This is a genomic window from Nocardioides sp. (assembly GCF_964229035.1).
In the GTDB taxonomy this organism is placed as follows: domain Bacteria; phylum Actinomycetota; class Actinomycetes; order Propionibacteriales; family Nocardioidaceae; genus Nocardioides.
This window is the reverse complement of sequence record NZ_CAXRAZ010000039.1, coordinates 1-57036: the sequence shown is the minus strand read 5'-3', so window position 1 is coordinate 57036 and position 57036 is coordinate 1. Positions and strand designations below refer to the sequence as shown.

Annotated in this window: 54 protein-coding genes, 1 tRNA gene and 1 pseudogene (1 of these 56 only partly in view); 45 read left to right on the top strand and 11 right to left on the bottom strand. The window is 73.7% G+C overall.

The features are described 5' to 3' along the window. A protein-coding gene (locus ACERUN_RS13015; protein WP_370290425.1) for an N-acetylmuramoyl-L-alanine amidase crosses the window boundary here: on the top strand, nt 1-202 show its 3' end. 2069 nt of this gene lie to the left of the window's left edge; only the last 202 of its 2271 coding nucleotides appear in the window; its start codon lies off the left edge, out of view; the stop codon is at nt 200-202. Between the two features lie 34 nt (nt 203-236). Here the strand turns inward: ACERUN_RS13015 and ACERUN_RS13010 are convergent, their stop codons facing one another. Then, complete coding sequence (locus ACERUN_RS13010; RefSeq protein WP_370290424.1) at nt 237-989, bottom strand: TIGR03089 family protein; 753 nt, start codon at nt 987-989, stop codon at nt 237-239. Between the two features lie 24 nt (nt 990-1013). On the opposite strand from ACERUN_RS13010, the gene ACERUN_RS13005 reads away from it, so the two are divergent. Continuing rightward, nucleotides 1014-2093: a mannose-1-phosphate guanylyltransferase gene (locus ACERUN_RS13005; protein WP_370290423.1), complete on the top strand. Its 1080-nt coding sequence runs from the start codon at nt 1014-1016 to the stop codon at nt 2091-2093. Nucleotides 2094-2198: 105 nt separating this feature from the next. Here ACERUN_RS13005 and ACERUN_RS13000 read toward each other — a convergent pair whose 3' ends face one another. The 3 genes from ACERUN_RS13000 to cofD all read right to left on the bottom strand — a co-directional run bounded on the left by ACERUN_RS13000 (nt 2199) and on the right by cofD (nt 5023). Then, on the bottom strand, nt 2199-2948 hold the full coding sequence (locus ACERUN_RS13000) for a DUF3105 domain-containing protein (RefSeq protein WP_370290422.1): 750 nt from the start codon (nt 2946-2948) through the stop codon (nt 2199-2201). A 63-nt stretch (nt 2949-3011) separates the two neighbouring features. Then, the gene (locus ACERUN_RS12995) at nt 3012-4007 is read right to left on the bottom strand and encodes a coenzyme F420-0:L-glutamate ligase (protein ID WP_370290421.1); all 996 of its coding nucleotides are present in this window, start codon (nt 4005-4007) and stop codon (nt 3012-3014) included. Continuing rightward, nucleotides 4007-5023 carry a 2-phospho-L-lactate transferase gene (gene cofD / locus ACERUN_RS12990; RefSeq protein ID WP_370290443.1) on the bottom strand — a complete coding sequence of 339 codons (1017 nt, stop codon included), beginning with the start codon at nt 5021-5023 and terminating at the stop codon, nt 4007-4009. The genes ACERUN_RS12995 and cofD overlap by 1 nt, the downstream gene beginning before the upstream one ends. A gap of 246 nt (nt 5024-5269) precedes the next feature. On the opposite strand from cofD, the gene ACERUN_RS12985 reads away from it, so the two are divergent. The 3 genes from ACERUN_RS12985 to ACERUN_RS12975 all read left to right on the top strand — a co-directional run bounded on the left by ACERUN_RS12985 (nt 5270) and on the right by ACERUN_RS12975 (nt 10326). Then, entirely contained in the window at nt 5270-5524 is a 255-nt protein-coding gene (locus ACERUN_RS12985) for a WhiB family transcriptional regulator (RefSeq protein WP_370290420.1), read from the top strand. A 145-nt stretch (nt 5525-5669) separates the two neighbouring features. After that, the gene (locus tag ACERUN_RS12980; RefSeq protein ID WP_370290419.1) at nt 5670-8579 is read left to right on the top strand and encodes a glycosyltransferase; all 2910 of its coding nucleotides are present in this window, start codon (nt 5670-5672) and stop codon (nt 8577-8579) included. After that, a complete protein-coding gene (locus ACERUN_RS12975) occupies nt 8572-10326 on the top strand; it encodes a DUF5719 family protein (protein WP_370290418.1) in 1755 nt (584 codons plus the stop codon). Before ACERUN_RS12980 ends, ACERUN_RS12975 begins: the two co-directional genes overlap by 8 nt. Before the next feature lie 25 nt (nt 10327-10351). Here ACERUN_RS12975 and ACERUN_RS12970 read toward each other — a convergent pair whose 3' ends face one another. Further along, nucleotides 10352-10807, bottom strand: coding sequence for a metallopeptidase family protein (locus ACERUN_RS12970; protein WP_370290416.1), 456 nt, complete (start codon nt 10805-10807; stop codon nt 10352-10354). 51 nt (nt 10808-10858) lie between these two features. Between ACERUN_RS12970 and ACERUN_RS12965 the strand changes: the two genes are divergently transcribed. The 24 genes from ACERUN_RS12965 (at nt 10859) to ACERUN_RS12850 (ending at nt 38304) form a co-directional block, all read left to right on the top strand. Further along, a complete protein-coding gene (locus tag ACERUN_RS12965; protein ID WP_370290415.1) occupies nt 10859-11251 on the top strand; it encodes a DUF3499 domain-containing protein in 393 nt (130 codons plus the stop codon). A gap of 31 nt (nt 11252-11282) precedes the next feature. Beyond that, on the top strand, nt 11283-12665 hold the full coding sequence (locus tag ACERUN_RS12960) for a phosphomannomutase/phosphoglucomutase (protein ID WP_370290414.1): 1383 nt from the start codon (nt 11283-11285) through the stop codon (nt 12663-12665). Continuing rightward, on the top strand, nt 12662-12847 hold the full coding sequence (locus tag ACERUN_RS12955) for a Trm112 family protein (protein WP_370290413.1): 186 nt from the start codon (nt 12662-12664) through the stop codon (nt 12845-12847). The genes ACERUN_RS12960 and ACERUN_RS12955 overlap by 4 nt, the downstream gene beginning before the upstream one ends. 14 nt (nt 12848-12861) lie before the next feature. Then, nucleotides 12862-13887, top strand: a complete 1026-nt coding sequence (locus tag ACERUN_RS12950) for an SIS domain-containing protein (protein ID WP_370290412.1) — start codon at nt 12862-12864, stop codon at nt 13885-13887. A 114-nt stretch (nt 13888-14001) separates the two neighbouring features. Beyond that, entirely contained in the window at nt 14002-15156 is a 1155-nt protein-coding gene (locus tag ACERUN_RS12945; protein WP_370290411.1) for an acyltransferase family protein, read from the top strand. A 67-nt stretch (nt 15157-15223) separates the two neighbouring features. Then, entirely contained in the window at nt 15224-16186 is a 963-nt protein-coding gene (locus tag ACERUN_RS12940; protein WP_370290410.1) for a DUF808 domain-containing protein, read from the top strand. A gap of 182 nt (nt 16187-16368) precedes the next feature. Beyond that, a complete protein-coding gene (gene ahcY / locus ACERUN_RS12935; protein WP_370290409.1) occupies nt 16369-17811 on the top strand; it encodes an adenosylhomocysteinase in 1443 nt (480 codons plus the stop codon). A gap of 329 nt (nt 17812-18140) precedes the next feature. Next, the gene (gene mtrA / locus ACERUN_RS12930; protein WP_370290408.1) at nt 18141-18851 is read left to right on the top strand and encodes an MtrAB system response regulator MtrA; all 711 of its coding nucleotides are present in this window, start codon (nt 18141-18143) and stop codon (nt 18849-18851) included. A gap of 57 nt (nt 18852-18908) precedes the next feature. Further along, nucleotides 18909-20603: an MtrAB system histidine kinase MtrB gene (gene mtrB, locus ACERUN_RS12925; RefSeq protein WP_370290407.1), complete on the top strand. Its 1695-nt coding sequence runs from the start codon at nt 18909-18911 to the stop codon at nt 20601-20603. Beyond that, complete coding sequence (locus ACERUN_RS12920; RefSeq protein ID WP_370290406.1) at nt 20603-22354, top strand: LpqB family beta-propeller domain-containing protein; 1752 nt, start codon at nt 20603-20605, stop codon at nt 22352-22354. The genes mtrB and ACERUN_RS12920 overlap by 1 nt, the downstream gene beginning before the upstream one ends. A gap of 98 nt (nt 22355-22452) precedes the next feature. Continuing rightward, nucleotides 22453-23247 (top strand): ComF family protein, encoded by a 795-nt coding sequence (locus tag ACERUN_RS12915; RefSeq protein ID WP_370290405.1) that lies wholly within the window; start codon nt 22453-22455, stop codon nt 23245-23247. 653 nt (nt 23248-23900) lie between these two features. Next, complete coding sequence (gene hpf / locus ACERUN_RS12910; protein ID WP_370290404.1) at nt 23901-24551, top strand: ribosome hibernation-promoting factor, HPF/YfiA family; 651 nt, start codon at nt 23901-23903, stop codon at nt 24549-24551. Between the two features lie 152 nt (nt 24552-24703). Continuing rightward, nucleotides 24704-25363, top strand: a complete 660-nt coding sequence (locus ACERUN_RS12905; RefSeq protein WP_370290402.1) for a response regulator — start codon at nt 24704-24706, stop codon at nt 25361-25363. Between the two features lie 236 nt (nt 25364-25599). Next, nucleotides 25600-26808 carry a winged helix-turn-helix domain-containing protein gene (locus ACERUN_RS12900; RefSeq protein ID WP_370290401.1) on the top strand — a complete coding sequence of 403 codons (1209 nt, stop codon included), beginning with the start codon at nt 25600-25602 and terminating at the stop codon, nt 26806-26808. A gap of 84 nt (nt 26809-26892) precedes the next feature. Next, entirely contained in the window at nt 26893-27636 is a 744-nt protein-coding gene (locus ACERUN_RS12895) for a MerR family transcriptional regulator (RefSeq protein ID WP_370290400.1), read from the top strand. 70 nt (nt 27637-27706) lie between these two features. Then, the gene (ndk, locus tag ACERUN_RS12890; protein ID WP_370290399.1) at nt 27707-28117 is read left to right on the top strand and encodes a nucleoside-diphosphate kinase; all 411 of its coding nucleotides are present in this window, start codon (nt 27707-27709) and stop codon (nt 28115-28117) included. Nucleotides 28118-28475: 358 nt separating this feature from the next. Continuing rightward, nucleotides 28476-29507, top strand: coding sequence for a rod shape-determining protein (locus ACERUN_RS12885; RefSeq protein ID WP_370290398.1), 1032 nt, complete (start codon nt 28476-28478; stop codon nt 29505-29507). A gap of 10 nt (nt 29508-29517) precedes the next feature. Further along, nucleotides 29518-30507 carry a rod shape-determining protein MreC gene (gene mreC / locus ACERUN_RS12880; protein WP_370290397.1) on the top strand — a complete coding sequence of 330 codons (990 nt, stop codon included), beginning with the start codon at nt 29518-29520 and terminating at the stop codon, nt 30505-30507. Further along, entirely contained in the window at nt 30504-31157 is a 654-nt protein-coding gene (gene mreD / locus ACERUN_RS12875) for a rod shape-determining protein MreD (RefSeq protein ID WP_370290396.1), read from the top strand. The genes mreC and mreD overlap by 4 nt, the downstream gene beginning before the upstream one ends. Beyond that, entirely contained in the window at nt 31154-33301 is a 2148-nt protein-coding gene (gene mrdA, locus ACERUN_RS12870; RefSeq protein ID WP_370290395.1) for a penicillin-binding protein 2, read from the top strand. Before mreD ends, mrdA begins: the two co-directional genes overlap by 4 nt. A gap of 1 nt (nt 33302) precedes the next feature. Then, on the top strand, nt 33303-34562 hold the full coding sequence (gene rodA / locus ACERUN_RS12865; RefSeq protein WP_370290393.1) for a rod shape-determining protein RodA: 1260 nt from the start codon (nt 33303-33305) through the stop codon (nt 34560-34562). 163 nt (nt 34563-34725) lie between these two features. Next, complete coding sequence (locus ACERUN_RS12860) at nt 34726-36702, top strand: hypothetical protein (protein WP_370290392.1); 1977 nt, start codon at nt 34726-34728, stop codon at nt 36700-36702. Between the two features lie 112 nt (nt 36703-36814). Further along, nucleotides 36815-37693, top strand: a complete 879-nt coding sequence (locus ACERUN_RS12855) for a PHP domain-containing protein (RefSeq protein ID WP_370290391.1) — start codon at nt 36815-36817, stop codon at nt 37691-37693. Nucleotides 37694-37695: 2 nt separating this feature from the next. Continuing rightward, the gene (locus ACERUN_RS12850; RefSeq protein WP_370290442.1) at nt 37696-38304 is read left to right on the top strand and encodes a MarC family protein; all 609 of its coding nucleotides are present in this window, start codon (nt 37696-37698) and stop codon (nt 38302-38304) included. 18 nt (nt 38305-38322) lie between these two features. Here ACERUN_RS12850 and ACERUN_RS12845 read toward each other — a convergent pair whose 3' ends face one another. Further along, nucleotides 38323-39087: an SDR family NAD(P)-dependent oxidoreductase gene (locus ACERUN_RS12845; protein ID WP_370290389.1), complete on the bottom strand. Its 765-nt coding sequence runs from the start codon at nt 39085-39087 to the stop codon at nt 38323-38325. A gap of 117 nt (nt 39088-39204) precedes the next feature. Between ACERUN_RS12845 and ACERUN_RS12840 the strand changes: the two genes are divergently transcribed. Beyond that, nucleotides 39205-40005, top strand: a complete 801-nt coding sequence (locus ACERUN_RS12840; protein ID WP_370290388.1) for a ParA family protein — start codon at nt 39205-39207, stop codon at nt 40003-40005. 2 nt (nt 40006-40007) lie between these two features. Beyond that, complete coding sequence (locus ACERUN_RS12835) at nt 40008-40781, top strand: L,D-transpeptidase (RefSeq protein WP_370290387.1); 774 nt, start codon at nt 40008-40010, stop codon at nt 40779-40781. A gap of 151 nt (nt 40782-40932) precedes the next feature. Here the strand turns inward: ACERUN_RS12835 and ACERUN_RS12830 are convergent, their stop codons facing one another. Further along, complete coding sequence (locus ACERUN_RS12830) at nt 40933-42543, bottom strand: DEAD/DEAH box helicase (protein WP_370290441.1); 1611 nt, start codon at nt 42541-42543, stop codon at nt 40933-40935. Nucleotides 42544-42755: 212 nt separating this feature from the next. On the opposite strand from ACERUN_RS12830, the gene ACERUN_RS12825 reads away from it, so the two are divergent. After that, nucleotides 42756-43469, top strand: a complete 714-nt coding sequence (locus ACERUN_RS12825) for a ferritin-like fold-containing protein (RefSeq protein WP_370290386.1) — start codon at nt 42756-42758, stop codon at nt 43467-43469. Between the two features lie 12 nt (nt 43470-43481). Here ACERUN_RS12825 and ACERUN_RS12820 read toward each other — a convergent pair whose 3' ends face one another. Then, on the bottom strand, nt 43482-44387 hold the full coding sequence (locus ACERUN_RS12820; RefSeq protein WP_370290385.1) for a sterol desaturase family protein: 906 nt from the start codon (nt 44385-44387) through the stop codon (nt 43482-43484). A gap of 67 nt (nt 44388-44454) precedes the next feature. Between ACERUN_RS12820 and ACERUN_RS12815 the strand changes: the two genes are divergently transcribed. Next, the gene (locus ACERUN_RS12815) at nt 44455-45090 is read left to right on the top strand and encodes a TetR/AcrR family transcriptional regulator (RefSeq protein ID WP_370290384.1); all 636 of its coding nucleotides are present in this window, start codon (nt 44455-44457) and stop codon (nt 45088-45090) included. Between the two features lie 65 nt (nt 45091-45155). Here the strand turns inward: ACERUN_RS12815 and ACERUN_RS12810 are convergent, their stop codons facing one another. After that, nucleotides 45156-45557 (bottom strand): YidH family protein, encoded by a 402-nt coding sequence (locus ACERUN_RS12810; RefSeq protein ID WP_370290383.1) that lies wholly within the window; start codon nt 45555-45557, stop codon nt 45156-45158. A gap of 161 nt (nt 45558-45718) precedes the next feature. Here ACERUN_RS12810 and eno point away from each other — a divergent pair, with 161 nt between their 5' ends. The 10 genes from eno (at nt 45719) to ACERUN_RS12760 (ending at nt 52869) form a co-directional block, all read left to right on the top strand. After that, nucleotides 45719-46996: a phosphopyruvate hydratase gene (eno, locus tag ACERUN_RS12805; protein ID WP_370290382.1), complete on the top strand. Its 1278-nt coding sequence runs from the start codon at nt 45719-45721 to the stop codon at nt 46994-46996. 23 nt (nt 46997-47019) lie between these two features. Continuing rightward, complete coding sequence (locus tag ACERUN_RS12800) at nt 47020-47619, top strand: septum formation initiator family protein (RefSeq protein ID WP_370290381.1); 600 nt, start codon at nt 47020-47022, stop codon at nt 47617-47619. Further along, on the top strand, nt 47616-48203 hold the full coding sequence (locus ACERUN_RS12795) for a DUF501 domain-containing protein (protein ID WP_370290380.1): 588 nt from the start codon (nt 47616-47618) through the stop codon (nt 48201-48203). The genes ACERUN_RS12800 and ACERUN_RS12795 overlap by 4 nt, the downstream gene beginning before the upstream one ends. 2 nt (nt 48204-48205) lie before the next feature. Further along, complete coding sequence (locus ACERUN_RS12790) at nt 48206-49147, top strand: exopolyphosphatase (protein ID WP_370290379.1); 942 nt, start codon at nt 48206-48208, stop codon at nt 49145-49147. Nucleotides 49148-49234: 87 nt separating this feature from the next. After that, nucleotides 49235-49960 carry a uracil-DNA glycosylase gene (locus ACERUN_RS12785; RefSeq protein ID WP_370290378.1) on the top strand — a complete coding sequence of 242 codons (726 nt, stop codon included), beginning with the start codon at nt 49235-49237 and terminating at the stop codon, nt 49958-49960. Between the two features lie 7 nt (nt 49961-49967). Continuing rightward, nucleotides 49968-50489, top strand: coding sequence for a glycine cleavage system protein R (locus ACERUN_RS12780; RefSeq protein WP_370290377.1), 522 nt, complete (start codon nt 49968-49970; stop codon nt 50487-50489). Then, on the top strand, nt 50486-51064 hold the full coding sequence (locus ACERUN_RS12775) for a peptide deformylase (RefSeq protein WP_370290376.1): 579 nt from the start codon (nt 50486-50488) through the stop codon (nt 51062-51064). Before ACERUN_RS12780 ends, ACERUN_RS12775 begins: the two co-directional genes overlap by 4 nt. 35 nt (nt 51065-51099) lie before the next feature. Next, nucleotides 51100-51172, top strand: a tRNA-Leu gene (locus ACERUN_RS12770). Between the two features lies 1 nt (nt 51173). Further along, a complete protein-coding gene (locus ACERUN_RS12765) occupies nt 51174-51878 on the top strand; it encodes a class I SAM-dependent methyltransferase (RefSeq protein ID WP_370290375.1) in 705 nt (234 codons plus the stop codon). 148 nt (nt 51879-52026) lie between these two features. Beyond that, the gene (locus tag ACERUN_RS12760; RefSeq protein ID WP_370290374.1) at nt 52027-52869 is read left to right on the top strand and encodes a Bax inhibitor-1/YccA family protein; all 843 of its coding nucleotides are present in this window, start codon (nt 52027-52029) and stop codon (nt 52867-52869) included. Between the two features lie 207 nt (nt 52870-53076). Here ACERUN_RS12760 and ACERUN_RS12755 read toward each other — a convergent pair whose 3' ends face one another. Beyond that, on the bottom strand, nt 53077-54117 hold the full coding sequence (locus ACERUN_RS12755) for a hypothetical protein (protein WP_370290373.1): 1041 nt from the start codon (nt 54115-54117) through the stop codon (nt 53077-53079). 165 nt (nt 54118-54282) lie between these two features. Then, entirely contained in the window at nt 54283-55341 is a 1059-nt protein-coding gene (locus tag ACERUN_RS12750; RefSeq protein WP_370290372.1) for an SGNH/GDSL hydrolase family protein, read from the bottom strand. A gap of 93 nt (nt 55342-55434) precedes the next feature. On the opposite strand from ACERUN_RS12750, the gene ACERUN_RS12745 reads away from it, so the two are divergent. Continuing rightward, on the top strand, nt 55435-56820 hold the full coding sequence (locus ACERUN_RS12745; protein WP_370290370.1) for a cystathionine beta-synthase: 1386 nt from the start codon (nt 55435-55437) through the stop codon (nt 56818-56820). Beyond that, a pseudogene (locus tag ACERUN_RS12740) lies at nt 56813-57036 on the top strand (hypothetical protein); the annotation flags it as partial. The gene ACERUN_RS12745 and the pseudogene ACERUN_RS12740, both read left to right, overlap by 8 nt.

Here is a 57036-nt window from a genome sequence, read left to right as displayed (position 1 = left end):
GACCACGGCCCAGCCGCTGGACGTGCGCACCACCGGCTACGACTGGCTCCTGCCGATGGGGCGCGTGGGGTCCAACGCGATGTCGGACTTCGTGGCCCGCAAGCCCGTGACGTCCGAGCTGGTGCTGCTGCCCGGCACCGCTGCGGGCTGGGGCACGCCGATCTCGCTGGGGCGCTTCCCCGGCTACGACCTCGGGGCCTGACCCGAGCGGGGGAGGGACACGCCGTCCTGGTCGCTCAGGCGGGGAAGCGGGCCGTGACGTGCTCGGTGGCGGCGATCGCCGCCAGCGCGTCGGGCTCGGCCCGGGCGACCAGGACGAGCGAGCCGCCGCACGCGAGCGGCTCGCCCAGGATCGCCGGCTCCTGTGCCGGGTCGGCGGTCGACAGGAGGCGGCCGCTGCCGACCAGACGGCCGGCGGCCGCCTCCTGCCACAGCTGCGCCTGGGTCAGTGGGCCGCCGGCGAGCACGAGGGCGTCGTCCGCGGGGGAGGGGGCGTCCCACGGAATGAAGGCGTCGGGCTGCGACCACACCTCCACCCCGAGGTCGTGGACGCCGACGGGCACGGGCTCGCGGAAGCGCACGCCGAGCGGCAGCAGCGCGGAGGCGAGGACGACGAGGTCGTCGGCCCGCGGCGTCCAGGCGTCCAGCGTGTCGGGTCCGCACACCACGGCCTCGGCCTCGGCGCTCGCAGCGTCACCGGCCACCGCCGCAGGCACGACGACGAGTCCGCTCTCCCAGGCCGCGCCCAGCACCACGGTGCCGAGCCAGTGCGGCGGCAGGTCGAGGACGACGCGGTCCCCGCGCTCCAGGCCGAGCTCGTCGACGAGCAGCGAGGCGGTCTTGGCCACCCAGTTCGCGTACGTCGTCGCCGAGAGCTCCACGCGCTCACCGGTGGCGTGGTCGTAGAAGGTGACCAGCGGTCGGCCGGGGTCCTGCTTCAGGCGTCGGGCGAGCACCGTGGCGAACGTGACATCCGGCTGTGCATCCACGCTGGCGAGGATAGGGTGCCGCGCATGTCAGTCGACGACCTCCCCGGCTTCTGGGCAGTGGTTCCGGCGGGCGGGGCGGGCACGCGCCTGTGGCCGCTCTCGCGCTCCGGCTCCCCCAAGTTCCTGCACGACCTGACCGGCTCGGGTCGCACGCTGCTCGAGCAGACCCACGACCGGCTCGCCCCGATCGCGGGCGACCGCTTCCTCGTCGTCACCGGCGAGGCGCACCGCGACGCCGTCCGGTCCCAGCTCGTCGACCTGCCCGAGGACGCCGTGCTCGCCGAGCCCTCGGCACGCGACTCGATGGCGGCGATCGGCCTGGCCGCCGCCGTGCTCGAGGCCCGCGGCGCCGAGGTGATGGGGTCCTTCGCCGCCGACCACGTGATCCGCGAGCCGGAGGCCTTCCATCGCGCGGTGGCGGCGGCCGTCGACGCCGCGCGCGACGGGTGGCTGGTGACGATCGGCATCGACCCGACGTTCCCCTCCTCGGCCTTCGGCTACATCCACCAGGGCGAGCAGCTGCCGGGCCACCCGCTGGTGCGCCGCGTGGTGGAGTTCGTCGAGAAGCCGTCGGTGCCCGTGGCCGAGGAGTACCTCGCGACCGGCCGCTACCGGTGGAACGCCGGCATGTTCGTCGTCCGGCCCACGGTGCTGCTCGACCTCCTCGCCGAGCAGGACGCCGACTTCGCCGCCGCGCTGCGCCGCATCGCCGCCGATCCCGGGCTGCTGCCCGAGCTGTGGCCCGACCTGCCGCGCATCGCGATCGACCACGCCATCGCCGAGCCGGCGGCGGCCGCGGGCCGCGTGGCCACCGTGCCGGGCTCGTTCGGCTGGGACGACGTCGGCGACTTCGACTCCCTCGCCACGCTGCTCGGCCAGGAGGAGTCGCTGGTGGTGCTCGGCGGGGCCGAGCACGTGCACCACGACGGTGCCTCGGGTCTCGTCGTGCCGGGATCGGGGCGCACGGTGGCGGTCATCGGCCTCGACGACGTCGTGGTGGTCGACACCCCCGACGCTCTGCTGGTCACCACCCGCGCGCGGGCCCAGGACGTCAAGCGCATCGTCGCCGCCCTCAAGGACGCCGGGCGCGCCGACCTCACCTGAGCCGCCGGGCGCGAGCCGCCCCGCACCCGCACAGCACAGGAGCCGGCCACCCGCAGCGGGTGACCGGCTCCCTTGCTGTCCGGGACGCTCGCGCTCGCGTCCGGATCAGGGCACGTACGGCTCGGGGGCGTCGGTGAAGGGGTACTTGTCCATGAAGGACTTCAGCGCCGCGCCGCTGACCTCGGAGCAGTACTGGAAGACGCCGTACTGCTCCTGGTCCTTGGGGTCGACGCGCCAGTGGGTGAACGCGATGTGCTGGCCGCCGGGGAAGGCCTTGCCGTCCTTCTTCGTCCACGGCACCGCCTTGAACTTCAGGCGCTGGTTGGTGTCGTTGCTGTCGAGCGTGGCGGCGATCGCCTTGATCGCGGCGATCTCCGAGGAGTTGTCGGCCACGGTCTGGTCGTACCAGAGGATCGTGTAGCCGTGCTCGGAGTTGTGCACCAGCGACTCCAGCTCCGGGCGGCTGCTGGCGGTGTAGTAGCGGTCGGTGATCGGCGCGGGGGCCACGCCGGCCTCGTTCCAGTGCGCGCCGAAGGCGGGCGGGGAGTCGGTGTACTTCACGTCCTGCCCGGTCGGCACGTGCTCGCCGCTGCCCGTGGCCTTCTTCTCGGTGACCTTCTGGCACGTCGACGCCGCGGCGCCGATGTCGGCGAGGTCCTTGCCGGAGTAGCGGGCCTTCTGCACGGCCGTGGTGATCGGGTTCCAGGCCGCGGCGCCGATGATCACGACGGCCACCAGCACGCAGACGCCGACGATCACGGTGCCCTGGCGGCGCTCGGCGCTCTTCTGCTGGCGCCGGATGTCCTCGATGACTTTGCGGCGGTCCGACTTCTCGGACTTGCTGGACTTGGCCACGGTGGCGTCTACCTCGCGCTGGTGTCGGGTGGGTGGTGACTTAGGTGATACCGAGTCCTGAGTCTACGTAGTGGCGCGCCGGAGTCGGATTCCGGAGCCCCCCGCGGCGTCCTCGCAGGTCCAGCCGTGCGCGAAGGCGACCGCGCGCACGGCGTCGGCACGGGCGTCGTCGACGACCAGGACGTCGGCGTCGGCGTCGGCGTCGAGGCGCCGCGCCGCGCCCAGGCCGGCGCGGCCGAGGGCGTCGACGAGGTCCTCGGCCGGCACCGGCGCGCCGAACGGTGCGAGGTCCGAGGGCGAGGCGGCCACCGCGCGGACGACGGCCTCCCGGGCGCCCCAGCCGAACAGGTCGCCGCCCTCGGGTCGGATCAGCGCGCCGGCGCCGGGGCCGTCGTCCTCGAGGGGGAGGACGAGGTCGGCCCGGCCGCGCAGGATGCCGCACGGCCGGGCTCCGAGCTTGCCCTGGGCCAGCTCGACGGCCGAGGCGATCTCGTCGGCCACCGCCGGTGCGGTCACGGCCAGCTCGTTGCCGTGGGCGTCGAGGCGCCCGGCGAAGGAGGAGAGCACCTCGAGGCCGGCGGCGCCGATCGCGATGTCGGTCTGGCCCTCGCGCCACGCGCGGCCGGCGGTGTCGGTGACGACGACGCCGACGGTGACGCCGGCCAGCTCGTGCACCCGCGCGCGCAGGGCCCGCGCCGAGGCGTCGGGGTCGAGGGGCAGCAGCACCGCCGACCCGGCGGCCACGTTGGAGGCGTCGACCCCGGCGGCGGCCATGATCAGCCCCAGCCGGTTGCGCACGATGCGGGTGGGCCCGCGCCGCGCCACGGGGCGCACCGTCTCGGCGTCCACCCAGGCCTCGCGATCGCCCTCCACCACGCGTCCCTCGGCCTTGCTCACCACCTTGGAGGTGACGACGAGGACGTCGCCGTCGCGCAGGGCATCGTCGCCGTAGGCGCGCACCAGCGCCTCGACGAGCACCGCCGCGAGGTCGCAGCCCGCCTCGATCTCGCCGATGCCGTCGGGTGCGCGGACGACGATCTCGGGGTGCGGGCCCACCATCAGGGGCGCACCAGGCCGACCGCCGCGGCGGCCATCGCGGCGGTGGCGTCGTGGTCGGTCATCATCAGCGGCACGGCCGCGCAGGCGAGCCCGGCGTCGGTGATGCGGGGGAGCAGACCGGCGTCGCGCTCGTCGATCAGCCAGCCGTCGAGCACGCCCCCGCGCTCGCGGGCCCCGTAGTTGAGGCCGACGCCGGCGGCGCTGACCTCGACGCCGATCGAGGTCAACATCTGCTCGGCCATGCCCCGCACGTGGCGCTCGCCGACGATCGGGGAGAGGCCGACGACGCGCCCGGGAGCGGCGCGCACGGCGTCGCGCAGGCCGGGCACGGCGAGGATGGTGCCGACCGAGACGACGGGGTTGGACGGCGGCAGGACGACGACGTCGGCCCCCGCGATCGCGTCGAGCACGCCGGGCGCGGGGGTGGAGTTCTCGACCCCGACGACCACCACGACCTCCGCCGGCACCTGCGCCCGCAGGCGGATCCAGTACTCCTGGAAGTGGACGACGCGCCGCCCGCTCGGCTCGTCGGGATCGGCGATCGCCACGTGGGTCTCGACGCGATCGTCGGTCATCGGCAGCAGTCGCAGGCGCTCGCCGTAGCGAGGAGCGAGCCACCGCTGGCTCAGGGCGGTGGTGACGTCGGAGAGCGGGTAGCCGGCCTCGAGCAGCTGGGTGCGCACGAGATGGGTCGCGATGTCGCGATCGCCGAGGCCGAACCACGTCGGCTCCACGCCGTAGGCGGCGAGCTCCTCCTTGGCGCTCCACGTCTCCTCGCGACGTCCCCACCCGCGCTCGGGGTCGATGCCGTCGCCGAGGGTGTACATCACCGTGTCGAGGTCGGGGCACACCTTGAGGCCGTGCACCCAGATGTCGTCGGCGGTGTTGGCGATCACGGTGACCTCCGCGTCGGCCGCCACGCCGGGCAGGGTGCCGGCCGCGATGCCGTGCAGGAGGCCCTGCAGGAAGCGGGCGCCGCCCATGCCGCCCGAGAGCACTGTGAGTCGGCGGACCAGCCCGTCGCCGTCCGATGCCGGGTCGAGCGGCCGGGTGGCGGCGTCGGCGGCCGGGGGAGCCGGGGGAGCCGGGGGAGCAGTGGGCGAGGAGGCGACGGGATCCACGAGATCCAACTGTGCCCTGTCGGGGGGACGATCGTCCTACCGGGCCGCGTATAGCAGGATCAGCCTTGACTCACGGGGTACGACACGTATGTAATTCCAGGTGTGTCGTTCTGGCACGGGTCGAGGCGATAGGGGCAAGTCGTGAGGGAACTCTTCCTGGTCGAGGCGGAATCGGACGATCTCGGGTGGCAGGAGCGCGCGCTGTGCGCGCAGACCGACCCCGAGGCGTTCTTCCCCGAGAAGGGTGGATCCACCCGTGAGGCGAAGAAGGTCTGCCAGACGTGCGAGGTGCGGGTCGAGTGCCTCGAGGCCGCGCTGGGCAACGACGAGCGCTTCGGCATCTGGGGCGGCCTGTCCGAGCGGGAGCGCCGCAAGCTGACGAAGCGCGCGGTCTGACCCCTCGCCACCGCGCCCGCGGCCCTGTGCGGGCGATGCGTCCTGCGTGCCCCTCGCGCCTGACCGGATCGCTCCGCCGCCGCCCCCTCGGCCGCGTCCGCGCCGGCTGGGAGCGCCGCCGCCGCCGCGCGTAGGCTCACCGCCCATGTCCGCACCAGCAGGGCCAGCAGGGGTCGCCGTCGTCCTCGTGACCCACGACGGTGCCGCCTGGCTCCCCACCGTCGTCGCCGGCCTCGCCGCGCAGACCGTGCGCCCCGACCGCGTCGTCGTCGTCGACACCGGCAGCAAGGACGCCAGCCCCGAGATCGTCGTCGACGCCCTCGGCCCCCAGCTGCCGGTGACCGTGCGCCGCCTCGCCGCGAGCGCCGGCTTCCCGGACGCCGTGGCGGCCGGGCTCGACGAGCTCGACGTGCTCGACGCCGACCACGGCGCCGCCCGACCCGCCTCCTGGGTGTGGGTGCTGCACGACGACGCCCATCCCGCTCCCGACGCGCTCGAGCGCCTGCTCGCCACCGCTGCGGAGCGACCGGAGGCGGCCCTGCTGGGCCCCAAGCTGCGGGCGTGGCCCTCGTTACGGGCGCTGCTCGAACTGGGCGTGACGATCAGCGGCACCGGCCGGCGCGAGACCGGCCTGGAGCGCGGCGAGTACGACCAGGGGCAGCACGACCGGGTGCGCGAGGTGCTGGCGGTCAACTCAGCCGGCCTGCTCGCCCGGCGCGAGGTGCTGGTCGGCCTCGGCGGCTACGACGCGGACCTCCCGATCTTCGGCAACGATCTCGACCTCGGCTGGCGTGCCGCGGCGGCGGGCCACACGACGCTGATCGTGCCGAGCGCGGTCGTCTTCCACGCCGAGGCCGCGCACCGGGGCCTGCGGCGCACGCCGCTCACCGGGCGGCACCCCCACTTCCAGGAGCGTCGCGCGGCGCTGTTCACCCTGCTCGCGAACGCCCGCGGAGCCTGGCTGCCGCTGCTCGTGCTGCGCGCGCTGGGCGGGTCGCTGCTGCGGGCGCTGGGGCTGCTCGTCGTCCGCGCCGTCGGCGAGGCGCTCGACGAGGTCGCCGCCGTCGTCGACGTGCTGCGCCACCCGGGGCGCGTGCGGGCCGCTCGCCGTCGCCGCGCCGCTGCGCTCGCCCGGGCCGGGGCCGAGGTCGACCGCGCCCGGGTGCGCCGGCTGCTGGCGCCGTGGTGGCTGCCCTTGCGCCACGGACTCGACCTCCTCGGCGACGTCGCCGCGGCGGCCACCCAGCAGGCCGCCGACGTCGCCGAGCGGCGCCGCGAGGCCGCCGCGCTGCGCGACCCGGCCGCCGCCGCGCCAGCCCGCCACCGCGACGAGGACGACGACTTCGCCGACTCGGGCTGGGTGGTGCGCTTCTTCACCAGCCCCGTCGCGATCGTGTGCGCCCTGGTGGTGATCGCGCTGCTCGTCGGCGTGCGCGACGTCGTCGGCGGCATCCACGGCGGTGCGTTGTCGCCCGCCCCCGACGGCGTCGGCGCCTGGTGGCGACTCCACCTCGAGGGCCACCACGACCTCGGCTTCGGCTCGCAGGTGCCCGCACCGGCCTATGTGCTGCCGCTCGCGGTGATCGGGTCCGTGCTCTCGCCCGGGCTCACCGTCTCGGCGCTGCTGGCGCTCGCCGCGCCCTTCGCGCTGTGGGGCGCGTGGCGCTTCCTGCGCGTCGTCGGACGGTTGGCCACCCCGGAAGGTGCCCCGCGCTGGCTGCTGCTCTGGGGCTCGATCACGTGGGCGGTGCTGCCGCTCGCGTCCGGTGCCTGGGGCGGCGGGCGCTGGGGCGTCGTCCTCGGTGCCGCGCTGCTGCCGTGGCTGGCGCACGCGGCGCTCGGGTTCGTCGACCCCGACGCCGAGCGACGCTGGCGCGCGGCCTGGCGCACAGGGCTGCTGCTCGCGCTCACGGTGGCCGTGGTGCCCAGCGCCTGGCTGGTCGTGGCTGCCGTGGTGGCGACCCTGCTCGCCCTCGCACGGCGCCTCGCGCCCGCCGCCGTGGGGGAGCGGTCGGTGTGGGCGCCACCGCTCGTCGCCCTCGCGGTGCCGCTCGCGGCGCTGCTGCCCTGGTGGCTGCCGGCCCTGCTCGAGGGGGCGTGGCCGGCCACGGTGCTCGACGTCGGTCGATGGCCGACCCCGGCGCTCTCCGGGTGGGACCTCCTCGCCGCTCGGCTGCCCGACCTCGGCGCGCCGCTGGTCGCCGGGCTCGCCCTGCCCCTGCTCGCCGCGGCGGCGCTCGTGCCGGCCTCCACCCGCATCGCGGTGCTCGTGTGCTGGGTGGTCGCCGCGGTCACGGCCCTCGTCGCGGTGCCGCTCGCCCTGCCGACCATCGACCTCCCCGGGCGCCTTGAGCAGCAGCCCGGCCTCGGCGCCGTGCTGCTGGTGCTGCACGCGTCCTGGCTGGTCGCGGCCTTCCTGGGCGGGCTGTCGCTGCATCACCTCGGCGATCGCCCACGACCCGCCCAGGGCGCCATGGCGGTGGCGGCCCTCGCCGGCGTCGCAGCCACCGCGGTGGGCGTGGCCTGGTTCGCGGTGCGCGGCGGCGAGGAGCTCACCGACGACCCGGCCTCCGACGTGCCCGTCTACATGGCTCAGCGCGCCGAGCGGGCACCCGAGGACGGCGTCCTGGTGCTGCGCGGCGACATCGACAGCGGTCTGACCTACGACGTCCGTCGCGGTCAGGGCCGCACGCTCGGCGAGGACGAGGTGCTGGCCCTGACCCCGGAGGATCGCGAGGTCACGGCCCTCGTGCGCACGCTCGTCACCTCGCCCGATCCCGACAGCGCCGAGCGGCTCGCGCGCCTCGGCGTGCTCTACGTGGTGCAGCCGGCGCCCGCCGACGGCACCGTCGCGGCGCGCCTCGACGCCACCACGGGCCTCGAGCAGGCCAGCGCCGAGCGCGGCACCCGCGCCTGGCAGGTGACCCCGGCGCCCGGCCCGCTGCCCGAGCAGACCTCCTGGCTGCGATGGCTGCTGCTGCTCGCGCAGCTGGCGGCCGTGCCCACGCTGGTCGTGCTCGCTCTCCCGACGCTCCGGAGGAACCGCGATGAGTGACGTGCCGACGCCCGCCGAGCCCGACCGGCCGGGCGGCGCCGCCGGGCCGGTCGACCCGCGCGAGCGGCTGCGGGCCTCGCTCGCCTCCGACCCGCTCGTACCGCTCACCCCGTCCTCCGCGGCGTCCACGGACTCGCCGGACTCCCCGGGCTCCCCGATCCCGCCGGATGCGCCGGATGCGCCGTCCGTGCCGCCTGCGACGCCCTCGGGTCCGGCGGTCGGCGGTGGGCGCCGGCGAGCCGACGGCGGCGGTCGGCGGTCCCGCGGCGGCGACCCAGGGGCCGGGGGCGGGGCCGGCGGTGGGGCCGGCGGCGGTTCCGGCAGGGGTGGACGACGCTCCTCCGGCGGCGCGTCGCGGCGGGTGGACCTCCTCATCGCCCTGGCGCTCGTGCTGCCCTCCCTGGTGGCGGCCGCGGTCGTCGTCATCGGCGAGCAGGACCCCTCCCCGGAAGCGCTCGCGGGCCGCGGTCCGACCAGCGCCGCGCTCACGGCCTCCACCGTCGTGTGCCCGTCGGGGCTGGGCTCCTCGACGGCGCCGGTGCGCGTCGTCCGCGCCCCCGGCGTCGACGGCGGCGAGCTCGCCGTCCGCTCGGCCCCGGCCGGCGGGGCGGCCCGCGACTCCGAGCTCGGCGACGCCTCGCAGGTCGAGGTGACCGGCGGGGCCGGCGCCGTGGTCCCGTCGAGCACCGGTGCCACGGTCGTGGAGGGTCAGGGCGCCGCGGCGCCCGGCGTGGTCGCGGGTCGCCGCGACCGGCTCGCCGCGCCCGAGTGCGCCACCCCGGGCTACGACGAGTGGCTCGTCGGGCTGGGCGCGTCGGCGCGCTACCGCACCGTGATCGAGATCGTGAACCCCGACCCGGGCGGGGCGGTCGTCGACGTCGAGCTGCACGGCGCGGTGGGGGTGGTCGACGAACCCGAGCTGCGAGGTGTGCAGGTGCCCGGCGGCGGCGTGCGCCGCATCGACCTCGCGGCCGTGGCGCCCAGCACCGAGATCACCGCTGCGCGCGTCGCGGTGCTGCGCGGGCGGGCCAGCGTCACTGCCCGCACCACCCGCGACCTCCTGGGCCGCAGCCGTGCCGTCACCGACTACCAGCCCAGCGACGTGCCGGAGCGCGACCGCCTCATTCTCGGCGTGCCCGCGCGCCCCTCCGAGGCCACCCTCTACCTCGCCAACCCCGGGGACGACGAGCTGCGCGTCAGGCCGCGCCTGGTCACCGCCGACGCGGTCTTCACCGCCGCGGGCACCGAGGCCGTCAGCGTGCCGCCCGGTGGCGTGACGGCCGTCGAGCTCACCCGGGTGCTGCGCGGCGACACCGCCGCAGGCGTGGTGGGTCTGCGCCTGCAGGCCACGGCACCCGTCGCCGCCTCGCTGCGCGTCGTCACCGCCCAGGGCGACCTCGCCCTGCTCGCCCCGGCGATCGCGGTGAGCGACCCGTCCACGACGGTGCTGCCGGCGGGCGCCGCCTCCCTCGTGCTGGGCGGCCTCGCGCGCACCGGCAACGTGGAGGTCACCGCGATCGGCGCCACGGGATCGGCAGCAGGCACGCAGACCGTCGAGCTCGGGGCCGACCGCACGGCCGTCGTCCGCCTGCCGGCCCAGGCCGTCGCCGTGTCGGTGGTGAGCCGGGCGGGAGCCGTCTCGGGCGTCGTCACGGGCGTGGTCGGCGGTCGCACCGGTGGGCTGGCCGTCGTGCGGCTGCGCGCGCCGGAGCTGCGCACCGAGATCCCGGCGGTCGAGCCCGACTGACCTCCTCGGGTGCCGCCGCGCGCGGTCAGTCCTCGTCGCGGTACCGCGGGTCGACCTGCTCGGGCTCGAGGCCCAGCAGCTCGGCGACCTGCTCCACCACCACCGTGAACACGATCGCCTCGAGGTCAGTGCGGTCCGCCGCGCGGTGCTCGAGCGGACGCCGGAAGACCACCAGGCGCGTCGGTGTGGCGCCGGAGCCGCGCACGAGCGACGACAGCGGCACCCGCCCCGAGTCCCAGTCGGGCGGCAGCTGCGGGGTGTCCTCGACGGCGTACTCCACGAGTCCGAGGCGATCGGACCAGCGCTCGTCGATCGCGGTGACCACGTCGAGCAGGATCCGGTCGAAGACGTCGCGCCGATCGCGCGGGCGCGGAGGGCGGTGGCCGGGCGCCAGCGGCAGGACGTCGGGCCCTCGTCGTCCACGGCCCCGACGATCGCGCCGATCCCGTCGCCGCGGGGCGGGCGCAGGTTCTGTCGGCATGATCCGCGAGCCTAGCCGTCGCCGTGGCCCGCGGGCGGTACGGTCGGCGCCGTGAGCGCGATCGGAGCACCAGGGGCGGCACCGCACTCGTTGCGGACCTGTTCGCGCACGGCGTGCTCGCGCCGTGCGGTGGCCACGTTGACCTACGTCTACGCCGACTCCACCGCGGTGCTCGGCCCGCTGGCCACCTTCGCCGAGCCGCACGCCTACGACCTGTGCGACGTGCACAGCGAGCGGCTCTCGGCCCCGCGGGGCTGGGAGGTGCTGCGCCTGGCGCTCGGCACCCCGCAGACGGGCCCGAGCAGCGACGACCTCCTGGCGCTGGCCGACGCCGTGCGCGAGGCCGCCCGGCCGCTCCCGGCGCCGGTCGCCGCCGAGGCGCCGCGCGAGGGCGGGCGTGAGGTTGCTCGCAAGGGCCACCTCCGGATGCTGACTTCCGACTGAGGCCCACCCGGCGTGCACTAGTGTCCGGCCCATGGCCAGCGGCACGACGTCCCCTGACAACCTCGGCAAGGTCTTCAAGGCCTACGACGTGCGAGGGCTCGTCGACGAGCAGCTCGACGAGGAGCTCGCCCGCGCCACCGGCGCCGCCTACGTCGAGGTGCTCGGCGTGAGCTCGCTGGTGATCGGCTACGACATGCGGCCCAGCTCGCCGGCGCTCGCCGGCGCGTTTGCCGACGGCGCCACCACCGCCGGCGCCGACGTGACGATGATCGGCCTGGCCTCCACCGACCAGCTCTACTTCGCCTCCGGCCACCTCGAGCTGCCCGGCGCGATGTTCACCGCGAGCCACAACCCCGCGCAGTACAACGGGATCAAGATGTGCCGTGCCTTCGCGCAGCCCGTGGGCATGGAGAGCGGACTCGCCGAGATCCGCGACCGCGTGGCCGCCGGCGGTCCCCTGCCCGTGGCTGCGCGCACCGGCTCCATCACCTCCCACGACGTCCTCCAGGCCTACGCCGCGCACCTGCTGGCCCTGGCGCCGGTGACGGGTCGCCGCCTCAAGGTCGTCGTGGACGCCGGCAACGGCATGGCCGGCCACACGGCTCCGGCCGTGTTCGAGCGCCTGGCCGACCAGGTCGAGCTGGTGCCGATGTACTTCGAGCTCGACGGCACCTTCCCGAACCACGAGGCCAACCCGATCGAGCCCGAGAACCTGCGCGACCTGCAGGCGCGCGTGCTCGCCGAGGGCGCCGACATCGGCCTGGCCTTGGACGGCGACGCCGACCGCTGCTTCCTCGTCGACGAGCGCGGCGAGCTCGTGTCGCCGTCCACGCTGACGGCGCTGATCGCCGCGCGCGAGCTGGCCAAGGAGCCGGGCTCGACGGTGATCCACAACCTCATCACCTCCCGCGCGGTGCCCGAGATCGTCACCGAGCTGGGCGGCACCCCGGTGCGCACCCGGGTGGGCCACTCGTTCATCAAGGCCACGATGGCCGAGACCGGCGCGATCTTCGGCGGCGAGCACAGCGGCCACTTCTACTTCCGCGACTTCTGGCGCGCCGACTCCGGCATGCTGGCCGCGCTGCACGCGCTCGCGGCGCTGGCCGAGACCGACGCCCCGCTGTCGTCGCTGCTCGCCGAGTACGAGCGCTATCCCCTCAGCGGCGAGATCAACTCGACCGTCGAGGACCAGGGCGCCGTGCTGGCCGCGATCGAGGACACCTACGGTGGAGCCGAGGGCGTGAGCATCGACCGGCTCGACGGGCTCAGCGTCAGCCACGCCGACTGGGCGTTCAACGTGCGGGCCTCGAACACCGAGCCGCTGCTGCGCCTCAACGCCGAAGGGAAGGATGAGCAGACCATGACCCGCGTGCGCGACGAGGTCCTCGCGATCATCCGCGGCGGTGCCCGATGAGCAGCCGCCAGATCGCTCCCGAGCTGCTCGCGATCATCGTGTGCCCCGCCGATCACGGCGAGCTCGCGCTCACCCCGCGCGGCGCGGAGTCCGAGCTGGTCTGCGGCACCTGCCGCCTGGCCTACCCCGTGCGCGACGGCATCCCCGTGCTGCTCGTCGACGAGGCCCGCAGCAGCGACTGAGCAGGAGTCCCTCCATGGTGTGGTTCGACGAGTCCCGTCTCGACGACCAGGTGGCCCTCGGGTCGGCCGACCTGCGGCTGCGCACCCTGGCCGAGGGGGGCTCCCGCGTCCGCCGCGAGGTCGATGCCGCCGCCGAGGCCGTCGACGAGGCGGTGGCCCGCGCGGCCGACGCCCGCGCCCGCGCGGTGATCGCCGCCGGACCCGACTCCCGACTGCTGCGCGCGGTGCTCGAGCCCGTGTGCCCGGTGCCGTTCGTGGCCTGGCCCTCGCCGGCCTTGCCCGGATGGGCCGGGTCGCTGGACCTCGTCGTCGTCCTCGCACCCGACGGCGGCGACCCCGGCACCGCCTCCGCCGTGGCCGAGGCCGCCCGGCGCGGCTGCCAGCTCGTGGTGGCAGCGCCCCCGAACTCGCTCGTCGCCGAGCACGCCGGCGGCCGGTGGACGACGATCCTGCCCACCGGCACCGGCGACCAGCTCGCCGTCGCGGTGGCGATGCTGTCGTTCCTGCACCGCGTCCAGCTCGGCCCGGCCGCCGACCCTGAGGCGGTGGCGCAGGCGCTCGACGACGTCGCGATCGCCTGCTCGCCCCTGCGCGACATCTCCATCAACCCGGCCAAGATGCTCGCGATCTCGCTGGCCGACGCCAACCCGCTCGTGTGGGGCGGCTCGGTGCTCTCGGCCCGCGCGGCGCGCCGCATCGCCGAGTCGATCCGGCGCACCTCCGGACGCGCCGCGCTCGCCGGCGACGCCGAGCACCTGCTGCCCGTGCTCGAGGCCGCCCGCCCCCGCAACGTCTTCGCCGACCCCTTCGAGGAGGAGTCGGGCGATCGTCGTCCGGTGCTGGTGCTGCTCGACGACGGCGTGGACGACGACCTCGCCCACGCCGATCGTCGCCGCCTCGAGGACGCCGCAGCCGCCCGCGACGTGCGCGTCGAGCACGTGGCCACCGAGGCCCGCGGCGACGTCGCCCGCTACGCCTCGCTGCTCCTGCGCGGCACCTACGCCGCCGAGTACCTCCGCCTCGGCCTCGTCCCCGACTGATCCTCGAGCTGTCCCCGCCGAGGTGGCAGGGATGGTGCGCGCAGGTAAACGACGGGCGCCGCGGCAGGGGCGCCTTCACCGTGTGCCGCGGGATCGGCGGGGTACTGCCCGGCGATGCCGTCGCGAGATCCCTGGCTCGACAACGCCAAGATGGGCCTGGTCACCCTCGTGGTGGTGGGGCACCTGCTCGCCTACCTCCCGGCCGACGGCCCCGGCGGCAAGCTCTACGACGTCGTCTACCTGTGGCACATGCCGGCCTTCGTCCTCATCACCGGCTACCTCTCGCGCAACTTCGCCTTCACCCGCCGACGCATGTGGCAGCTGTTCTCGACGCTGCTGGTGCCCTACCTGTTCTTCGAGGGTGCACTGGCCTGGTTCCGCACCGTGGTGGGCGGCGAGAAGCTGCGTGACCTCTGGATCGACCCGCACTTCCCCGTCTGGTACCTGCTGGCCGTGGTGGCCTGGCGCCTGCTCACGCCGCTCTTCCGCTCGCTCCCGCCGCTGGTCGGCATCGGCCTGGCCGTCGCCATCGCGATGGCCGGCAGCTTCCTCACCGGCGACTGGACCCGCTACCTCGACCTGCCGCGCCTCTCCGGCTTCCTGCCCTTCTTCGTCATCGGACTGAACATCACGCCGCAGCGGCTGCAGCTGGTGCGCGGGCGCCTGCAGACCGGGCTGGCCCTCGGCGCGGTCGCCGTCATCGTGGTGCTCGGGCTCAACCTCGACCGCTGGGCCGCCCGCGGCTACCTCTACCAGCGCCCCATCGAGCTCCTGGACGACGCCACGGGCACGTTCCTGCTCACCCGGGTCGCCGTGCTGGTGGTCGGGTTGGTGGGCACCGCCGCCTGGCTCGCCCTCATCTCGCGTCGCGGCGGCTGGTTCTCGCGCATGGGTGCGGCCACGATGGTCGTCTACCTCGTGCACGGGTTCGCGGTGAAGGGCCTGGACTACGCCGGGTTCGGCGATTGGGTGGAGCCCCGGCCGCTGCTCGGCACGGCGGCGGCCGTCGTCCTCGGGGTGGCGATCGCGCTCGTGCTGGCGTGCACGCCCGTGCGGCGTCCGCTCGAGCCCGTGGTCGACCCCTTCGCCACCGCCGAGGAGGCCGTGGGCGACGCCGTCCAGGTGGCCGTCGTGGTGTCGGAGCACGAGGCGGGCGGCGGCGACGTCGCCGCTGGGATCGCCGCGGTGGAGGAGGCCACCACCGGCGGTGTCGGCGAGCCGGGCAAGGGGGAGGCCCCCGCGCCGAGCAGCGGAGCGGTATCGGGCTAGCTGCCGGTAGCCTTCGCGCCATGCGTGCGACCGCCGGCCGACCCGACCTCCACCGCGGAGCAGCCCGATGAGCGCGGGTCTCTTCGGCCTCCTGGACGACGTGGCCGCGATCGCGAAGCTGGCCGCCGCCTCGATCGACGACGTCGGCGCTGCCGCCGGTCGCGCGACCACCAAGGCCGCCGGTGTGGTCGTCGACGACACCGCGGTGACGCCGCAGTACGTGCACGGAGTCGCCGCCGAACGTGAGCTGCCGATCGTCAAGAAGATCGCCGTCGGCTCCCTGCGCAACAAGCTGCTGCTGATCCTGCCCGCGGCGTTGCTGCTCAGCCAGTTCCTCCCTGGCCTGCTGCCGATCATCCTGCTCGCCGGCGGTGGTTTCCTCGCCTACGAGGGCGCGCACAAGGTGTGGGGTCGCTGGCTCGACCACGGGGGCCACGACGGTCCCGCTGCCGACAACGGCCCCGAGGCCGAGAAGGCGCTCGTGGCCGGTGCGATCCGCACCGACCTCATCCTCTCGGCCGAGATCATGGTGATCGCCCTCGACGAGGTGGCCGAGGAGTCGTTCGTCGCGCGCCTGGCCATCCTGGTCGTGGTGGCCATCGCCATCACCATCGCGGTGTACGGCGTGGTCGCCCTCATCGTGAAGATGGACGACGCGGGGCTCGCCCTTGCCCAGCGCTCATCCGCGCTGGCCCAGCGGGTGGGCCGCGGGCTCGTGGCGGCGATGCCGCGCCTGCTGGCCGCCATCGCGCTCATCGGCACGGTCGCGATGCTCTGGGTCGGCGGCCACATCCTCGTGGTCAACCTCCACGAGGCCCACTGGTGGGACGGTCCCTACGACCTCGTCCACCACCTCGAGCACGAGGTCGAGCACGCGGTCGAGGCTGCCGGCGGCGCCGTCAGCGGCACCCTCGCCTGGCTCACCAACACCGCCCTCTCGGCGGTGGTCGGCCTTCTCGTCGGCACGGTGGTGCTCGCCGTCGTCCTCGGTGTGCAGCGGCTGCGCGGCGGCGCGTCGTCCACGCACTGAGGCGCATCGAGGCCCCGCGCGGACGACGACGACGCGTGCCGGGAATCGGTCCCGATGTGTTCGGGTGATGATTCCCCGGGCACGCAGGTCGCTAGTACCCTGGGGTGGTCATGCGCGGGAGATCCCGACGATGCGCAGATGCGCCGCAGGACGACGACACTCGAAACTCGAGGATCATTTTCATGGACTACAAGGTTGCTGACCTGAGCCTGGCCACGTTCGGCCGCAAGGAGATCGAGCTCGCCGAGCACGAGATGCCCGGCCTGATGGCGATGCGTGAGCGCTACGGCGCCGACAAGCCGCTCGCCGGCGCCCGCATCGCGGGCTCGCTGCACATGACGATCCAGACCGCCGTGCTGATCGAGACCCTGGTCGACCTCGGTGCCGACGTCCGCTGGGCCACCTGCAACATCTTCTCGACCCAGGACCACGCCGCCGCGGCGGTCGTCGTGGGCCGCGACGGCACCCCGGAGAACCCGCAGGGCACCCCCGTCTTCGCCTGGAAGGGCGAGACCCTCGCCGAGTACTGGGACGAGGCTGAGAAGGTCTTCACCTTCACCGACGAGAGCGGCCAGCCCATCGGCCCGAACATGCTGCTCGACGACGGCGGCGACATCACCTTGCTCGTGCACAAGGGTGTCGAGTTCGAGAAGGCCGGCGTCGTGCCGCCGCTCGACTCCACCGACAACGAGGAGTACAAGGAGGTGCTGCGCGTCCTGGCCCGTTCGCTCGCGAACGACCCCACCTACTGGACCCGCATCGCCGCCGACATCAAGGGCGTCACCGAGGAGACCACCACCGGCGTGCACCGCCTCGTGGAGCGCTTCAACGAGGGCACGCTGCTCTTCCCGGCGATCAACGTCAACGACTCGGTGACCAAGTCGAAGTTCGACAACAAGTACGGCTGCCGCCACTCGCTGATCGACGGCATCAACCGCGCCACCGACGTGATGATGAGCGGCAAGGTCGCCGTCGTCTGCGGCTACGGCGACGTGGGCAAGGGCTCCGCCGAGTCGCTGCGCGGCCAGGGTGCGCGCGTGATCGTCACCGAGATCGACCCCATCTGCGCCCTCCAGGCCGCGATGGACGGCTACGAGGTCAAGCGCCTCGAGTCGGTCGTCGACTTCGCCGACATCTTCATCACCACCACCGGCAACTTCGACATCATCAAGGTCGAGCACTTCGAGCGCATGAAGCACCAGGCGATCGTCGGCAACATCGGCCACTTCGACAACGAGATCGACATGGCCGGTCTCTCGCGCATCCCCGGCATCGTCAAGGACGAGATCAAGCCGCAGGTGCACCAGTGGATCTTCCCCGACGGCAAGAAGATCATCGTGCTGTCCGAGGGGCGCCTGCTCAACCTGGGCAACGCCACCGGTCACCCCTCGTTCGTCATGTCGAACTCGTTCACCAACCAGACCCTGGCCCAGATCGAGATCTTCACCAAGACCGACGAGTACCCGATCGGCGTCTACGTGCTGCCCAAGCACCTCGACGAGGAGGTCGCCCGCCTCCACCTCGACGCCCTCGGCGTCGAGCTGACCGAGCTCACCAAGGAGCAGGCCGAGTACATCGGCGTCGCCGTGGAGGGCCCGTTCAAGCCGGAGCACTACCGCTACTGAGTCGATGGGCGCGAGCGTGTCGCCCGACGCGGCTTCGCCGCAGGGCATCACGCTGCCGCGCTCGCAGTCGACCTAGGTGCGGTGCCGGGCCCGCTGGCTGCCAGACGTTGTCTGGTGGCTGGCGGGCCTGGCTCGTTCTCGGGGGTCCTCCGGGCGGGGAGAGGCAGCCGGGTCGGCGCCGATTGGTGGGAAACTGCAACCAACTGCCCGGAAATGTTGCGGGTTGGCGCCAAACCGCAACCCCCGACCCCCGCGCCGCAACCCGCCGTCCACCCCGCGACCTGCCGCAGCGAGCGGCGGGGCGGGGCGGGGCTCCTAGGATGGTGGACATGACATCCATCCCCGGCGCGCCGCCGGTCCCGACGCGGGGCCGGGTGCTGGTCGGGGACGACGACGCGCCGCTCGCCGAGATGCTCGGCATCGTGCTGGGGCAGGAGGGGTTCGAGAGCCGCGTATGCGGGCGCGGCGACGAGGCGCTCGCGGCGTTCCGCGACTACCGGCCCGACGTCGTCCTGCTCGACGTGATGCTCCCGGGCAAGGACGGCATGGACGTGTGCCGCGAGATCCGCAACGAGTCGGGCGTGCCGATCGTGATGCTCACCGCGAAGGGCGACACGGTCGACGTCGTCGTGGGGCTGGAGTCGGGGGCCGACGACTACGTCACCAAGCCCTTCAAGCCCAAGGAGCTCATCGCCCGCATCCGGGCGCGGGTGCGCCGAGCGGACGCCGCGCCGACCGAGTCGATCGTGGTGCGCGACGTCGAGATCGACGTCGCCGGCCACGCGGTCACCCGGGCGGGGGAGGAGATCGCCCTGACGCCGCTGGAGTTCGACCTGCTGCTGTGCCTGGCGCGTCGTCCGGGGCAGGTCTTCACCCGCCAGGCGCTGCTGGAGGAGGTCTGGGGCTACCACCACGCCGCCGACACCCGCCTGGTGAACGTGCACGTGCAGCGCCTGCGCTCGAAGATCGAGCACGATCCGGAGCACCCGGAGATCGTGCTCACCGTGCGCGGTGTCGGCTACAAGGCGGGCTCGGCCTAGGCCGTGGCTCGCACGCCCCGTCCGGACGGCCCGCGCGCCCTCCGTCCACGCTCGCAGGTGCTCCGCCGCAGGGCAGCCGCGGCGGTGGCCCTGCTGCGCCCGCGGCTGGGCTGGTGGCGGCGCTCGATCCTGCTGCGCGTCGTGGTCAGCACCGTGGCGCTGTCGGCGATCGTGGTCGGCGTCGTCGGTGCGTTCCTGCTCCACCAGACCCGGCAGGGGCTGCTCGACCACCGCGTCGAGGTGGTGCTGGGTGAGGTGCGGGCCGAGGTCGCCGATGCGCGCGAGCGCCTGGCGGCTGCCCCGGGCGCCCAGGCCAACGCGGGGCGTCAGCAGCGCGACCTGGTCGACCCGATCATCGAGCGCGGCGCGAGCCGCGGCTACAGCGTCGTCCTCGCCGGCCCCGAGGGGCAGGACCTCCCGGTGGCCGACGGCGGGGCGGAGTACTCCAGCGGCCTCGACCTGCGCAGCCTGCCGGCAGCCCTGGAGGCCTACTTCGACAGCCCCAACCGCGGCACGTCGTGGACCTACACCCGCATCGTCACCGACGACCCGCGCACCGGGCGCACCTCGGTGCCGGGACTGGTGGTCGGCTCGCAGGTGCGGCTACCGGCCGACGGGCGCACCTACACGCTTTACTTCCTCTTCCCCCTCACCGAGGAGCAGGAGACGCTCGGCCTGCTGACCCGAGCGCTGATCACCGCCGGAGGACTGCTGCTCGCGCTGGTGGCCGGTCTCACCTACCTGGTCACCCGGCAGGTGGTCACGCCGATCCGCCTGGCCCGGCGCGTGGCCGAACGCCTGGCGGCCGGTCGCCTGCAGGAGCGCCTGCAGGTCACCGGCGAGGACGACCTCGCGCGCTTGGCCTACTCCTTCAACCAGATGGCCACCAACCTCCAGCGCCAGATCCGCCAGCTCGAGGAGCTCAGCTGGGTGCAGCGCCGTTTCGTCTCCGACGTCTCCCACGAGCTCCGCACGCCGCTCACCACGGTGCGCATGGCCTCCGACCTCATCCACGACGCGCGCACCTCCTTCGACCCCACCACGGCCCGCTCGGCCGAGATCCTGCAGAACGAGCTCGACCGCTTCGAGAGCCTGCTCGTCGACCTGCTCGAGATCAGCCGCTTCGACGCCGGCGCTGCGGTGCTGAGCACCGACGAGGTCGATCTCGTCGTGCTCGTGCGCCGAGTCGTGGACGCCGCCCGCCCGCTCGCCGAGCGGCGGGGGGTCCGGGTCGCCATCGACCATCCGCCGGCCGTCGTCAGCGCCGAGGTCGACGCCCGCCGCGTCGAGCGCATCGTGCGCAACCTCGTCACCAACGCCATCGACCACGCCGCGGCCGACGACCCCGACGAGCAGGTGCTCGTGCGCCTGGCCGTGGACGACGAGGCGGTCGCGCTCATCGTGCGCGACCACGGTGTCGGCCTCGCCCCCGGTGAGGCGGCGATGGTCTTCAACCGCTTCTGGCGTTCTGATCCCGCCCGCGCCCGCACCAGCGGCGGCACCGGCCTCGGTCTCGCCATCGCGCAGGAGGACGCCCACCTCCACGGCGGCTGGCTGCAGGCCTGGGGCCGCACCGGCCAGGGCGCCCAGTTCCGTCTCACCCTGCCGCGCCGCGCCGGCCGCCCGCTGCGGCACAGCCCGCTCTCGCTCGTGCCCGAGGACGTCGTGGCCATCGATGCGGCCGCACGGCTCGGCGACGCGGCGGCCGCCGTCGACGTCCCCCTCGCGATCGCGCCGGAGGAGGTGCGCTGATGTCGGCGTCCACGCGGCGTGTCGTCGTCCTGCTCGTCGGGCTGGGGCTGCTGCTCACCGGCTGCGCGGCGCTGCCCACCGAGGGGCCGATCGTGCGCAGCGACGGCGCGGGCGCCTCCGACGTGCGCCGCGCCAGCGACATCGCGCCCCGACCCCCGGCCGACGGCGCGGAGCCGGGCGAGGTCGTCTCCGGGTTCCTGGATGCGATGACGGCCTGGCCCATCGCCACCGCCACCGCCCGGGAGTACCTCACCGCGAGCACCTCCGAGCGCTGGCGCCCCGAGGAGTCCACCATCGTCTACGACGACGTCGCCTCGATCCGCACGGCGGCCAGCGCCGTCCAGGTCGACCTCGACGGCGCGCAGCTGCTCGACGACGCCGGCGCCTGGCGAGGGGCCCTGTCGGCGGAGCGCAGCAGCCTGCGCATGCGGCTGACCATCGAGAACGGTCAGTACCGCATCATCGACCCGCCCGACGCCCTCGTGGTGCCGTCGTCGTGGTTCCGCCAGCGATTCCAGCAGGTGTCGCTCTTCTACCTCGATCCCACGCGCAGCCTGCTCGTGCCCGAGCCGGTCTTCCTGCCCGCCGGCGAGCAGCTGGCCACGAACCTCGTCGCGGGTCTGCTGGCCGGTCCGCCCCCGCGCGCTCGCGGAGTGGTGCGCACGGCCCTGCCTGCGGGCCTCAGCGTCGGCCTCAGCGTCACGGTGGACGACGGGGTCGCCGACGTCGCCCTCGGCGGCGCCCCCTCGCTGCTCAACGACGACGACGTCGCGCCGATGCTCGCGCAGCTGGCCTGGACGCTGCGGCAGGTCTCCGGCGTGCGGGCCCTGCGCGTCACCATCGCCGGTCGCCCCGTCAACGCACCCGGTGCCTCCCTGCAGTACCCGGTCTCGGGTGCCGACGCCTACGACCCCTCCGGCGAGGCGACCACGGACGCCCTCTTCGGCATCAGCCAGGGGCGCCTGGTCACCGACGCCCTCAGCGAGGACGCCACCATCGAGCCCGCGGGCGGGCCCTTCGGCGCTGCCGGCAGCGGCGTCGTCAGCGTCGCGGTGCGCCCCGACGGCCAGCAGGCCGCCGTCGTCGACGCCGGTGGACGACGGGTGCGCGTCGCCTCGGTCACCGCCCGCCCGGCCGGCAGCGGCCCGCGCACGGTGCTCAGCGGCGGTCGCTACCTGCGGCCCACCTACGACGTCGCCGGGCGACTGTGGCTGCTCGAGCAGACCGCGGGCGGCGCCGTCGTCCGCGTCGTGGGTCGCAGCGGCACCCGCGTCGTCGAGGTGCCGGGCGTCACCGGCCGCACGGTGCGGCGGCTGCTCGTCTCGCGCGACGGCACCCGTCTGGTGGCCGTCGTCGCCACCGCCGACGGCGACGCGGTGGTCGGCGCCCGGGTCGTGCTCGACGAGCGCGGCCGGGTCCGGCAGGTGCGCGACCCGGTCGTCGTGCGCTCCGGTGAGGGCGCCGGCAGCCTCGTCACCGACCTCGCGTGGAGCTCGCCCGTGCGCCTGGTGCTGCTGCGTCCGACCACGCCGGGCCGGCTCTACCGGGTCGAAGCGGTCTCCGCCGATGGTGCCGCGCTCGGCGAGCCGCTGCCCTCCACCGTGATCTCGGGCGCCGCGCTCGGGGTGGCCGCCGCCCCGGGGGCGGGCACCCCCGTGCTCGCCGTCTACGCCGAGCAGTACGCCGATGTCGCCCGCCAGGAGGCCGTGCCCACCGGCGTACGGCTCACCGACCTCGACTACGCGGGCTGACGGCGCGACCCGCCTCCGCACACGTCCTCGGAGCGAGGCTGTCCACAGCCGCCGCGGAGCTCCTTGTCCGCGTCCGCCGCTCCTGGTGGGCTGATCGCGTGCCCCGATCCCGCGCGCGCCCCTCGGCCGACGAGCCCCCGAGCAGCGTGATCGACGCCTTCCTCGACCTCGTCCTGGGCGCCTCCTGCGTCGCCTGCGCGCGGCCGGGCCGCCCCCTGTGCACCGGCTGCCGGGAGGGGCTGCTCGCGGACCTCGCCGCGGCGTCGGAGGTCGTGGACGCCACCCCGCCGCACTGGCCGCCCGAGGCCCCCGCGGTGCTGGCATCCGGACGGTACGACGGGGCGTTGCAGAGCCTCGTGATCGCCCACAAGGAACGCCGCGTGCTCGCCCTCACGGCCCCGCTCGGCCTGCTGCTCGCCCGAGCCGTCGCGGCCCACCTGCCCTCCCCGCCCGCGCGCGTGGACGACGCCCCGACCCTGCTGGTGCCGGTGCCCTCGCGCGCGGCCAGCGTGCGCGAGCGAGGCCACGACCCCACGGCCGCCCTCGCCCTGCGCGCGGCGCGCGAGCTCACCCGCGCTGGCCGCCCCACCCGCGCCGTCCCGCTGCTGCGCCTGCGCCCCGGCGTCCTCGACCAGGCCGACCTCGACGCCGCCGGACGTGCCCGCAACCTCGAGCACGCCATGGCCGTCGACGCCGCTCGCCTGCGCGCCCTCACCCGCCGCCACCGGCGCGCCCGGGTCATCGTGTGCGACGACGTCGTCACCACCGGCGCCACGCTCGCCGAGGCCCACCGGCGCCTGGTGGCCGGCGGCATCGTCGTCCACGGGCTCGCCGCGCTCGCCGCCACCCCGCGCCGGTCCCGCCCGGAGGCCGAACGTCCCGAACGGTCCTGACACGCCGCACGCCCCTTTCGTCGCGTCGGACGACGCACTAACGTCTGGTCATGGAGTCCGTCCGGGTCCGTGGTTGCGTCGCCCCGCGAGGGTGCGAGCCCGACCGGGCGCGGCAAGCCGATGCCAGTCGCAGGCGAAACGGTCCACGTAAGCCGGCTCCCGAGCCGGTGATCACGGTGCGGCTTAGTCGTCAGTCCTGCCTCGGTCCGTCGTCCAGATGTCGACGAGCCCGGGAGAAGGTCAGTAGTGGCAGCAAGCTGCGAGAGCCTCAGCAGGCGGGTGTGGGGACGAAGACCAGGTCGGCCGGGCGGGCTCCGCTGTCCTTAATCTGCGCGAGCGTGTCGCCAGTCGATCCTTCACCGGACGCTTCGCGCCCAGGCTCACGATCGACGCGCCTTCGGCGCGGGCGACACGCTGCCGCGCGCGCGGTTGGTGTTCGCTTCGGTACCTCGCCGCTGGCGGCCTGCGGACCTTCCGGTCGTAGAGCTGGCGTGCCGGCTGCTCCTGGACGTGGAGGAGGCGCGTCAGCGCCGTCTCGAGACACCCGGACCCACCCGATTCTCGCGCCGGTCCTGAAGCCGGCCGGCGCACCGACGTCCCGCCCCCCGTGGCGGGAGGAACCCATCACACCCGACTACCTCTGGAGGTAACTGATGGACGTTGTGGTCACCGGACGGCACTGCGAGATCTCGGACCGGTTCCGAGCGCACGCCGCCGAGAAGCTCGCCCGGCTCGAGAAGCACGACCACCGCATCATGCGGGTCCACGTCGAGGTCGATTGCGAGGCCAATCCGCGCCAGCACGACCAGGGCGTGCACGTCGAGCTCACCGCCTACTCCAAGGGGCCGGTGATCCGTGCCGAGGCCGCGGCTGACGACAAGATGGGAGCGCTCGACCTCGCCCTCGACAAGATGGCCGCGCAGATGCGCAAGGCCGCCGACCGTCGCCGCGTGCACCGCGGCCGGCGCGCCCCGGTCTCCGTGGGCCGTGCCCTCGCCGGCGTGCCCACCGACGGCGCCGCCACGCTGCCGGACGACGTCGTGGGCGCGCTGGTCGACGACGTCGCCGTCGAGCGGCAGGTCGGCCCGATCACCGTCACCGGCGACGGGCCCCTCGTCGTCCGCGAGAAGACCCACCCCGCCAGCCCCATGACCCTCGACCAGGCCCTCTACGAGATGGAGCTCGTCGGCCACGACTTCTACCTGTTCGTCGACAAGGAGAGCGAGCGGCCGGCCGTCGTCTACCGCCGACGCGGCTACGACTACGGCGTCATCTCCCTCGACGTCGACGGCGCGCAGGGCTGACGCGCGGCGCGGACCGCCCCGGGTCGGGGCGGTCCGCGCACCGGCGGCGTTCCGCGGGTCGCGCCTCACCCCGCTCGAGGCTGCGGATCTGTCATGATTCGCGCGGGGCGGGAGACGTGCCCGCAACACCCGGCACCGGGGAGGGATCAAACATGGGGGAGCCCGTGCGCGTGGTCGTCGTCGACGACCAGGAGCTGTTCCGACGTGGTCTCACCATGCTCCTGGGCATCGAGGACGGCATCGAGGTCATCGGCGAGGCCGGCGACGGCGCCGAGGGTGTCAGCCTGGTCGCCGCCACCGCGCCCGACGTCGTCCTGCTCGACGTGAGGATGCCCAAGAAGTCGGGCATCGAGGCCTGCGTGGCCATCAAGGAGCAGGTGCCGACCGCCAAGATCATCATGCTCACGATGAGCGACGACGAGGCCGACCTGTACGAGGCCGTCAAGAGCGGTGCCTCCGGCTACCTGCTGAAGGACTCCTCCATCGAGGAGGTCGCCCAGGGCATCCGCGTCGTCGCCGACGGTCAGTCGCTCATCAGCCCCTCGATGGCCGCCAAGCTCATCGACGAGTTCAAGACCATGTCGCGCCCCGAGCGCACCCCCGGCCCGGCCCTCAAGCTCACCGAGCGCGAGCTCGAGGTGCTGCGCCTGGTCGCCCGCGGCCTCTCCAACCGCGATGTCGCCGGCCACCTCGCCATCAGCGAGAACACCGTGAAGAACCACGTGCGCAACATCCTCGAGAAGCTCCAGCTGCACTCGCGCATGGAGGCCGTGATGTACGCGGTGCGCGCCAAGCTCGTCGAGCTCGACTGATTAATCCGCGCGAGCGTGTCGCCTGTCGAACCCTCGCCGACCCTTCGGGCCAGCTCTGGATCGACGCGCCTGCGGCGCGGGCGCCACGCTGCCGCGCTGTTCATTCGCGCGAGCGTGTCGCCGGTCGCTGTCGAGGGGGCGGATCTGGTGCGTCGAGGGGGCGGATCTGGTGCGTCGAGGGAGCGCTGGTGACCCGTCGAGATTGCGGTGTCGGCGCGTCGTCCTAGGTTGGGGGCGTGGTGACGACGCAGAGCCTCTCGCGGTCCCAGGCGCGCCGCGTGGCGCTCGCGGCGCAGGGCTTCGCCGACCGCCCGCACGCCACGGCGACGATGCGCACGCTCGGTCGCGTCGTCGAGCGGGTGCAGGTCCTGCAGGTCGACAGCGTCAACGTGCTGCAGCGCGCCCACTACCTGCCGCTCTACTCGCGCATGGGCGGGTACGACGTCGACCTCCTGCACCGGGCGGCCTCCGGACGTGATCAGCGTCGGCTGGTCGAGTACTGGGCGCACGTGCAGGCGTTCATGCCGGTCGACCTCTGGCCCGCGATGGCCCACCGGCGCGCCCACTACCGGGCGCGGCGCGGCAAGTGGTCCGTCGTCCCCGAGGACGCCGCCGCCGAGGCGCAGCTGCTGCGTGCGATCGCCCAGCGGGGCGCCAGCACCGCGCGCGAGCTCGACGACGGCTTCGCCCGCACGCGCGACCACTGGGGCTGGAACTGGTCGCGCACGCGCCGGCTGCTCGACTACCTCTTCACCACCGGCGACGTCGCGATCGCCGGGCGCACCTCCAGCTTCGAGGTGCGCTACGACCTGCCGGAGCGGGTGCTGCCACCCGCCGTCCTCGCCGCCCCCGACCTGAGCGAGCCCGACGCCCACGACGAGCTCGTGCGCCGCGCGGCGCGCTCGCACGGCGTGGCCACGGCCGCCTGCCTCGCCGACTACCACCGGCTGAAGGTGGGCGAGGCGAAGGCGGCGATCGGTCGGCTGGTCGAGCAGGGCGAGCTCGAGCCGGTGGCGGTCGAGGGGTGGACGACGACCGCCTACCTGCATCGCGACGCCCGCCTGCCGCGGCGGCTGGAGGCGCGGGCCGTGCTGAGCCCGTTCGACCCGGTGGTGTGGCAGCGCGCGCGTACGGAGGCGCTGTTCGGCATGCGCTACCGCATCGAGATCTACGTGCCCGCGCCGCAGCGGGTGCACGGCTACTACGTGCTGCCCTTCCTGCTCGGCGACGAGCTCGTCGCCCGCGTCGACCTCAAGGCCGATCGGGCCGCACGGCGACTGCTCGTGCAGGCTGTGTGGGGCGAACCCGGGGCGCCGGACCACACGGCGTCCGAGCTGGCGGTGGAGCTGTGGCGACTCGCGCGATGGCTCGGCCTGGACGACGTCGTGGCGACCGGCCGCGGTGATCTCGCCCCTGCTCTCGAGGCCGAGCTCCACGCCACCTGAGCCCTCGGGCCCGCCTGCACCGACCGCGACCGACGATCGGCTGGGTCGCCGCCGATCGGGTCTGACAGCGATACTGTGACAGTCATGACCACCGACGAGGCGCACGACGCTGACCTGCGCACCGTCGACGAGCTGGCCGCCGCGGCCGGTCTGAGCGTCCGCACGACCCGCTACTACGCCAGCCTGGGCCTGCTGCCCCCGCCGGCTCGGCGCGGTCGCATGGCCTGGTACGACGACACCCACCTGGCCCGTCTCCAGATGATCCGCGCCCTGCAGGGGCACGGCTTCACGCTGCAGGCCATCGAGAAGTACCTCGGCTCCCTGCCCGACGACGCCGGCCTCGACGAGCTCGCGGTGCAACGCGCCATGCTCACCTCGTGGACGGCGGGGGAGCTGCCGACCGCGATCAGCCGGCGCCAGCTCGAGCAGCACGTCGGGCGCGCCCTGAGCGACGACGACCTCGGGCTCGTGGAGGACCTCGGCCTGCTGCAGCGCACGGTCGACGACCAGGGGCGCACACGCTTCACGCCGGCGCCGGGCTTCGACATCGCCCTGGAGCTGATCGGTCTCGACATCCCCGTGGACGGCGTGCGCCAGGCCGTCGACGCGATCACCCGCCACATGGATGCGCTCGCCGGTGAGCTGACGGTCATCTTCCGCGAGCAGGTGCTCGGGCCCTGGCGCCGCGACGCCCGCCTTTCCCGCGACGACGCCGAGCAGTTCGAGTCGACGCTCTCCACGCTGCGACGCCTGACCCTCGAGGCCATCGTGCGCGGCTTCCAGCGCTCGGCCAACGATCTCATCGCCCGCTCGCTCGAGCGGCGCTGATCCGCCCGCCGGCCGGCCGCGGTGCGCCCCGTCGTCCACGGGGGAGAGGTGATGGCCTAGGGTCCGCCTCGTGACCCAACGCACCCTCGTCCTCCTCAAGCCCGACGCCGTCCGCCGCGGCCTCGTCGGCCAGGTGCTGGCCCGTTTCGAGGCCAAGGGACTGCGCATCGTGGCGCTCGAGCAGCGCCACATCGACGCAGCGCAGGCCGACGCCCACTACGCCGAGCACGTCGAGCGCGACTTCTACCCGCCGCTGCGCGACTTCGTCACCAGCGGCCCCCTGGTGGCGCTCGTGCTCGAGGGTGACGAGGCGATCGAGGTCGTGCGCGCCCTCAACGGCGCCACCGACGGCCGCAAGGCCGCCCCCGGCACCATCCGCGGCGACCTGTCGCTGTCGAACCGCGAGAACCTCGTGCACGGTTCCGACTCGCCCGAGTCGGCCGAGCGCGAGATCGCGCTCTGGTTCCCCGGCCTCGCCTGAGCCCTCCGCCGCCGTCCGGGCGGCCGTCGTCCACAGGGGTGTCGGTGGCAGATTCACCGGCCAACTGATGAAACTCGCGCTGGTCGGCTGAAGTTTCGGTCGGTCAGCACGAGATTCACCGGTGAACCGGTGAATCCCCGCCCGCCGCAGCGAGCCCCAGCAACCCCACGAATCACACCGGCCCCACCCGCCTCCGGCGTGGCGGCACGGGAGCGGGGCGGACTTTCCCTACGCTCGCCACTGTCGGACGACGGATCGCGCGCTCGTCGCCCGCACCCGACGTCCCCTCGCGGGGGCGCCGGCTTCCCCGAAGCGCGCGAGGGTCCCGGTGTGGACCTCAGACGTGCTGCGAGGGATCGTGAGGGCGAACTCCATCATCGGCCGCGACATGGCGGTCGACCTCGGCACCGCCAACACGCTGGTCTACGTGCGCCGTCGGGGCGTGCTGCTCGACGAGCCGAGCGTGGTCGCGATCGACGACGCCTCGGGCGAGGTGATCGCCGTCGGCCACCAGGCCAAGCAGATGCTGGGCCGCACCCCCGACACGATCACCGCGCTGCGGCCGCTGCGTGACGGCGTGATCGCCGACTTCGAGGCCACCGAGCAGATGCTGCGCGAGTTCATCGCGCGCGTGCACCGGCGCCGCTACTTCGCCAAGCCGCGCATGGTCATCTGCGTGCCGAGCTCGATCACGCCTGTCGAGCAGCGCGCGGTCAAGGAGGCCGGCTACCAGGCCGGCGCCCGCCGGGTCTACGTGGTGGAGGAGCCGATGGCTGCCGCGATCGGCGCGGGGCTGCCGGTGCACGAGCCCACCGGCAACATGGTCGTCGATGTCGGCGGCGGCACCACCGAGGTCGCCGTGATCTCCCTCGGCGGCATCGTCACCTCGCTCTCGATCCGCACCGCCGGCGACGACCTCGACGCCGCGATCGTGGCGTGGATGAAGAAGGAGCACGGCGTGATGCTCGGCGAGCGCACGGCCGAGGAGGTCAAGATCGCCCTCGGCTCGGCGTTCCCTCGTCCCGACGAGCCGGCGGGCGACGTCCGCGGTCGCGACATGGTCTCCGGCCTGCCGCGCACGGTGACGGTCAGCGCCGCCGAGATCCGCCAGGCGCTCGAGGAGCCGCTGCACGCCATCGTGGACGCCGTCCGGGTCACCCTCGACCAGACGCCCCCCGAGCTGGCCGGCGACATCATGGACCGCGGCATCGTGCTCACCGGCGGCGGCGCCCTGCTGCGCGGCCTCGACGAGCGCATCCGCCACGAGACCGGCATGCCCGTGCACGTGGCCGACGACCCGCTGGTGTCGGTGGCCATGGGCGCCGGACGGTGCGTGGAGGAGTTCGAGGCGCTCCAGCAGGTGCTCGTGACCAACCCGCGACGGTTCTAGAAGGCGCCCCATGGCTATCGACACCCGCCCCGTCCGCCCCCCGGCGCCCGCGCCGCGCACCCGCTCCGAGTCGGTGCTGCGCGCCCCCGGCGGCCCGCGCCGACGCCCCGCCCGCCGCCCCGTGGACGACGACCGCGGCCGTCCCTCCACCTCGCTCGTCGCCGCCCTCGTCCTCGCGTGCGGCGCGCTGATGGCCCTCGACCACGCCGGCGCGGCGTCGCCGATCGAGCCGGTGCGCACGGTCGTGGGCGACGTCCTCGGCCCGGTGGAGGCCGCCGCGTCCCGGGTCACCGGACCTGTGGCGGGCCTGCCCGGCGCGCTGCGCACCAACGGCGACCTGCGCGAGCGCGTGGACGCGCTCGAGCAGCAGAACACCGACCTGCGCACCCGTCTCGACAAGGCCGGCTACGACCGGCGTCGCCTGGCCGACCTCGCCGGGCTGCGCCGACTGGCCGGCGACCTCGGCTACGCGCTGCTGCCCACTCGCGTCATCGCGGTGGGCGGGTCGCGCGGGTTCTCGAGCACGATCACCATCGACGCCGGGTCCGACGCCGGCCTGCACCCCGACATGACCGTCGTCGCGCCCGCCGGTCTCGTCGGGCGCATCACCTCGGTGACGCGTCAGACCGCCACCGTGCTGCTGCTCGTGGACGCCGAGTCCGCCGTCGGCGGTCGGGTCGCCGACGACAGCGAGCTGGGCTTCGTGACCGGTCGCGGCGACCTCGGCGCGGGAGAGCGGCTGCAGATGCAGCTGGTCGACGCCTCGGTGGTGCCGAAGGTGGGTCAGGAGGTCGTCACCTGGGGCAGCGAGGGCGGTGCGCCCTACGTGTCCGGGGTGCCGATCGGTCGCGTCACGAAGGTCTACGAGTCGGTGCGCGAGACGTCCTACCGCGCCGTCATCGAGCCGGCGGTCGACCTGAGCCGCCTCGACCTCGTGAGCGTGGTCGTGCCCTCCGGCACCGCCGGCCGCGTGATCGAGGCCGACGGGAGCCTGCGATGAGGCCCGGCGCGTCGCGACGGCTCGCGGTCGTCGTCCTCGCGGCGGTGGTGGCGCTGCTGCTGCAGGTCACGGTGCTGCCGCCCTTCGCGCTGCGCGCCGGCGGTTTCGACGTCGTGCCCGACCTCGTGCTGCTGGTGGTCGTGGCCACCGCCCTCTTCGTCGACGCGCGCACCGGTCTGCTCGTGGGCTTCGGCGCGGGCCTGCTGCTCGACCTCGCCCCGCCGGCCGACCACCTGGCCGGCCGCTGGGCGCTGGCGCTGGTGGCGGTGGCCTACGTGGTGGGTCGCCTGGCCCACGACGACGCCGGCGTCTCGTCCCGGGCCGGCGCCACGGCGCCGGGCGAGGGCTCGCGCCGGGTGCCCCTGCCGGTGCTGCTCGCCGCCCTGGCCGGCGGCTCCTTCGTGGGCACGTCGGTCTTCGCGCTCACCGGGCTGCTGCTCGACGACACCGGCGCCTCGGTGGGCGGCCTCCTGGTCGCCGTCGGCGTCGCCGTCGTCCAGGACCTCGTGGCCGGCCTGGTCGTGGTGCCGCTCCTCGCGCGTCTGCTCGTGCCGGGCGCGCCCCGCCGTCGGCCGCGGTCGCGCGGCGACGAGGCGGCTCTGCGCCCCCGGTCGCAGGACGACGAGCGCAGCTGGATGCGGGTCGGATGAGCGCCGGCGCCTCGCACCGCAGCCGCCTGCGGCTGATCGTCATCCAGACCCTGGTGTTCTCGCTGCTGGGCACCCTCGGCGCCCGCCTCTACTACCTCCAGGTGGTCTCGGGCGAGCGCTACCAGGGCCAGGCCGCATCGCAGTCGGTGCGCGAGATCGTCGTCCAACCGCAGCGCGGGCTCGTGGTCGACGCCATGGGCCGCCCCCTGGTGACCAACCGCCTCACGTGGGTGGTGTCGATGGACCGCACCCTGCTGGGGCGGATGTCCCCGGCCGATCGTGCCGAGCTGCTGCGGCGCACGGGCGCCGCGATCGGAGTGCGCCCGAAGGCGCTGGAGCGCAAGCTGCTGCTGTGCGGCGACCCCGGCGCGGTGGCGGGGGAGTGCTGGAACGGCTCGCCCTTCCAGCCGGTGCCCGTGGCCACGGACGTGCCGCAGGCCGGAGCGCTGCGGGTGCTCGAACAGCCCGAGGACTTCCCGGGTGTGGTGGTCGACCGCCAGAGCCTGCGGCAGTACCCCTCGCCCTTCGGCATCAACGCCGCCCACCTGCTCGGCTACCTGAGCCCGGTGACCAAGGAGGAGCTCGACCGCGCCGAGGACTCCGGCGACACCTCCGTCAACGGCGCTTCCGTGGTGGGTCGCGCCGGCGTGGAGAAGGAGTACGACGCGTGGCTGCGCGGGCAGCCCGGCTACCAGCAGGTGGCCGTCGACTCCCAGGGGCGGGTGCGCCAGGACGTCTCGGACCTCAAGGCCCAGCCCGGCGACACGCTGGTGACCTCGATCGATGCCCGCGTGCAGGGCGTGGTCGAGCGCCAGCTCGCCGACATGATCCGCACCCAGCGCGCCACCTTCGACCCGGTGACCAAGCGCAACTACGAGGCCGACTCCGGCGCCGCCGTCGTGATGGAGGCGCGCACGGGCCGCATCGTCGCGATGGCCAGCGAACCCACGTACGACCCCTCGGTGTGGGTGGGCGGCATCACCGACAAGCAGCTGGAGCACCTCTACTCCGAGAAGGCCGGCACCCCGCTGCTCGCGCGCTCCTTCCAGGGTCAGTTCGCCCCGGGCTCGACGTGGAAGCCGTTCATGACCGTCGGCGCGCTCACCCACGGCTACTCGCGCGACACCGTGCTCAACTGCGCCTCGTCGGTGCAGATCGGCAACCGCGCCTTCCGCAACCACGAGTCGGCCGGCTACGGGCCGATCGGGTTCGCCCGAGCCCTCGAGGTCTCGTGCAACACCTTCTTCTACCAGGTGGGCATGCACTTCTGGCAGAAGGGCGGAGCCGACCCCGACGACGTCCGCGCCAAGGACCCGCTCGTGGCCCAGGCGAAGAAGTTCGGCTTCGGCCAGCGCACCGGTGTCGACCTCCCGGGCGAGGCCGCCGGTCGCGTGGCCGATCGTGCGTGGAAGCGCGAGTACTACGAGTCGATGAAGAAGTACTACTGCGACATCGCCGACAAGCCGCAGACCAAGAAGACCTCCGACTTCGTCTACAAGTTCGCCCGCGAGTTCTGCGTGGAGGGCTGGAAGTACCGCCTGCCCGACGCCGCCAACTTCGCCATCGGCCAGGGCGACACCATCGTGACGCCGCTGCAGCTCGCGCGCGCCTACGCGGCACTCTCCAACGGCGGGACGCTGTGGAAGCCCCGGATCGGCAAGGCGATCGTGTCGCCCTCCGGTCAGGTGATCCGCGAGATCGAGCCCGAGAAGGAGCGCACCGTGCGCATCCCGAAGGGGGTGCGCACCTACCTCGACGAGGCGCTGCAGGGCGTGTCGAGCCGCGGCACCATGTCGTGGAAGCTCGGCGGCTTCCCGCTCGCCGACGTGCCGATCCGCTCCAAGACCGGCTCGGCCGAGGTCTACGGCAAGCAGTCCACCGGATGGGTCGCCTCCTACACCAAGGACTACGTGGTCGTGATGATGGTGACCCAGGGCGGCACCGGCTCCGGCGCCACCGGCGCGGGCGTCCGCAAGATCTGGGAGGCCCTCTACGGCGTGCAGGGCGACAAGGTCGAGCCGCGCACCGCGGCGATCCCCGGCACCCGCCCACCCGCCACCCTGCCCCGCTTCGAGGACGACGGTTCGATCATGCCGCCCGCGCGCACCGCCTCGGCGCGTGCCGCCGCACGGAAGGACGGCTGACGTGCCCGCCACCCAGCGCCCGATCCAGCGCCCGGTCCAGCGCCCGATCCAGCGCACCGGCCAGCGCCCGCGTCGCACCACCGCCTCGCGTCGGATCCCGCTGCCGCACTGGCGCGACATGGATGTCGTGCTCCTCGCCGCCGTGCTCGCGCTCTCGGTGCTCGGCTGTGTGCTCGTGTGGTCGGCCACCGCCGAGCGCGACGCCCTCACCGGCGGCGATCCGCGCGCCTTCGTGATCAAGCAGGTCGTCAACGTGCTCATCGGGCTCGTGCTGTTCGCGCTCGTCGTGGTCACCGATCACCGCTGGGTGCGCATCCTCGCGCCGCTGGGCTATCTCGCCGCCGTGGGCGGACTCGTCCTCGTGCTCGTCATGGGCACCACAATCAACGGCTCGCGCTCCTGGTTGATGATCGGCGGCACCTCCTTCCAGCCCTCCGAGCTGGCCAAGTTCGCCGTCGTCGTCGGCATGGCGCTGGTGGTGGCCGAGCGCAGCGAGGGACGCTGGCGCGACCGCGTCGCCGGTGCGGACGTCGTCCTCATGCTCGCCGTGGCGGGAGTGCCGGCCGCGCTGATCCTCGCCCAACCCGACCTCGGCACCATGCTCGTGCTAACCGCCACCGTCTTCGGGGTGATCGCCGCCAGCGGCGCCCACCGCCGCTGGCTGGTCGGCCTCGCTGCGGCGGGTGTCTCGGCTGCGGTGCTCGCCGTGGCCGGCGGCGTGCTCAAGGCCTACCAGGTCGACCGGTTCCTCGCCTTCACCGACCCCTCGCTCGACCCCCGGGGAGCCGGCTACAACGTCGAGCAGGCCCGCATCGCGGTCGGCAACGGCGGCCTGTTCGGCCAGGGCCTCTTCCAGGGCTCGCAGACCCAGTCGGGCTTCGTGCCCGAGCAGCACACCGACTTCGTCTTCACCGTGGCCGGTGAGGAGCTCGGGCTCATCGGCGCCGCGGCCATCGTCGCCCTGCTCGGTGTCGTGCTCTGGCGGGCCCTGCGCATCGCGGCCGCCAGCGACGACGTGTTCGGCCGCATGGCCGCCGCCGGCATCGCCTGCTGGTTCGGCTTCCAGGCCTTCCAGAACATCGGCATGTGCCTCGGGATCATGCCCGTCACCGGGGTTCCGCTGCCGTTCGTGTCCTACGGCGGTTCGTCGATGTTCGCCGGCATGCTCGCCGTGGGTTTGCTGCAGAACATCCACCTGCGCACCCTCTCCGGGCCCTCCGCCCGCCTCGCCCCGCAGCAGCGGGTGCTCGTGCGCGGCTGAGCCGGGCGGGCCTGCCACGCCGCTCCCCGGCCGCCACCCCACCCGTCGCGCCGCCGGCACCGGATGGACGACGGATGAGCGCTGCCTGTGAGTTCGGTGAATCTGCAGCGCGTCGCGGCCGAATGGTCCAGCATCGAGCAGTTGTCACGACGAGGAGGACTTGATGGGACGCACCGGTCAGACCCTGCGCCGCCGCACCGCTCAGAGCATCGGCGAGCGGCAGGGCGGCAGCCCGCAGAAGGCGGGCACCGGCGTGGGGTGGGGCGCGAGGCTCCGCTACGGCTTCGACAACACGATGTCGCGCGGCACGCCCGCGCTGGTGGCGTGGCTGTTCGCGGTCACCGTCGTGGTCGTCCTCGTCTTCGCGGTCTTCGACATCGTCACGAGCCTGCGCGACCCCGAGGTCGGTTTCGGTGAGGCCACCTGGCAGTCGCTCATGCACGCGCTCGACCCGGGCGCGGTGGCCGCCGACACCGGGCTCGGCCTGCGCATCGTCATGCTGGTGCTCACCATCGTCGGTCTGTTCATCGTCAGCGCGCTCATCGGTGTGATCGCCGCGGGCATCGACGCCCGCATCGCCGAGCTGCGGCGCGGGCGTTCGGTCGTCCTCGAGAAGGACCACACGGTCATCCTCGGGTGGTCGGAGTCGATCTTCACCGTCATCAGCGAGCTCACCATCGCCAACGAGAGCCGCCGCAAGCCGATCGTCGCGGTGCTCGCGCCGGGCGACAAGGTCGACATGGAGGACGAGATCCGCGCCAAGGTGCCCGAGCTGCGCGGCACCCGCATCGTCGTCCGCTCGGGCCACCCGACCGACCTCGCGGACCTCGCGCTCGTGAGCCCCTCGACCGCGCGCTCGGTGATCGTGCTCTCGCCCGGCAACCCCGGCGACGCCACCGACGACTCCTTCGACCCCGACCGCGAGGTCGTCAAGACCCTCCTGGCGCTGCGCAGCTCCGAGGACGACGCCAGCGAGGGCCCGCGCGTCGTGGCCCAGCTGCGCGACGCGACCAATCTCGAGGTCGCCCGCCTGATCGGCAAGCGCCGCGCCGCGCACACCTCGCTCCTCGACATCCGCGAGACGGTGGCCAAGCTCGTGGTGCAGACCTCGCGCCAGTCGGGGGCCGCCGCGGTGTACCGCGAGCTCTTCGACTACGACGGCGACGAGATCTACTTCCTCAGCGACCACGGCATGGCGGGGAGCACCTACGCCGAGGCGCAGCAGGCCTTCGAGAGCGTCAGCGTGATCGGTCTGGTCGACGGCGAGAACGCCCGCCTCAACCCGGCCGCCGACACGGTCGTGGGTGATCGCGCCCTCGTGGTGGTGGCCGAGGACGACTCGATCCTGTCCTCGGCGCCGCGCACGAGCGTCGTCGTCGACGAGTCGGTGTTCGCCGAGCGTCCCGAGATCGAGGAGCGCCCGACCCACGGCGTCCTCATCGGGTGGAACGACCGCGCCCCCGTCATCGTCAGCGAGCTCGACCGCTACGCACCCCCGGGATCGACCCTCACCGTGCTCACCGCCTACGGAGAGCCCACCTGGCCCGAGCTGTCGAACCTCGAGGTCACCGTGGTGCGCGCCAAGACCACCCAGCGCGCGGTGCTCGACGCCCACGTGCCGCCGGACGCCGACCAGGTGCTCGTGGTCTGCTACGCCGACCACCTCGACGCCGAGGCCGCCGACGCCACCACGCTCATCACCCTGTTGCACGTGCGCGACATCCTCGCGCTCAACGCGAGCAGCACACCTGTGGTGAGCGAGATGATCGACGACCGCAACCGCGCCCTCGCCCAGGTCGCCGATGTCGACGACGTGGTCGTCAGCGGCGAGATCGTCAGCCTCATCGTCACCCAGCTCTCCGAGGACTCGCGGATCGAGCCCGTGCTGGCCGACCTGCTCGACTCCGACGGCAGCGAGATCTACCTGCGCCCCGCCGAGTGGTACGTGCGCCCCGGCGTCGAGACCACGTGGGCCACCGTCGTGGCCTCGGCGGCGCGCCGCGGTGAGACGGCGCTCGGTTTCGCCTCGCCCGGCCTCGCCGACGCCGGGTCGCGGGTCGGCGTGGTGGTCAATCCGGCCAAGAGCGAGCCGCTCGAGATCGGGCCGGGCGATCGCGTCGTCGTCCTCGCCGAGGTGTGAGCGGAGGCGGGCGGAGACGTCGCCGGAGCGCGCTATTCCCGCCTCTCGGGGTGAGCATCGCGACACCGTCGCTGCTTCGTTGTCAGACAATCGCCGGCCCTAGCATTCTTCGGTGACGATCGACCTGCACACCCACTCCCGGGTCAGCGACGGCACCGCGTCGCCGGGCGATCTCGTCCGTGCGGCCGCGGCAGCGGGCCTGCACGCCCTCGCCCTGACCGACCACGACACCACCAGCGGGTGGGCCGAGGCGACCGACGCCGCCGCCGAGGCCGGGATCGCGCTGGTGCGCGGCATCGAGATCAGCACGCGCCACCGCGGGCAGGGCGTGCACCTGCTGGCCTACCTCACCGACCCCGGGCACGCGGGCCTGCAGGCCGAGCTCGACCGCGTCGTGGCCGGCCGCGACGACCGCGTGCCCGCCATGCTCGAGCGCCTGCGTGAGCTCGGCGTGCCCGCCACCGAGGAGGCGCTCGCCGAGGTCGCCGGCGACAGCGTCGTCACGGGGCGCCCGCACGTGGCGGACCTGCTCGTGCACCTGGGTGTCGTGCCCGATCGCGACGCCGCGTTCGCCGACTACCTCGCCGACGGCGGCCCCGCCTTCGTCGACCGCTACGCCCCGCGCCTGCCCGACGCCATCGCGCTGGTGCGGGCCGCCGGGGGAGTGCCCGTGATCGCGCACCCGTGGGGGCGTGGCTCGGCCGCCGTCCTCGGCGCCGATGCCCTCGCCCGCCTCGTGGACGACGGCCTGGCCGGCCTCGAGGTCGACCACCTCGACCACGGTGCCCGTGAGCGCGAGGAGCTGCGGGCGATCGCGGAGCGCCTGGGGCTGCTCGTCACCGGTTCCAGCGACCACCACGGCACCGGCAAGGTCGGCCACGACCTCGGCTGCGAGACCACCGCTCCGGCGGTGCTGCGCGCGATCGTCGAGACCGCTGCCGCCCAGGGCTCGCCCACCACGCTCGTCGGCGACGTCGCGGGGGTGGTGTGACGATGGTCGAGGGCGTGCTTTTCGTCGAGGTCTTCGTGACCCTGTTCGTCATCATGGACCCCGTCGGCACGGTGCCGATCTTCCTCTCGCTCACCGCCGGACGCTCGGCGGCCACGGCGAAGCGGGCGGCCTGGCAGGCGGTGCTCGTCAGCTTCCTGGTGATCACGCTCTTCGCGCTGTTCGGGCGCCAGATCCTCAGCTACCTGCACATCTCGCTGCCCGCCCTGCAGTGCGCCGGCGGTCTCCTGCTGCTGCTCGTGGCGCTCGAGCTGCTCACCGGCAAGGAGCAGGAGCAGGTGGCCCCCAGCGACGCCAACATCGCACTGGTACCGCTCGGCACGCCGCTGCTCGCCGGCCCCGGCGCCATCGTGGCCACGATGCTGTTCGTGCAGGACATCGGCAGCTGGCAGAGCGGTCTGTCGGTGGCGCTCGGCGTGGTCGCGGTGCACGTGGCGATGTGGTTCGCGATGCGCTACTCGCTGCCGATCCTGCGCCTCATCCGCGAGGGCGGCGTCCTGCTCGTCACCCGCATCGCGGGCCTGCTGCTGTCGGCGATCGCCGTGCAGCTCGTGGCCGACGCCGTGCGCGCCTTCATCGCCGGCGAGGGCTGATAAGGCGCTACGTGCGGACTACTTGCGGCCGAGCCCCTGCAGGCGCTGTAGCGCCGAGCGGGGCACGAGACGGCTCGCGCCCACGATGACCTTGTAGCGGCGCGAGGGCACCGAGATGGCGCGGCCGCGCTCGAAGTCGGCCAGCGCGTCGCGCACCAGCCGGTCGGGCTCGAGCCACAGGACGCGCGGCGCGGTCGCGTCGCGGTCGGCCACGCCGAGGCGCTGGTGGAACTCGGTGCGCACGAAGCCGGGGCACAGCGCCATCACCCGCACGCCGCGCGCGGCGTACTCCTGGTGGGCCCACAGGCTGAAGGAGTTCACCCACGCCTTGGCGGCGCTGTAGGTGCCGCGGGGCAGGAAGGCCGCGACGCTCGAGACGTTGAGGACGCCGCCGCGGCCACGCTCGAGCATCCCGGGCACGGCGGCGTGGGTGAGGCGCAGCACGGCGCGCACGAGCACGTCGTGCTGCGCCTGCTCGAGCTCGATCGGGTTGACGTCGAAACGCTCCTTGAGCCCGAAGCCCGCGTTGTTGATCAGCACGTCCACCGGCCGGGCGCGATCGGCCAGTCGCTGCTCTACCGTCGCCAGCTGCTCGGGATCGACGAGGTCGGCCACGAGCACCTCGGCAGCCACCCCGTGGGTGCGTGCGAGGTCGGCGGCCACCGACTCCAGGCGGGCCGCGTCGCGCGCCACCAGCACGAGGTCGTGACCGCTCGCGGCGAGCTGTCGGGCGAACTCCAGACCGATGCCGGCGGTGGCGCCGGTGACGAGGGCGGTGGGCATGTCGATCAGTCAACCAGCCCCGGTCGAGCGCCGGCACGTCGTCCGCCTCGCGAGCCGCGGCGATCGGACGCCGACCGCACGCCGCGGGCGGGGGCCGCGTCGGGCATGATGGGGGCGATGAACAGCGACCGCGCCTCTGCTCCCGGCACCACGATCCTCGCCGTCGCCAACCAGAAGGGCGGCGTGGCGAAGACGACCAGTGTCGCCTCGCTGGGTGCTGCGCTCGCCGAGCTGGGCGAGCGCGTGCTGCTCGTCGACCTCGATCCCCAGGCCTGCCTGACGTTCTCGCTCGGCATCGACCCCGAGGACCTCGAGCTCTCGGTGCACCACGTGCTCACCAAGGGCACCGGCGTCGAGGAGGTCATCATCTCCACTGACGACGGCGTCGACATCCTGCCCGCGACGATCGAGCTCGCTCGCGCGGAGGCCGACCTGCTCACCCGCACGGGGCGCGAGCACGTGCTGCGCGGGGTGATGGAGGACCTCGCCGCGGGTGGTCGCCACTACGACTGGGTGCTGCTCGACTGCCCGCCCTCGCTCGGCGTGCTCACCGTCGCCGCGCTCACCGCGGCCCAGGGAGTGCTCATCCCGCTGCAGTGCGAGACCCTGTCGCACCGTGGCGTGGGGCAGCTCCTCGACACCGTGCACGACGTGCGCCGCTTCACCAACCGCGACCTCGAGGTGTGGGGCGTGCTCCCCACCCTCTACGACGGTCGCACCACACACGCGCGCACCGTGCTCGAGACGATCAGCGACACCTACGACCTCGAGGTCGTCGAGCCGCCGATCCCGAAGACGATCAAGTTCGCCGAGGCTCCTGCCGCCGGCCGCTCCATCCTGGCCACGAGCCGCTCCAGCAAGGGCGCGCAGGCCTACCGCGAGGTGGCGGCCACCCTGCAGCGCCGGGCCGCCCGCTGACGATGGGCACGTCTCCGGGCCGGCGGCGCGCCGGCTCCCACCGCGCAGCGCCTGGCGGTGCTCGGCGCGCGAGCCCGGTCCGAGGTGCGCGCCGCGCCGACCCCTCGCGGGCACGGCGCGGGCTCGGTGCCCTGGGCGGCCTCGCGGGCCTGGCCTCGGCCGCGGCGGTGACGGCGGTCGTCGTCCTCGGTGGGGCGGTGGCGGGCGGACTCGGGGCCGGCGAGCGCGCCGCGGACCCGGTGAGGGAGGCCGAGAGCCGTCGGGCGAGCGAGGGCACCGACACCGACGGCTCGACCGGTCGCCGGATCCCGGCGATGGCCGGACTGCGACTGGAGGCCGACGGCACGAGCGCGGCGGTCGCGGACTCCACCGCGCTGCCCGCCGACTCGGGGCGCGGCCGTCGCGTGGTGTTCAGCGAGAGCCGCCAGCGGGTGTGGCTCGTCGGCGGCGACGGCCGGGTGCAGCGCACCTACCTGGTCTCCGGCAGCCTCTACGACAATCTCGACCCCGGTCGCTACGAGGTCTTCTCGCGCAGCCGCAACGCCGTGGGCATCGACGACTCCGGCACGATGGAGTACTTCGTGCGCTTCACGCTGGGCGATGAGGGCGCTGCGATCGGCTTCCACACCATCCCCGTGGACGACGGTCGCCCCGTGCAGCGGGTGGCCGACCTCGGCACGCCGCGCTCGCACGGGTGCATCCGCCAGCGGCGGGTGGACGCCGTGGCGCTGTGGCGTTTCGCCGACCTCGGCACGCGCGTCGTCGTCACGCCCTGACCCGGTCCCGTGCCGCGCGCGGATGCGGCCGGTCAGCGCCGACGGGAGCCAATCAGCGCCATCCGCGCCGCTGAACGCGGCGACCCGCCGCCCGGAAGGGCGGCGGGTCGCCGTGTCGGTGCGTGTCGGTGCTGGTCGTTGTCGGTGCGGCTCAGGCGTCGCCGGCCGGAGCCGCGGCGGCACCCTGGCCGCCGCCACCGGAGCGGCGGCGACGACGGCGGCGGTTGGGGCTGGAGCCGGCGGGACGCTCGCCGCCCTCGGCCGAGCCGCCGGCCGGGCGCTCGGCCGCGCGGGACTCGCCGGCCTCCCCGGCGACCGGCTGGCCGCTGCGGGTACGGGTGCGCGTGCGGGTGCGCTCGCCGGAGCCGCCGCGCGAGCGACCGCCACGGTCACCGCGCTCGCCGCGCTCGCCACGCTCACCTCGGTCGGCGCGGGGCGCCGGGGGAGCGGGCGGGGCGCTGCGGCCCTTGGTGCCCTCGGGGATGCCCTGCTCGGTGAACAGGTGCGGCGAGGTGGAGTAGGTCTCGACCGGCTCGTCGAAGGGCAGGTCGAGCGCCTTGTTGATCATCTTCCAGCGGTGCACGTCGGTGGCGTCGACGAGCGTGATCGCGATGCCGGAGGCGCCGGCGCGACCGGTGCGACCGATGCGGTGCACGTAGGTCTTGTCGTCCTCGGGGCAGGTGTAGTTCACGACGTGGCTGACGCCGGAGACGTCGATGCCGCGGGCGGCGACGTCGGTGGCGACCAGGATCTTGATCTTGTCCTCGCGGAACTTCGTGAGTGCCTTCTCGCGCGCCACCTGCGCCATGTCGCCGTGCAGCGGGCTGGCCTTGAAGCCGCGCTCGACGAGGTCGTCGGCCACGCGCTGGGCCTGACGCTTGGTGCGGGTGAACACGATCATCTTGTCGGCGTCCTCGGCCTGCAGCAGGCGCCCGAGGATCTCGGGCTTGTCGAGGTCGTGGGCCAGGTAGATGAACTGCGCGGTGGCCGGCACGGTGGCGTTCTCGTAGGAGGACTCCGCGCGGATGTTCATCGGGTGGCGCATGTGCATGCGCGCCAGCGCCACGATCGCCGAGGGCATCGTGGCCGAGAACAGCATGGTCTGGCGGCTCTCGGGGGTGAGGCGCAGCAGCTTCTCGACGTCGGGCAGGAAGCCGAGGTCGAGCATCTCGTCGGCCTCGTCGAGCACGAGCGCGTGCACGTGCGAGAGGTCGAGGACGCGGCGGTTGGCCAGGTCGATCAGGCGACCGGGCGTGCCCACGACGATGTCGACGCCGGCCTCGAGGGCCTCGGTCTGGGGCTCGTAGCCCACGCCGCCGTAGATGGTGAGCACGCGCAGGCCGCGGTCGCGGCTGGCGAGCTCGAGGTCGCTGGAGACCTGGAGCGCGAGCTCGCGAGTCGGCGCCACGATGAGTGCCTGCGGCTTGCCCTGGGCGGCCGGCGCCAGCTCGGCGTAGCCGGGGTCGCCCGGCGCGACGCTGCGCTGCAGCACCGGGATGCCGAAGGCGAGCGTCTTGCCGGTGCCGGTGCGGGCCTGGCCGATGAGGTCGGTGCCGAGCAGGGCGACCGAGAGGGTCATCTCCTGGATGGCGAAGGGGTGGGTGATCCCGCCGCGCTCCAGCGCGTCGCAGATCTGGGGGTGCACGCCGAGGTCGCGGAAGGATGGCGACGCCGCCTTCTCCGCCGGGGCCTCGGTTGCGTCGGTGCCGGTCTCGGTCTCGAGGAGGTCGGCGTCGGGCGTAGGAGTATCGGTACTGATGATCGTGTCGCTTTCGAAAGAGTGTCGACCGGCTGGTTCGAGCTCGGTCGGCAGGCGCTGATTCGTCGAAGCGGCTGTCTCACACTCAGCCGCGCACATACGTCGGGCGGGTTCGCCCGGGGCGGGGTGTCGCGACGCTCGGGGCGGACGACGTCGTCCGCGCGGGAGAGCCGGGCACAGGCCCGTCGCCGTCATGCTACTTGTACCCTGCCGCCATGGCTGAATCCGTCGACGCGCCCCGCGCGTCGCACCCCGCCGGCATCGACGACGACCCCGCCTACCGCGAAGCGGTCGTCGACCTGCTCGCGGTGATCGCCTACGGCGAGATCTCCGCCTTCGAACGGCTCGCGGACGACGCCTCGCTGGCGCCCACGCTGGCCGACAAGCTCGACCTGGCCACGGTCGCCAGCATCGAGCTCGGCAAGGTCGCCCCGCTGCATGCGCGGCTGCGCGAGCTGGGGGTCGACCCGTTCGAGGCGATGGCGCCGTTCCGTCGTCCGATCGACGAGTTCCACCGCCACACCGCCCCCGCCGACTGGTACGAGGGCCTGGTCAAGGCCTACGTGGGCGACGGACTGGCCGACGATTTCTACCGCGAGATCGCCGCCCACCTCGACCCCGTCACCCGCGACCTCGTGCTCTCCAGCACCGAGGAGGGCTCGCACGCCGGCTTCGTGGTCGACCGGGTACGTGCCGGCATCGCGGCCGACCACGTGCTCGGTGGCCGCCTCGCGCTCTGGGGCCGCCGGCTCATGGGGGAGGCTCTCATCCAGGCCCAGCGCATCGCCGCCGACCGCGACGCGCTGAGCGCCATGCTCGCGGGCGGGTCGGAGCGGCCGGGCCTCGACCTCGCCGAGATCGGCCGGATGTTCACCCGTCTTACCGAGCGCCACCTGCAGCGCATGGGCGAGCTGGGCCTCGAGGCCTGAGGCTCCCGCGGCTCAGACCGGCTCGGAGGTCCGTTCCTGGGTGGTCGAGGACGGTGCCTGCGGCGTCCACCCCGGAGGGCCGAAGAGGTAGCCGGCCCTCTCGCGCCACGAGCGGGCCGCGCGCACGTCGCGGCTGATCTGGGCGTAGTCGCCGTACTGGAGCTTGAAGATGTTGTAGGTGTCCTTCGGCTTGGTCAGGCCGTAGGTGGGGCGGTGGATCTCGGGCTGGAAGGTGCCGAAGAGCCGGTCCCAGACGATGAGCATCCCGCCGTAGTTCTTGTCGAGGTACTCGGGGTCCGAGCCGTGGTGCACGCGGTGGTGCGAGGGCGTGTTGAAGACGAACTCGATGGGCCGCGGCAGCTTGCCCACGGTCTCGGTGTGCACGAAGAACTGGAAGATCAGGTTGAAGCCGAACGCCACGTAGATCGTCCACGGGGAGAAGCCGAGCAGGGGCAGGGGCAGCCAGAAGAAGAACTCGAACCAGGGGTTCCACTTCTGACGCAGCGCGGTGCCGAAGTTCATGTACTCGCTGGAGTGGTGGGCCTGGTGGGCGGCCCAGCCGATGTTGACCCGGTGCACGAAGCGGTGCGCGCCGTAGAAGCCGAGGTCGACCCCGAGCAGCACCAGCGCCCAGTACCACCAGGTGTCGGTGGGCAGCTGCCAGGGCGCGAGGTGGGTGAAGGCGAGCATGTAGAGCACGAAGGAGCCGACCTTGAAGGCCAGGGTGAACACCAGGGAGATGGCGCCCATCGACAGGCTCGCGCGGGTGTCGCGGGCCTCGTAGCCGGTGGCGGGGCGCCCGTCGGGTTCGTCGTTGTCGAGCCACTTCAGGGCGGCGAGCTCGAGCAGGATGGTGAGCACGAAGAACGGGATCGCGTAGGTGATCGGGTTCTTCATCGGGTCGAGCAGGTCCTGCACAGCGCCTCCTGGGATATGACTCTCGGGTAAGTTACCACGGAGTCAATTGCTCCGCTAGGGTCATCGCATGGCTTCCTCGACCACGGCTCGGAGTGGCGCCGCGGGCGCGCGGGGCGGCACCAAGGGCGTCGCCCGCGGCGAGCGCGAGGAGCAGATCCTGGCGGTGGCCGGCGCGGTGTTCGGCGAGCAGGGCTACGCGGCCACCTCGGTGGCCGACATCGCCGCCCGCGCGGGCATCTCCAAGCCGCTCATCTACAACTACTTCGGCTCCAAGGACGGCCTCTTCGAGCGCGTGGTGGGGGAGGCCGCGGCGCTGATCGTCACCGAGATCGAGCGCTCGGCACGTCTCGGCGCCGTCGGCGTGGAGCGCGGCCTGGTGACCCTGGACGGCGTCTTCGGGGTGCTGGAGGGCCGTATCTGGACCTGGCAGGTGGTCAACGACCCCACCGCCCCCACCACCGGCTCGATCGCGACCGTCCAGGACGCCTGCCGGCGCCGGCTCGAGGAGCTCGCGGCCGAGGGGGTGGGCGAGCTGCTGCGCCTCGCCGGCGTCACCGACCCCCTCGACGTCGAGGCGATGACGGCCGTGTGGGGTCAGGTGTTCGCCACCCTCGTCACCTGGTGGACCCAGCACCCCGACGTCACCCGCGAGCAGATGACCGCCCGCTGCGTGCGGCTCTTCGACGCCGTCCTCGCCCGCTGACGCCGAGGTGGCGCCCCCGGTGCGCCGAGATGGGGCGTTTCGGTCGACGACGCGGCGATCGCCGCTCAGCGGTGCCCGACGATCGAGATGACCAGCGCGGCCGAGAGCAGGCCGCCGATGGCCACCAGGAACAGCAGCCCGCCGGTGAACCCGGGCGGTTGGGAGGTGGTGCGCATCGCGATCTCGGTGCGCATCCAGCGGTGCCAGCCCACGCCGATGCCGGCCGCACCCACGGCCAGCAGGCCGATCGCAAGCACCAGCCGCGCCGTCATCGAGAACTCCAGCGCAGGGGAACTCACCGCCACCGCGCCGGCCACGAGCGCCAGCGAGGTGCGCACCCACGCGAGGAAGGTGCGCTCGTTGGCGAGCGAGTCGCGGATATCGGGGTCGCCGCCCACGCCGTACACGCGGTGAGGACGACGGCGTGCCGGCGGCGTGGGGCCCGGGGCCGGGTCGGGGCGGTTCACGGCGCCTAGCATGCCGGTTGCCGCGGCCGGCACCGCCGGATCGGTCGTGGAACGCGCGGACGGGTTGCCCGGGCTGACCGCCCGCCGCGGCTAGGCTGAGGCGGCGTCGGGCCTGCCGCCCGCCCTCCCAGCCCCCGCACAGCACCCCAGGAGCACCAGACGTGGCAGCGATCGAAGCAGTCGGAGCCCGCGAGATCCTCGACTCGCGCGGCAACCCCCCCGTCGAGGTGGAGGTCCTCCTCGACGACGGCGCGTTCGCGCGCGCCGCGGTGCCCAGCGGAGCCTCCACCGGCGCCTTCGAGGCCGTCGAGCTGCGCGACGGCGGCGAGCGCTACCTCGGCAAGGGTGTCGAGAAGGCCGTCACGGCCGTCATCGAGCAGCTCGGGCCGGCCATCGAGGGTCTCGACGCCTCCGACCAGCGCCTCATCGACCAGGTGATGCTCGACCTCGACGCCACGCCCAACAAGGCCTCGGTGGGTGCCAACGCGATCCTCGGCGTCTCGCTCGCGGTGGCCCGTGCCGCCGCCGAGTCGGCCGACCTCCCGCTCTACCGCTACGTCGGCGGCCCCAACGCGCACCTGCTGCCCGTGCCGATGATGAACATCCTCAACGGCGGCGCGCACGCCGACACCAACGTCGACATCCAGGAGTTCATGATCGCGCCGATCGGCGCGTCGAGCTTCCGCGAGGCGCTGCGCGTCGGTGCCGAGGTCTACCACGCGCTGAAGTCGGTGCTGAAGGCCCGCGGCCTGGCCACCGGCGTCGGCGACGAGGGCGGCTTCGCTCCCGACCTGGAGTCGAACCGCGCCGCGCTCGACCTCATCGCCGAGGCGATCGAGAAGGCCGGCTACACGCTCGGCACCGACGTCGTCCTCGCACTCGACGTGGCCGCCTCGGAGTTCCACGCCGACGGCGCCTACACCTTCGAGGGCGCCTCGAAGAGCGCCGACGAGATGATCGACTACTACGCCGACCTCGTGGCCAACTACCCGATCGTCAGCATCGAGGACCCCCTCAACGAGGACGACTGGGACGGCTGGAAGGCCATCACCGACCGCCTCGGCGACAAGACCCAGCTCGTCGGCGACGACCTCTTCGTCACCAACGTGGAGCGGCTGCAGCGCGGCATCACCGGCGGCCAGGCCAACGCCCTGCTGGTCAAGGTCAACCAGATCGGCTCGCTCACCGAGACCCTCGACTCGGTCGACCTCGCCCACCGCAACGGCTTCCGCTGCATGATGAGCCACCGCTCCGGCGAGACCGAGGACACCACCATCGCCGACCTCGCGGTGGCCACGAACTGCGGCCAGATCAAGACCGGTGCCCCGGCCCGCTCCGAGCGCGTGGCCAAGTACAACCAGCTCCTGCGCATCGAGGACGAGCTCGGCGAGGCCGCGCGCTACGCCGGTGCCGCGGCCTTCCCGCGCTACCAGGGCTGAGCGGCAGCAGGAGCCCTCGCGCCATGGCCGAGCAGCGTCGTCCCGCCCGCAAGCCGGGCCGCCCCGCAGCGGGGCGGTCCGGTCCGGGCTACGCCGAGCGGCTCAAGGCGCAGCGCAAGCAGGGTGCGCGCGAGCGTGAGGCGGCGCTGGCCAAGGCACGCGCTGAGCACCGGCGCTCGGCGCGCCTGACCAGCCGGGCCGCCGTCCTCGTGCTCGTGCTGGCGGTGCTCGCGGTCTCCTACGCCTCCTCGCTGCGGGCCTACCTGCAGCAGCGCCAGAGCATCGCAGCGCTGGAGCAGCAGATCGGCCAGCGCAACGACGCCATCGCCGACCTCCAGCGCGAGAAGGCGCGCTGGCAGGATCCCTCCTACGTGCGCCAGCAGGCGCGCGAGCGCTTCGGCTACGTGCAGCGCGGCGAGACCCCCTTCGTGGCTGTGGACGGCGACGGCAACCCCCTCGACGCCTCGGTCGAGCTCAGCGACCCCAGCCGGGTCGAGGACCCCGACCGGCGCGAGTGGTTCCAGGAGGTGTGGGACTCGGTCAAGCTGGCCGGCGACCCGCCCACCCGCGTGCAGGTCCCTCGCCCTGAAATCGACCCCCCGAAGGAGGACCTCGCTCCGTGAGCTCCCACGACGACGTACCCGCCGTCGGACTCCCCGCCGACAGCTCGGACGCCGCCGTGGTGGCCCGGCAGTTGGGGCGTCTGCCGCGCGCGATCCACGCGGTGGGGCACCGCTGCCCGTGCGGCAACCCCGACGTGGTCACCACCGAGCCGCGCCTGCCCAACGGCACGCCGTTCCCGACCACGTACTACCTCACCTGCCCGCGGGTGAACTCCGCCATCGGCACGCTCGAGGCCTCCGGCGTCATGCGCGAGATGCAGGACCGCCTCGGGAGCGATCCCGACCTCGCCGCCCGTTACCGCGCGGCCCACGAGGCCTACCTCGCCGATCGCGCGGCGGTGGGTGCGGCGCACGGGCACGAGGTTCCCGAGATCGACGGCATCAGCGCCGGCGGCATGCCCGACCGCGTGAAGTGCCTGCACGTGCTCGCGGCGCACGCCCTCGCCGCCGGTCCGGGCGTCAACCCGCTCGGCGACGAGGTGCTCGAGATGCTCGGCGACTACTGGGCCAAGGGACCCTGCGCCAGTCTCGACGACCCCGAGCCGGCGGGCCGCCCCGACCTCGACGACCGGATCGGGCGCTGACGATGGGCACGACCCCGGTCGCCGCGATCGACTGCGGCACCAACACGATCAAGCTGCTCGTCGGCGACCTCGCGGGCGCTCCCGACGAGGTGCTGCGCACCAGCCGGATGGTGCGTCTCGGGCAGGGCGTCGACGCCACCGGCCGGCTCGCTCCCGAGGCGTTGGCGCGCACCTTCGCCGCCGTCGAGGAGTTCGCCGGTCTCATCGCCGCGGCCGGCGTACCTGTCGAGCGCGTCCGCTTCTGCGCCACCTCCGCCTCGCGCGATGCCGAGAACGCCGCCGAGTTCGTCGACGGCGTCCGCGCGCGGCTGGGCGTCGCGCCCGAGGTCCTGTCGGGCCGGGAGGAGGCTGCGTTGGCCTTCGACGGCGCTGTGCGCGGCCTGGCGGGCGTGGCCGACCTCGACGGGCGGGTGCTCGTCGTCGACGTCGGCGGCGGCTCCACCGAGCTGATCCTGGGCGAGGCCTCCACCGGCCCGATCGCCGCGCACTCGATGGACATCGGCTCGGTGCGCCTCCACGAGCGCCACGTGCGCACCGACCCGCCCAGCGCCGCCGAGATCGCCGCGATCACCGCCGACATCGACGCCGCGCTCGACGCGGCCACCCGCGAGGTCGATGCGTCGTCCGCCGACCGGCTGGTCGCCGTGGCCGGCACCCACACCACGCTCGCGGCGGGCATCCTCGGTCTCGAGGCCTTCGACCGCGAGCGCATCCACGGCGCCCGGCTGGCCGCCGCCGACGTCGAGACCCTCGTGCAGGGACTGCTCGCCATGACGGTGGCCGAGCGCCGCGCCCTGCCGTGGATGCACCCCGGACGCGCCGACGTGATCGACGCCGGCGCGCTGATCGCCGGCCGCGTGATCGCCCGCTCCCGCTGCAGCGCGATCACCGTCTCGGGCTCCGACATCCTCGACGGCATCGCCTGGTCCCTCCTGGCCCGCTGACCCCTCGCCGCCGCCGACGTGGCAGAGAGGGTGCGCCGACGCGGCGCCTGCTCCCGCCGAGGGAGCGCGCCGGGCCATCATGGCCCCGTGGACGACGACCGGCTGGCCCGCCTCGACGCCCGGGTGAGCCGGTGCCGCCGCTGCCCGCGCCTGGTCGCCTGGCGCGAGCAGGTGGCCCGCGAGCGCCGTGCAGCCTTCGCTGAGGAGGAGTACTGGGGGCGCCCGGTGCCCGGCTTCGGCGCCGCCGATGCCCGCATCCTGCTCGTCGGGCTGGCGCCCGCGGCTCACGGCGCCAACCGCACCGGCCGCATGTTCACCGGCGACCGCTCCGGCGACTGGCTCTTCGCCTCGCTGCACCGGGTGGGCCTCGCCGCACTGCCCACGAGCACGGCCGCGGACGACGGCCAGCACCTGTTCGGCGTCCGCATCACCGCGCCCGTGCACTGTGCGCCGCCCGCCAACCAGCCCACCCCCGAGGAGCGCGCCGCGTGCGCGCCGTGGCTCGACGCCGAGCTGCAGATCCTCGCGCCGACGCTCCGGGTGGTGGTGGCGCTGGGCGCCATCGGCTGGGCCGAAGCACTGGGCGCGCTGGGCCGCGCGGGGTGGCAGGTGCCCCGCCCGAGGCCGCGCTTCGCCCATGCCGCCGAGGTGCTGCTGGCGGCGCCTCCGCGCTCGCGCACCCGGCACGGCGTCGTCCTGCTGGGCTGCTACCACCCCAGCCAGCACAACACCTTCACCGGCCGCCTCACCCCGGAGATGACCGACGCGGTGCTGGGCCGGGCGCGCGCGGTGTCGGCGGCCGGGCTGGAATGATGCGTCCGTGACCAACGACCTCTACGCCGTCACGGTGCTCGGCCACGACCGCCCCGGCATCATCGCCGAGACCACCGCCGGTCTGGCCGGACTGGGCCTCAACATCGAGGACTCCACCATGACCCTCCTGCGGGGGCACTTCGCGATGATGCTGCTGTGCCGCGGTGCGGTCGGTGCCGCGGCGATCGAGGCCGCGCTGGCCCCCCTGGCCGGCGACGAGCTCGACGTGGCGGTGCGCCCGGTGCGCGCCGACGCCGGCGCGGCGTCGTCCGGCAGCGGATGGGTGCTCACGGTGCACGGCGGCGACCGTCCGGGCATCGTCTCCGAGGTCATCCGCGAGGTGGCAGCGGTGGGCGGCAACATCACCGACCTCACCACGCGACTCTCCGGCGAGCTCTACCTGCTCGTCGCCGAGATCGCCCTCCCCGCCGGCGTGGACGACGCAGAGCTGGCGAGCGGCATCGCGGCCGCGGCCCAGCGGGTCGGCGTCACCGCCAGCCTGCGTCCGGCCGACACCGACGAGCTGTGAGCGCGCAGGCGGTGAGCCCGGAGGGGTCCGCCCGCCTGGCGGCGTGGACCGAGGCGGAGCTGGGCGTCGAGGGCACGGTGCGCGACGTCGTCCGCGCGCCCGCGGGTGTGCTGTCGTCGCGCGGAGCCGACGTCGACCCCACGGCGCCGGAGATCGTACGGCTGGCCGCCGACCTCGTGGCCACGATGCGGGTCAGTCCCGGCTGCGTGGGGCTCGCGGCCAACCAGGTGGGGGAGGGCGTGCGCGTCTTCTGCGTCGACGTCACCGAGCACCCGAAGGCCCGCACCACCCACGGCACCTTCGTGCTGTGCAACGCCGAGGTGGTGGAGTCGAGCCGCAACGAGAAGGCGCGCGAGGGCTGCATGAGCGTGCCGGACTTCACCGGCGATGTGAAGCGCGCCTCCCGGGTGACCGTGCGCGGCTGGATCCCGGGCACCGGCGAGGAGGTGCTCGTGGCCACCGACGCGTTCGAGGCCCGTGCCCTCCAGCACGAGATCGACCACACCGACGGGCTGCTGTTCCTCGACCGCGTGGCGGGAGCGCACGCGATCTATCCGCGCCAGACCTACCTGTAGCCCCGAGCCGGCCGGCGCACCCGGCAGGACTGCTCGCCCCCGTATCCCAACGGCAGAGGAAGCCCTCTTAAAAAGGGTTCAGTCCGGGTTCGAATCCCGGCGGGGGCACGTGAACCAGTCGACGCACCACCACGACCACTCCGGCGACGCCGAGCCGACCCTCGCCGAGATGCGCGAGGCCCTCACGGCCGGCTTCGGGGACGCCCGCTACGCCGGCAGCGACCGCGTCTGGAGCGGGCGAGCGAACCAGCGCCTGGTGGAGCAGGTCGCCGACCTCACGCCCGGCACCGCGCTCGAGGTCGCCTGCGGCGAGGGCGCGGACGCCGTGTGGCTGGCCACCCAGGGCTGGCAGGTCACCGCCGTCGACGTCTCGGAGGTCGCGCTGGCCAAGGTCGCCGAGCACGCCGAGGAGGCCGGTGTCGGCGAGCGGTTGCGGCTCGGCTTCTACGACGCCCTCACCGACGAGCGGCCCGTGCCCCGCAAGCGCTTCGACCTCGTCACCGTCAGCTTCCTGCACGTGCCCGAGCCCGACTTCGCCCGCATCTACGCCGGGATCGCGTCGGCCGTGGCCGTCGGTGGGCGCCTGCTCGTGACCGCCCACCACCCCCACGACGTCGAGTCCGGCGTACGTCGTCCGCACGGCCCGGGCCTGCTCTTCGATCCCGCCCGCGTGCTCACCGCCCTCGGTGCGGACGACGCGCAGCCGGGGCCCTGGGAGGTCGAGGTGGCGGCGGTGCAGGAGCGCGAGCAGGTCGTGGGCGGCGAGGCGGTCGTCGTCCACGACACGGTGGTGCGCCTGCGGCGACGCGCCTGAGCCGATTCACGACAGTGATCTCCCCGGGCGGGAACCATTCACCTCGCCCCAGCGTTCTACCTGCAGAGGCCGCCTAGACTGGCGGCGATCACGACCAGGTCCGTCACCGTGACGGACCGGCCGACACGCACATGCTGCGGAGGAGACCATGCAGAGCAACAACCCGGTGTTCCGTCGAAATGAGGAGTTCAGCCGCTCCGGTGCCGCCGGCTACCAGGGCTTCGGCCAGCCCCAGTACGGCGGCTACGAGCCCGCCGGCTACGGCGAGCCCACCAAGGCTCCCGTCGGCCAGGGTCGGATGACGATCGACTCGGTGGTGCAGACGACTGCGATCACCCTCGGCGTCACGGTCCTCGCGGCCGCCGCCACCTGGGTCCTCACCCCCGACATCAACGACGAGAGCGCGCTCGCCCCGCTCGGCGCCGCGCTCCTGGTGGGCACGGGTGTCGCGTTCATCCTGTCGCTGGTCAACTCGTTCAAGCGGGTCGTCAGCCCGGCTCTGGTGCTGGCCTTCGCGGTGTTCGAAGGTGTCGCGCTCGGCGCCCTGAGCAAGCTGTTCGACGCCGTCTACGGTGCCGACAGCAGCTTCGGTGGCATCGTCATGCAAGCGATCGTCGGTACCTTCGCCGCCTTCGCCGGCACCCTGGCCGCCTACAAGTTCTTCGACATCAAGGTCGGCCAGAAGTTCCGCACGTTCGTCATCGCCGCGATGTTCGGCATGGTGGCGCTCAGCCTCCTGCAGCTCGTCATGAGCCTGTTCGGCGGTGACCTCGGCATCTACAACACCGGCACCACCGGCCTGCTCTTCGCCGTCGCCGGCCTCGTGCTCGGTGTGTTCATGCTGATCCTCGACTTCGACTTCATCGAGCAGGGCGTCGCCAACGGCCTGCCCGAGCGCGAGTCGTGGCGCGCGTCCTTCGGTCTGCTCGTCACCCTGGTCTGGATCTACACCAACCTGCTCCGCATCCTCGCGATCCTGCAGCAGGACTGATCCATCCCGGGCGACCGAGCGTCGTCCACCCGGCCCCGGCCCCGCCCTCACCGGCGGTGCCGGGGCCGTCGGCGTTCTCGGGCTGCGGTGGTCGCTGTGGTCTGCGGTTCACCAACGATTTTTGTCGGGTTTCACCCCGAAAAGCGACAAAAATGGTTGGTGAACCGCCCCCGGCGGCGACCACCGCGAGCAGCGAGCCCGGCGCAGTCAGCCGGCCGATCGGTGCCGCAACCAGCGCCGCCGGGTGTCGTCGTCCAGGGCGCGCCGGGCCGCCACCGTGGAGGTGTCGACCCACCATGACGGCTGCTCGAGGGTCCACTCCGCACGCGTGGACGACGATCGCCGGCCCGCCCGCCGGTAGGCCGAGCGCAGTCGCTGCTCGAACGCCCCGCGATCGCGCAGGTCCTCGGAGACCATCCGGACGACTTCGAGCCCGATATCGCGGCAGAGCTCCTCGGCGACGAGGTCGCGGCGGCGAACCTCCTCGCGGTCGTGGATGCGCCCGTCGTACTGGCCGACCACTCCGGCCTCGGCGTCGAACAGGTCCGGGGTCAGCAGGTGCCGGCCGAGACGGTCGAAGATCGGCGGGTTGCAGTGCAGCCGCGCCCGCGGGCGCTGCCGTCGCCACTGCATCAGCAGCGTGACCTCCTGGGGCGACCAGAGGTTCTCGTCGCTGTGCTCGAGCGCCTCGAGGAGTCGGCGGGTGTGGGGTCGGCCGCGGATCCGCTCGGCGTAGGCGGCCACGTCGTCCAAGGTGGCGAGATCGTCGGCGAGCGCCATGGAGATGACGCGCACGGTGTCGTCGAGTGAGCGCGCTCGCAGCGCGTCGACGCAGATCGAACGTTCCGGGCGGGTGATCGGGAGACCGTCGACGTCGATGATGTCGCCGTCGAAGAGCCAGTCGCGACGGACGACGACGCCCCGCGCCGCGGTCAGGTGCGTGGTGTCGCCCACCGCGATCGGCACCGGCAGCGCCTCGCGCGCAGCGTCGCGGCCCGAGAACCATCGCGCGCCCTGCCACCGCAGCGCCGCCCAGCCCGTGGCCCCGCAGCCGCGGGGCGCGCTCGCCACCGCCTCGACGATCCGCTGCAGATCCTCGGCACCGTCGGCCTCCGCCGGCACGAATCGCCCCGCAGACGACGTGCGCCACCGTCGTCCACGCGCCTGGCCTGGCGTCGGGCCGGTGAGCCCGCGCGGGTCGGCACGGACGGGCGCGACGACGCCCGGGCGCCGCAGGTGCAGATCCATGGCGGCGAGCATGCGTCGTCCGAAGCGAGCTCGAGGCGGCTCTCCACAGGGGTCGCCGCCCGTCTGCCACGCACCAACGATTTTCGTCGCATTCGGGCCGGAAACACGACAAAAATCGTTGGTAGACCGCTCACCGCGGCGACCACCGACAAGCAGGGGAGGCGGTCAGGCGGGGGTGGGTTCGGCGGCGGGTGAGTCGGGGGTGCCCGGTGCCTCGGGGGTCTCGTGGACGTCGGGTGCCTCGGCGGCGACGTCCTGGCGCTGGCGCCGGTGGCGCAGCTCGACCCAGAGGCCGCGCACGCCGGTGCGGCGTCCGGCGACCTCGGTGCCGTCGAGCTCGGTGCCCGGCTGGTCGACGGCCTGCAGCGCCGCGCGGATGACCGGCAGCACCCCCTCGCCGCGGAAGCTCTCGAGCACCGCCTCCTCCGGGGCCTGGTGGTCGAGCGCGGCGAGCACCGAGGGGATGAGGACGCCGGCGAGGGCCTGGTAGCCGTCGGCGGAGGGGTGGAACTGGTCGGGGCCGAAGAGCACGGCCGGGGCTGCGGCGAACTCCGGCCCGAGGACGTCGCCCAGCGAGACCGTGCGTCCGCCCTCCTCGATCACCGCGATGGTCTGTGCCGCCGCGAGGCGGCGCGACCAGGTGCGGGCGATCTGGCGCAGCGGGGGAGCGATGGGCTGCACGGTGCCGAGGTCGGGGCACGTGCCGACCACGACCTGGCAGCCGGCCGCGCGCAGGCGACGGACGCCCTCGGCGAGGTGGCGCACCGACTGCGAGGGCCGCACCGCGTGGGTGACGTCGTTGCCGCCGATGAGGATGACGCAGACCTCGGGGTCGATGAGCAGCGCCCGGTCGACCTGCGCGGCGAGGTCGGAGCTCTTCGCGCCGACGACGCAGAACTCCTTGAAGTACACGCGCCGATCGGCGTGCTCGGCCACCGCACTGGCGATGAGGGCGCCGGGGGTCTGTTCCACGCGGTCCACGCCGTAGCCGGCCGCGCTGGAGTCGCCCAGCAGCGCCACGCGCACCGCCGGGCCGGGGCGGCCGCGGCCGTACCAGCCGGTGGCGTCGGGCGGCGGCTCGTCGAGGGCGGGGCCGATCGTCTTGCGGGCCAGCTTCGCCTCGGCCGAGAGGACGCCGTACAGGCCGGCGCCGAGCGCGGAGAGCCCGCCGCCGCCGTAGAGCGCAGCGGCGGCCAGCTTGCGCGCTGCTCCGGCCTTGGTCACGCCGCCACCCTAGCGACGGCGGCGAAGCCGGGGAGGGCGTCTCCACCGGCCCACGGGCGTGGCGCCCGGCGCTGGCACGGATACGGTGAGGGCATGGAGTACGTCGAGTCCCTGCTGCAGCTGATCGGCAACACCCCGCTGGTCCGGCTGAACCGTTCGCTCGACCTCGCCGCCGACGGACCGTTGGTGCTGGCGAAGGTGGAGTACCTCAACCCCGGCGGGTCCGTGAAGGACCGCATCGCCACGCGCATGATCGAGGCCGCCGAGGCCTCGGGAGCCCTCAAGCCCGGCGGCACGATCGTGGAGCCCACCTCGGGCAACACCGGCGTCGGTCTGGCGATGGTGGCCCAGCAGCGCGGCTACAAGTGCGTGTTCGTGTGCCCCGACAAGGTGAGCGAGGACAAGCGCAACGTGCTGCGCGCCTACGGTGCCGAGGTCGTCGTGTGCCCCACGGCCGTGGCGCCCGAGCACCCTGACTCCTACTACAACGTCAGCGACCGCTTGGCCTCGCAGCCGGGCGCCTGGAAGCCCAACCAGTACGCCAACCCGCACAACCCCCGCTCGCACTACGAGGAGACCGGCCCCGAGATCTGGCGCCAGACCGAGGGCCGCATCACGCACTTCGTCGCCGGCGTCGGCACGGGCGGCACGATCTCCGGCATCGGGCGCTACCTCAAGGAGCAGAACCCCGACGTCCAGGTCGTGGGTGCCGACCCCGCGGGCTCGGTCTACTCCGGCGGCACCGGACGCCCCTATCTCGTCGAGGGCGTGGGCGAGGACTTCTGGCCCGAGACCTACGACCGCGACGTCGCCGACCGCATCATCGAGGTCTCCGACGCCGACTCCTTCTCCTTCACCCGTCGCCTGGCGCGCGAGGAGGCCATGCTGGTGGGCGGTTCGTCGGGCATGGCGGCCTACGCGGCCAAGCAGCTGGCCGCCGAGCTCGCGGCCGAGGGGCGCACCGACGCGGTGATCGTCGTCCTGCTGCCCGACTCGGGTCGCGGCTACCTGAGCAAGGTCTTCAACGACGACTGGCTGGCGCAGTACGGCTTCAGCACCGGCCAGGAGCAGCCGGCCCAGGCCGTGGGCCAGGTGCTGCGCGCCAAGACCGGTGAGCTGCCGGCGCTCGTGCACACCCACCCCAACGAGACCATCGCCGAGGCCATCCACATCCTGCAGGAGTACGACGTCTCGCAGATGCCCGTCGTGCGCGCCGAGCCGCCGATCGTCGCGGCCGAGGTGGCGGGCTCGGTGTCCGAGCGGGCCCTGCTCGACGCCCTGTTCACCGGCAAGGCCAAGCTCAACGATCCCGTCGAGCACCACATGTCGCCGTCGCTGCCCACCATCGGCTCCACCGAGGACGCCACCGCGGCCGTGCCGCTGCTCGAGTCGGCCGACGCGGTGCTGGTGCACGAGGACGGCAAGCCGGTCGGCGTCCTCACCCGCCACGACCTGCTGAGCTTCCTGGCACGTGGCTGATCGCACCGAACCCGGGGGCGGGGCGCAGCCGGTGCTGCCACCCGGCATCCGCCCCGCGACCGTGGACGACGTCCCGGCCCTGCTGGGGCTCATCCACGACCTGGCGGCCTACGAGCGCGAGCCCGACGCCGTCGAGACGACCGAGGCCGACCTGCGCCGCGAGCTCTTCGGCCCCGACCCGTCGGCCACCCCCCACGTCGCGGAGGCCGACCGCGC

Bases quoted from the DNA above. Each gene is read 5' to 3' on its own strand.
- mrdA (WP_370290395.1), top strand. From the start codon at position 31,154: ATGAGCGCCGGCGCCTCGCACCGCAGCCGCCTGCGGCTGATCGTCATC.
- ACERUN_RS12995 (WP_370290421.1), bottom strand. From the start codon at position 4,007: ATGGTGGGCCCGCACCCCGAGATCGTCGTCCGCGCACCCGACGGCATC.
- ACERUN_RS12840 (WP_370290388.1), top strand. From the start codon at position 39,205: ATGAACAGCGACCGCGCCTCTGCTCCCGGCACCACGATCCTCGCCGTC.
- hpf (WP_370290404.1), top strand. From the start codon at position 23,901: ATGGACGTTGTGGTCACCGGACGGCACTGCGAGATCTCGGACCGGTTC.
- ACERUN_RS13005 (WP_370290423.1), top strand. From the start codon at position 1,014: ATGTCAGTCGACGACCTCCCCGGCTTCTGGGCAGTGGTTCCGGCGGGC.
- ACERUN_RS12755 (WP_370290373.1), bottom strand. From the start codon at position 54,117: ATGGATCTGCACCTGCGGCGCCCGGGCGTCGTCGCGCCCGTCCGTGCC.
- ACERUN_RS12895 (WP_370290400.1), top strand. From the start codon at position 26,893: ATGACCACCGACGAGGCGCACGACGCTGACCTGCGCACCGTCGACGAG.
- ACERUN_RS12850 (WP_370290442.1), top strand. From the start codon at position 37,696: ATGGTCGAGGGCGTGCTTTTCGTCGAGGTCTTCGTGACCCTGTTCGTC.
- ahcY (WP_370290409.1), top strand. From the start codon at position 16,369: ATGGACTACAAGGTTGCTGACCTGAGCCTGGCCACGTTCGGCCGCAAG.
- ACERUN_RS12800 (WP_370290381.1), top strand. From the start codon at position 47,020: ATGGCCGAGCAGCGTCGTCCCGCCCGCAAGCCGGGCCGCCCCGCAGCG.
- ACERUN_RS12980 (WP_370290419.1), top strand. From the start codon at position 5,670: ATGTCCGCACCAGCAGGGCCAGCAGGGGTCGCCGTCGTCCTCGTGACC.
- ACERUN_RS12970 (WP_370290416.1), bottom strand. From the start codon at position 10,807: ATGCCGACAGAACCTGCGCCCGCCCCGCGGCGACGGGATCGGCGCGAT.
- ACERUN_RS12860 (WP_370290392.1), top strand. From the start codon at position 34,726: ATGGGACGCACCGGTCAGACCCTGCGCCGCCGCACCGCTCAGAGCATC.
- ACERUN_RS12955 (WP_370290413.1), top strand. From the start codon at position 12,662: ATGAGCAGCCGCCAGATCGCTCCCGAGCTGCTCGCGATCATCGTGTGC.
- ACERUN_RS12920 (WP_370290406.1), top strand. From the start codon at position 20,603: ATGTCGGCGTCCACGCGGCGTGTCGTCGTCCTGCTCGTCGGGCTGGGG.
- ACERUN_RS12760 (WP_370290374.1), top strand. From the start codon at position 52,027: ATGCAGAGCAACAACCCGGTGTTCCGTCGAAATGAGGAGTTCAGCCGC.
- ACERUN_RS12745 (WP_370290370.1), top strand. From the start codon at position 55,435: ATGGAGTACGTCGAGTCCCTGCTGCAGCTGATCGGCAACACCCCGCTG.
- ACERUN_RS12815 (WP_370290384.1), top strand. From the start codon at position 44,455: ATGGCTTCCTCGACCACGGCTCGGAGTGGCGCCGCGGGCGCGCGGGGC.
- ACERUN_RS12960 (WP_370290414.1), top strand. From the start codon at position 11,283: ATGGCCAGCGGCACGACGTCCCCTGACAACCTCGGCAAGGTCTTCAAG.
- ACERUN_RS12845 (WP_370290389.1), bottom strand. From the start codon at position 39,087: ATGCCCACCGCCCTCGTCACCGGCGCCACCGCCGGCATCGGTCTGGAG.
- mreC (WP_370290397.1), top strand. From the start codon at position 29,518: ATGGCTATCGACACCCGCCCCGTCCGCCCCCCGGCGCCCGCGCCGCGC.
- mtrA (WP_370290408.1), top strand. From the start codon at position 18,141: ATGACATCCATCCCCGGCGCGCCGCCGGTCCCGACGCGGGGCCGGGTG.
- ACERUN_RS12905 (WP_370290402.1), top strand. From the start codon at position 24,704: ATGGGGGAGCCCGTGCGCGTGGTCGTCGTCGACGACCAGGAGCTGTTC.
- ACERUN_RS12945 (WP_370290411.1), top strand. From the start codon at position 14,002: ATGCCGTCGCGAGATCCCTGGCTCGACAACGCCAAGATGGGCCTGGTC.
- ACERUN_RS12835 (WP_370290387.1), top strand. From the start codon at position 40,008: ATGGGCACGTCTCCGGGCCGGCGGCGCGCCGGCTCCCACCGCGCAGCG.
- ACERUN_RS12975 (WP_370290418.1), top strand. From the start codon at position 8,572: ATGAGTGACGTGCCGACGCCCGCCGAGCCCGACCGGCCGGGCGGCGCC.
- ACERUN_RS12940 (WP_370290410.1), top strand. From the start codon at position 15,224: ATGAGCGCGGGTCTCTTCGGCCTCCTGGACGACGTGGCCGCGATCGCG.
- ACERUN_RS12950 (WP_370290412.1), top strand. From the start codon at position 12,862: ATGGTGTGGTTCGACGAGTCCCGTCTCGACGACCAGGTGGCCCTCGGG.
- ACERUN_RS12790 (WP_370290379.1), top strand. From the start codon at position 48,206: ATGGGCACGACCCCGGTCGCCGCGATCGACTGCGGCACCAACACGATC.
- mreD (WP_370290396.1), top strand. From the start codon at position 30,504: ATGAGGCCCGGCGCGTCGCGACGGCTCGCGGTCGTCGTCCTCGCGGCG.
- ACERUN_RS12825 (WP_370290386.1), top strand. From the start codon at position 42,756: ATGGCTGAATCCGTCGACGCGCCCCGCGCGTCGCACCCCGCCGGCATC.